This is a genomic window from Salinicola sp. MH3R3-1, assembly GCF_001937155.1.
Lineage (GTDB): Bacteria > Pseudomonadota > Gammaproteobacteria > Pseudomonadales > Halomonadaceae > Salinicola > Salinicola halophyticus.
Genome location: NZ_MSDP01000009.1, coordinates 1 through 57,671, shown reverse-complemented (window position 1 = coordinate 57,671; position 57,671 = coordinate 1). Strand labels below are relative to the sequence as shown.

General features: G+C 61.1%; 46 protein-coding genes, 1 tRNA gene, 1 pseudogene and 1 riboswitch (1 of these 49 running past the window's edge). Of the genes and pseudogenes, 22 read left to right on the top strand and 26 right to left on the bottom strand.

The annotated features are described in order from the left end of the window. Nucleotides 1-423, bottom strand: the 5' end (the start) of a protein-coding gene (locus tag BTW08_RS06905) for a LysR family transcriptional regulator ArgP (protein WP_075561790.1). It extends 483 nt beyond the left edge of the window; 423 of the gene's 906 nt are visible here — the first part of the coding sequence; it begins with the start codon at nucleotides 421-423; its stop codon lies beyond the left edge, outside the window. 91 nt (nucleotides 424-514) lie between these two features. Here BTW08_RS06905 and BTW08_RS06900 point away from each other — a divergent pair, with 91 nt between their 5' ends. Then, nucleotides 515-1,153 carry a LysE family transporter gene (locus BTW08_RS06900; RefSeq protein WP_075561789.1) on the top strand — a complete coding sequence of 213 codons (639 nt, stop codon included), beginning with the start codon at nucleotides 515-517 and terminating at the stop codon, nucleotides 1,151-1,153. A 36-nt stretch (nucleotides 1,154-1,189) separates the two neighbouring features. On the opposite strand, the gene BTW08_RS06895 is transcribed toward BTW08_RS06900, so the two are convergent. Both BTW08_RS06895 and BTW08_RS06890 read right to left on the bottom strand, forming a co-directional pair. After that, entirely contained in the window at nucleotides 1,190-2,557 is a 1,368-nt protein-coding gene (locus tag BTW08_RS06895) for a TrkH family potassium uptake protein (RefSeq protein ID WP_075561788.1), read from the bottom strand. A 46-nt stretch (nucleotides 2,558-2,603) separates the two neighbouring features. Continuing rightward, the gene (locus BTW08_RS06890) at nucleotides 2,604-3,260 is read right to left on the bottom strand and encodes a TrkA family potassium uptake protein (protein ID WP_075561787.1); all 657 of its coding nucleotides are present in this window, start codon (nucleotides 3,258-3,260) and stop codon (nucleotides 2,604-2,606) included. Between the two features lie 337 nt (nucleotides 3,261-3,597). On the opposite strand from BTW08_RS06890, the gene BTW08_RS06885 reads away from it, so the two are divergent. Then, complete coding sequence (locus BTW08_RS06885; protein ID WP_075561786.1) at nucleotides 3,598-5,043, top strand: sodium-dependent transporter; 1,446 nt, start codon at nucleotides 3,598-3,600, stop codon at nucleotides 5,041-5,043. A gap of 82 nt (nucleotides 5,044-5,125) precedes the next feature. Here the strand turns inward: BTW08_RS06885 and BTW08_RS06880 are convergent, their stop codons facing one another. Beyond that, the gene (locus tag BTW08_RS06880) at nucleotides 5,126-5,935 is read right to left on the bottom strand and encodes an SIMPL domain-containing protein (protein WP_075561785.1); all 810 of its coding nucleotides are present in this window, start codon (nucleotides 5,933-5,935) and stop codon (nucleotides 5,126-5,128) included. Nucleotides 5,936-6,145: 210 nt separating this feature from the next. Here BTW08_RS06880 and BTW08_RS06875 point away from each other — a divergent pair, with 210 nt between their 5' ends. After that, nucleotides 6,146-7,069: a cobalamin-binding protein gene (locus BTW08_RS06875; RefSeq protein ID WP_075561784.1), complete on the top strand. Its 924-nt coding sequence runs from the start codon at nucleotides 6,146-6,148 to the stop codon at nucleotides 7,067-7,069. A gap of 111 nt (nucleotides 7,070-7,180) precedes the next feature. On the opposite strand, the gene cobO is transcribed toward BTW08_RS06875, so the two are convergent. The 4 genes from cobO to BTW08_RS06855 form a co-directional block, all read right to left on the bottom strand. After that, complete coding sequence (cobO, locus tag BTW08_RS06870) at nucleotides 7,181-7,780, bottom strand: cob(I)yrinic acid a,c-diamide adenosyltransferase (RefSeq protein ID WP_075561783.1); 600 nt, start codon at nucleotides 7,778-7,780, stop codon at nucleotides 7,181-7,183. Between the two features lie 53 nt (nucleotides 7,781-7,833). Next, complete coding sequence (locus BTW08_RS06865) at nucleotides 7,834-8,142, bottom strand: winged helix-turn-helix domain-containing protein (protein WP_075561782.1); 309 nt, start codon at nucleotides 8,140-8,142, stop codon at nucleotides 7,834-7,836. A 90-nt stretch (nucleotides 8,143-8,232) separates the two neighbouring features. After that, nucleotides 8,233-9,222: an SDR family NAD(P)-dependent oxidoreductase gene (locus BTW08_RS06860; RefSeq protein WP_075561781.1), complete on the bottom strand. Its 990-nt coding sequence runs from the start codon at nucleotides 9,220-9,222 to the stop codon at nucleotides 8,233-8,235. Between the two features lie 26 nt (nucleotides 9,223-9,248). Then, the gene (locus BTW08_RS06855) at nucleotides 9,249-10,904 is read right to left on the bottom strand and encodes a glycosyltransferase family 39 protein (RefSeq protein WP_139313594.1); all 1,656 of its coding nucleotides are present in this window, start codon (nucleotides 10,902-10,904) and stop codon (nucleotides 9,249-9,251) included. A gap of 288 nt (nucleotides 10,905-11,192) precedes the next feature. Between BTW08_RS06855 and BTW08_RS06850 the strand changes: the two genes are divergently transcribed. After that, nucleotides 11,193-11,855 (top strand): response regulator transcription factor, encoded by a 663-nt coding sequence (locus BTW08_RS06850; protein ID WP_075561779.1) that lies wholly within the window; start codon nucleotides 11,193-11,195, stop codon nucleotides 11,853-11,855. Further along, complete coding sequence (locus BTW08_RS06845; protein ID WP_075561778.1) at nucleotides 11,852-13,252, top strand: ATP-binding protein; 1,401 nt, start codon at nucleotides 11,852-11,854, stop codon at nucleotides 13,250-13,252. The genes BTW08_RS06850 and BTW08_RS06845 overlap by 4 nt, the downstream gene beginning before the upstream one ends. Nucleotides 13,253-13,370: 118 nt before the next feature. On the opposite strand, the gene BTW08_RS06840 is transcribed toward BTW08_RS06845, so the two are convergent. The 3 genes from BTW08_RS06840 to BTW08_RS06830 are packed head-to-tail and all read right to left on the bottom strand — an operon-like array spanning nucleotide 13,371 to nucleotide 16,338. Then, nucleotides 13,371-15,152 (bottom strand): glycosyltransferase family 39 protein, encoded by a 1,782-nt coding sequence (locus tag BTW08_RS06840; protein ID WP_083627737.1) that lies wholly within the window; start codon nucleotides 15,150-15,152, stop codon nucleotides 13,371-13,373. 17 nt (nucleotides 15,153-15,169) lie between these two features. Further along, nucleotides 15,170-15,481, bottom strand: coding sequence for a lipid-A-disaccharide synthase N-terminal domain-containing protein (locus BTW08_RS06835; protein ID WP_075561777.1), 312 nt, complete (start codon nucleotides 15,479-15,481; stop codon nucleotides 15,170-15,172). Then, the gene (locus BTW08_RS06830; RefSeq protein WP_083627736.1) at nucleotides 15,478-16,338 is read right to left on the bottom strand and encodes a glycosyltransferase family 2 protein; all 861 of its coding nucleotides are present in this window, start codon (nucleotides 16,336-16,338) and stop codon (nucleotides 15,478-15,480) included. The genes BTW08_RS06835 and BTW08_RS06830 overlap by 4 nt, the downstream gene beginning before the upstream one ends. Here BTW08_RS06830 and BTW08_RS18895 point away from each other — a divergent pair. Both BTW08_RS18895 and BTW08_RS06825 read left to right on the top strand, forming a co-directional pair. After that, nucleotides 16,337-16,567 carry a hypothetical protein gene (locus BTW08_RS18895; RefSeq protein ID WP_139313593.1) on the top strand — a complete coding sequence of 77 codons (231 nt, stop codon included), beginning with the start codon at nucleotides 16,337-16,339 and terminating at the stop codon, nucleotides 16,565-16,567. The genes BTW08_RS06830 and BTW08_RS18895 overlap by 2 nt on opposite strands. Nucleotides 16,568-16,731: 164 nt before the next feature. Beyond that, nucleotides 16,732-17,130 (top strand): cupin domain-containing protein, encoded by a 399-nt coding sequence (locus BTW08_RS06825; protein WP_075561776.1) that lies wholly within the window; start codon nucleotides 16,732-16,734, stop codon nucleotides 17,128-17,130. A 16-nt stretch (nucleotides 17,131-17,146) separates the two neighbouring features. Here BTW08_RS06825 and BTW08_RS06820 read toward each other — a convergent pair whose 3' ends face one another. Next, a complete protein-coding gene (locus BTW08_RS06820; protein ID WP_075561775.1) occupies nucleotides 17,147-18,223 on the bottom strand; it encodes a PA0069 family radical SAM protein in 1,077 nt (358 codons plus the stop codon). Nucleotides 18,224-18,319: 96 nt separating this feature from the next. Then, a complete protein-coding gene (locus BTW08_RS06815) occupies nucleotides 18,320-20,425 on the bottom strand; it encodes a bifunctional DedA family/phosphatase PAP2 family protein (RefSeq protein WP_075561774.1) in 2,106 nt (701 codons plus the stop codon). A 503-nt stretch (nucleotides 20,426-20,928) separates the two neighbouring features. On the opposite strand from BTW08_RS06815, the gene BTW08_RS06805 reads away from it, so the two are divergent. The 5 genes from BTW08_RS06805 (at nucleotide 20,929) to BTW08_RS06785 (ending at nucleotide 25,608) form a co-directional block, all read left to right on the top strand. Then, on the top strand, nucleotides 20,929-21,309 hold the full coding sequence (locus tag BTW08_RS06805; protein WP_075561772.1) for a diacylglycerol kinase: 381 nt from the start codon (nucleotides 20,929-20,931) through the stop codon (nucleotides 21,307-21,309). Beyond that, a complete protein-coding gene (locus tag BTW08_RS06800; protein WP_083627741.1) occupies nucleotides 21,294-22,070 on the top strand; it encodes a phosphatase PAP2 family protein in 777 nt (258 codons plus the stop codon). Before BTW08_RS06805 ends, BTW08_RS06800 begins: the two co-directional genes overlap by 16 nt. Next, entirely contained in the window at nucleotides 22,067-23,689 is a 1,623-nt protein-coding gene (locus tag BTW08_RS06795) for a phosphoethanolamine--lipid A transferase (protein WP_075561770.1), read from the top strand. Before BTW08_RS06800 ends, BTW08_RS06795 begins: the two co-directional genes overlap by 4 nt. 403 nt (nucleotides 23,690-24,092) lie before the next feature. Further along, entirely contained in the window at nucleotides 24,093-24,773 is a 681-nt protein-coding gene (locus BTW08_RS06790; protein WP_075561769.1) for a response regulator transcription factor, read from the top strand. Nucleotides 24,774-24,993: 220 nt separating this feature from the next. Next, nucleotides 24,994-25,608 carry a DUF1003 domain-containing protein gene (locus BTW08_RS06785; RefSeq protein WP_210403208.1) on the top strand — a complete coding sequence of 205 codons (615 nt, stop codon included), beginning with the start codon at nucleotides 24,994-24,996 and terminating at the stop codon, nucleotides 25,606-25,608. A gap of 68 nt (nucleotides 25,609-25,676) precedes the next feature. Here the strand turns inward: BTW08_RS06785 and BTW08_RS06780 are convergent. Continuing rightward, nucleotides 25,677-25,895, bottom strand: a pseudogene (locus tag BTW08_RS06780) (IS30 family transposase); the annotation flags it as partial. Between the two features lie 44 nt (nucleotides 25,896-25,939). On the opposite strand from BTW08_RS06780, the gene BTW08_RS06775 reads away from it, so the two are divergent. The 4 genes from BTW08_RS06775 to BTW08_RS06760 all read left to right on the top strand — a co-directional run bounded on the left by BTW08_RS06775 (nucleotide 25,940) and on the right by BTW08_RS06760 (nucleotide 31,146). Beyond that, a complete protein-coding gene (locus BTW08_RS06775; RefSeq protein WP_075561767.1) occupies nucleotides 25,940-26,569 on the top strand; it encodes a DedA family protein in 630 nt (209 codons plus the stop codon). A 46-nt stretch (nucleotides 26,570-26,615) separates the two neighbouring features. Then, nucleotides 26,616-27,812, top strand: coding sequence for a metallophosphoesterase (locus BTW08_RS06770; protein WP_139313592.1), 1,197 nt, complete (start codon nucleotides 26,616-26,618; stop codon nucleotides 27,810-27,812). 242 nt (nucleotides 27,813-28,054) lie between these two features. Next, nucleotides 28,055-29,842, top strand: a complete 1,788-nt coding sequence (locus BTW08_RS06765; protein ID WP_075561765.1) for a sensor domain-containing phosphodiesterase — start codon at nucleotides 28,055-28,057, stop codon at nucleotides 29,840-29,842. Nucleotides 29,843-30,018: 176 nt separating this feature from the next. Then, the gene (locus BTW08_RS06760) at nucleotides 30,019-31,146 is read left to right on the top strand and encodes a glycosyltransferase family 9 protein (protein ID WP_083627735.1); all 1,128 of its coding nucleotides are present in this window, start codon (nucleotides 30,019-30,021) and stop codon (nucleotides 31,144-31,146) included. 104 nt (nucleotides 31,147-31,250) lie between these two features. On the opposite strand, the gene BTW08_RS06755 is transcribed toward BTW08_RS06760, so the two are convergent. The 4 genes from BTW08_RS06755 to BTW08_RS06740 all read right to left on the bottom strand — a co-directional run bounded on the left by BTW08_RS06755 (nucleotide 31,251) and on the right by BTW08_RS06740 (nucleotide 36,154). After that, nucleotides 31,251-33,131, bottom strand: a complete 1,881-nt coding sequence (locus BTW08_RS06755) for a TonB-dependent receptor (protein ID WP_075561763.1) — start codon at nucleotides 33,129-33,131, stop codon at nucleotides 31,251-31,253. Nucleotides 33,132-33,253: 122 nt separating this feature from the next. After that, nucleotides 33,254-33,501, bottom strand: a riboswitch (cobalamin riboswitch). Nucleotides 33,502-33,572: 71 nt separating this feature from the next. Then, complete coding sequence (locus BTW08_RS06750) at nucleotides 33,573-34,442, bottom strand: flagellar motor protein MotB (RefSeq protein ID WP_083627734.1); 870 nt, start codon at nucleotides 34,440-34,442, stop codon at nucleotides 33,573-33,575. Continuing rightward, nucleotides 34,439-35,257, bottom strand: coding sequence for a MotA/TolQ/ExbB proton channel family protein (locus BTW08_RS06745; RefSeq protein ID WP_075561762.1), 819 nt, complete (start codon nucleotides 35,255-35,257; stop codon nucleotides 34,439-34,441). Before BTW08_RS06745 ends, BTW08_RS06750 begins: the two co-directional genes overlap by 4 nt. An 84-nt stretch (nucleotides 35,258-35,341) precedes the next feature. Beyond that, nucleotides 35,342-36,154 carry a glycerophosphodiester phosphodiesterase family protein gene (locus BTW08_RS06740; RefSeq protein ID WP_075561761.1) on the bottom strand — a complete coding sequence of 271 codons (813 nt, stop codon included), beginning with the start codon at nucleotides 36,152-36,154 and terminating at the stop codon, nucleotides 35,342-35,344. A gap of 441 nt (nucleotides 36,155-36,595) precedes the next feature. Between BTW08_RS06740 and BTW08_RS06735 the strand changes: the two genes are divergently transcribed. From BTW08_RS06735 to BTW08_RS18800, 4 genes are all read left to right on the top strand, one after another. Next, nucleotides 36,596-37,168: a hypothetical protein gene (locus BTW08_RS06735; protein WP_075561760.1), complete on the top strand. Its 573-nt coding sequence runs from the start codon at nucleotides 36,596-36,598 to the stop codon at nucleotides 37,166-37,168. A 196-nt stretch (nucleotides 37,169-37,364) separates the two neighbouring features. Continuing rightward, nucleotides 37,365-38,342, top strand: a complete 978-nt coding sequence (locus tag BTW08_RS06730) for an NADPH:quinone reductase (RefSeq protein WP_075561759.1) — start codon at nucleotides 37,365-37,367, stop codon at nucleotides 38,340-38,342. Nucleotides 38,343-38,466: 124 nt separating this feature from the next. After that, complete coding sequence (locus BTW08_RS06725; RefSeq protein WP_075561758.1) at nucleotides 38,467-40,296, top strand: SLC13 family permease; 1,830 nt, start codon at nucleotides 38,467-38,469, stop codon at nucleotides 40,294-40,296. A gap of 237 nt (nucleotides 40,297-40,533) precedes the next feature. Further along, complete coding sequence (locus BTW08_RS18800) at nucleotides 40,534-41,172, top strand: septal ring lytic transglycosylase RlpA family protein (protein ID WP_083627733.1); 639 nt, start codon at nucleotides 40,534-40,536, stop codon at nucleotides 41,170-41,172. 179 nt (nucleotides 41,173-41,351) lie between these two features. Here the strand turns inward: BTW08_RS18800 and BTW08_RS06715 are convergent, their stop codons facing one another. From BTW08_RS06715 to betI, 7 genes are all read right to left on the bottom strand, one after another. Beyond that, nucleotides 41,352-43,820, bottom strand: coding sequence for an acyl-CoA dehydrogenase (locus BTW08_RS06715; RefSeq protein WP_075561757.1), 2,469 nt, complete (start codon nucleotides 43,818-43,820; stop codon nucleotides 41,352-41,354). 220 nt (nucleotides 43,821-44,040) lie between these two features. Beyond that, nucleotides 44,041-47,145, bottom strand: a complete 3,105-nt coding sequence (locus tag BTW08_RS06710; protein WP_075561756.1) for an efflux RND transporter permease subunit — start codon at nucleotides 47,143-47,145, stop codon at nucleotides 44,041-44,043. Next, nucleotides 47,142-50,312, bottom strand: coding sequence for a multidrug efflux RND transporter permease subunit (locus tag BTW08_RS06705; RefSeq protein ID WP_083627732.1), 3,171 nt, complete (start codon nucleotides 50,310-50,312; stop codon nucleotides 47,142-47,144). Before BTW08_RS06705 ends, BTW08_RS06710 begins: the two co-directional genes overlap by 4 nt. Continuing rightward, complete coding sequence (locus BTW08_RS06700) at nucleotides 50,309-51,598, bottom strand: efflux RND transporter periplasmic adaptor subunit (RefSeq protein WP_075561755.1); 1,290 nt, start codon at nucleotides 51,596-51,598, stop codon at nucleotides 50,309-50,311. Before BTW08_RS06700 ends, BTW08_RS06705 begins: the two co-directional genes overlap by 4 nt. A gap of 289 nt (nucleotides 51,599-51,887) precedes the next feature. Continuing rightward, a complete protein-coding gene (betA, locus tag BTW08_RS06695) occupies nucleotides 51,888-53,588 on the bottom strand; it encodes a choline dehydrogenase (RefSeq protein ID WP_075561754.1) in 1,701 nt (566 codons plus the stop codon). Between the two features lie 126 nt (nucleotides 53,589-53,714). Then, nucleotides 53,715-55,184, bottom strand: coding sequence for a betaine-aldehyde dehydrogenase (betB, locus tag BTW08_RS06690; RefSeq protein ID WP_075561753.1), 1,470 nt, complete (start codon nucleotides 55,182-55,184; stop codon nucleotides 53,715-53,717). Nucleotides 55,185-55,268: 84 nt separating this feature from the next. Then, entirely contained in the window at nucleotides 55,269-55,889 is a 621-nt protein-coding gene (gene betI, locus BTW08_RS06685; RefSeq protein ID WP_075561752.1) for a transcriptional regulator BetI, read from the bottom strand. Nucleotides 55,890-56,194: 305 nt separating this feature from the next. On the opposite strand from betI, the gene BTW08_RS06680 reads away from it, so the two are divergent. Further along, nucleotides 56,195-57,157: a choline ABC transporter substrate-binding protein gene (locus BTW08_RS06680; protein ID WP_083627731.1), complete on the top strand. Its 963-nt coding sequence runs from the start codon at nucleotides 56,195-56,197 to the stop codon at nucleotides 57,155-57,157. Nucleotides 57,158-57,304: 147 nt separating this feature from the next. Continuing rightward, nucleotides 57,305-57,381, top strand: a tRNA-Met gene (locus tag BTW08_RS06675). A 53-nt stretch (nucleotides 57,382-57,434) separates the two neighbouring features. Here the strand turns inward: BTW08_RS06675 and BTW08_RS19215 are convergent. Beyond that, on the bottom strand, nucleotides 57,435-57,671 hold a 237-nt coding region (locus BTW08_RS19215; protein WP_210403207.1), incomplete at its 5' end, for a hypothetical protein.

Genomic DNA, 57,671 nt, shown 5'->3' with positions numbered 1-57,671 from the left:
GCCGGCGACTTCGCCATCACGCATGCGGCGCAGTGCCACTTCCTGATCGTCGACCACCAGGTCCAGTAGCACGCCGCGGCGGTGGCAGAAATCCCCCAGTGTCGGCGCCCACCAGGTCGCCAGGCTATCGGCATTGATGGCCAGGCGGAGTCGCTGTGTGCCCAACCCCAGAGCGGGAATCTTGTCGAGCAGATCGTGCTCCAGCAGGCGGACCTGCTGAGCGTGATTCAGCAGCCGTTGCCCCAGTGGCGTCGGCAGCAGGCGCGGCGCGCGCACCACGACGGGCTGGCCTAGCCGGGCCTCCAACAGTTTGATGCGCTGCGACACCGCCGACTGGGTCAGATTTAACTGCTGTGCGCCGCGGTCGAATCCGCCCTGATCGACGATGGCCGCCAGGGCTTCCAGAAGCTTGTAATCCAGCATCAAATTTTCTAATGCCTCATTAGCATGTTCATTTTTATTAATAGTCGATTTGGCGAGATGATGCGAGTCCCTCTTCTTGTGAGTTGATTCCATGGGCATTTCTCTGTTCCACGGTCTGCTGGTCGGTGCCAGTCTGATCGTCGCCATCGGTGCGCAGAACGCCTTCGTGCTGCGTCAGGGTTTACGACGCGAACACGGCTGGCTGGTGGCCGGGATCTGTGCCGTCTGTGATCTGCTGCTGGTCGCCGCCGGCGTGGCCGGACTCGGCCCGCTGATCACAGCCAGCGCCGTCGGCGTGCAGTTGGCTCTCTGGGGCGGGGTGGTGTGGCTGCTGTGGCAGGCTGGGGCGGCGTTCAGACGCGCCGGCCGCGCTCGATCTCTTGAATGGCGGGGGGAGAGCCGCGGCGAGGCCGGCTTGGGCGGCGTGAGCAATAACGTCGTGAGCGCGAGAGCGGTCGTGGCCGCCACGCTGGGCGTCACGCTGCTCAACCCTCACGTCTACCTGGATACGGTGGTGATGCTGGGCATCATCGGCGGCCAGCAGGCCAGCCCGACAGGATTCGTGGTGGGCGCGTCGCTGGCCTCGCTACTGTGGTTCTTCGGTCTGGTCGGACTGGCCCACTGGCTGGCGCCACGCCTGCGCGATCCCCGCTGGTGGCAGATCGTCGATATCGTTGTCGGGGCGATCATGCTGCTGGTCGCCTGGCAGCTCGCGATGCGCCCGATGTGAACGCGTCGCCAGCACCACAACGAACGCAACAGATCGTCAGCCGATCTGGATCTCGCCCTTGGCATAGCGCACGCCTCGCGCCTGGCGGGTGGCGAGAAAATAGCCCACCGAGAGTGGCCCGACACGACCCAGCAACATCGTCAGCCCTAGCAGGAACTGGCCGGGCAGCGAGAGATCGCTGGTGATGCCGCGGGACAGGCCGACGGTACCGAAGGCGGAAACGGTTTCGAACGCCAGATCGAGAAACGAATGATCGCCGTCGGTGATGGTGAGCCCGAACAGCGTCAGAAAGACCAGCAGGAGCCCGGCGAGCGCGACCGTGATCGCCTTGATCACGGTCTCCTGGGTGATCGAACGGCCAAAGGCGGTGGGGTGCTCGGTATTGCGGTAGAACGCCCGCGCCGTCAGCAGCAGCACCACGAAAGTGGTGATCTTGATGCCGCTGGCGGTGGAACTGGAGCCCGCGCCAATGAACATCAGCAGCATCACCAGCAGCGTCGAGGCGTCGGTCAGCGAGCCGATCTCTAGAGTATTGAACCCGGCCGTACGCGGCGTGACGGCCTGGAACCAGGCGGCCTGCACCTTGGCAAAGATATCGCCGAGACCGCCCAGGGTGTCCGGGTTCGTCCACTCGAGCCCGAGCAGAATCGCCGTAGCGACCACGTTGAGCCAGAATGTGGCCAGCAGCACGACCTTGGTCTGCATTGCTAGGCGCGACCAGCGCCGGTGGCGATACAGGTCGCTCACCACCACGAAGCCGAGCCCGCCGACGATGAACATCAGAGTAATCGCGCCGTTGACCAGCGGGTCGCCGACTTCCTGAATCAGACTATCGGAAAAGGTCGAGAATCCGGCATTGTTGAAGGCGGAAACCGCATGAAAAAGGCTGTGCCACAACCCCATTTTCAGGCCGTACTCCGGTACCCAGTGCCACGCCAGCAGCAGCGTGCCCACGCCCTCGGTGATAAAGGCGAAGGCGATCACCAGCTTGACCAGATCACGGATATCGCTGAAGGCGATCTCGCCCAGCGCCTCGCGAACCAGGTTCTGCTGGCTCAGCGGCAAGCGCGTTCCCATCAGCAGCACGGTGAGCGCGGCAAAGGTCATGAAGCCCAGGCCGCCGACCTGGATCAAGGCCAGTACCACCAGCTGGCCGGCGAAGGTCAGATCCTGGCCGACATCGACGACGCTGAGTCCGGTGACGGTAACCGCGGAGGTCGCGGTGAACAGCGCCTCGTGCCAGGCCAGCGGTCGCGTTCCGCTGCCGGGGAGCCACAGCAACAGGGCACCGATGGCGCAGAGCAGGGCAAAGCCGAGCAGCAGCACTTCCGGCGGCGATAATCGAATGACGCCGCCATGGGGCGCGCGACGGAACGGCTGTTTCAGGCGTTGCCAGCGTCTCACGGGTGCGTCCCCGAATCCGGCTCGGAGGCAAAAGCTATCGGGAGATTCATATCTGTTTGCCGATTTCGCGCAGCGCCTGCAGGTCGCCCATCAGGATCAGACTGTCGCCGACTCGTAGCGGGGTGTCATCATCGGGATTGCGCAGGACTTCCTCGCCGCGTTTGATGGCGACCAGGAACAGCGCATCACGATCGATCGACAGATTGGCGACGCTGGCGCAGTTCTCGATCAGGCGTTCGGTGGTTTCGATCTCGACGATGAACTGGCGTTCACCGAGCCGGATGAAATCGACCATGGCGTGATAGTTGAGGCTTTCTGCCACGCGCACGCCGACATCGTATTCCGGATAGACCACGCGATCGGCGCCGAGGCGCTTGAGCAGCTTGTAGTGAGAGTCGGAGTGCGCCTTGGCCCAGATCTCCTTGGCGCCCAGCTCCTTGACGTGGAGCGTGCAGGTGACGCTGGCCTCGACGTTGTCGTCGACATCGATCACCACTACGTCATAGGCATCCAGCGACAGCTCGCCCAGCGCCTTCTCGTCGGTGAGGTCGGCAATCACCGCATGGTCGAGAATGTCCGACAGCGCGTCGACACGGGTCTCGTCGGCATCGACTCCCAGCACCTGATTCTGGTGGCGTTTCAATTCACGCGCGACGGTACTGCCGAAATAGCCCAACCCCAGAATGGCAAAGTGCCGGGACATCGGAATCTCCTTGTGAGGTCTGGTCTGTCAGAGACCGAAACAAAACATCTGAGCCTGATCGGGATCGCCTCGGGCTCGAATGGACCGCCCGGGGAACGGGCCGGATCATCGCTGCGCGCCAAGCTTTGCACAAGCCCCGGCATCGTACCAACCATGACGCGGTCGCGCATGCCTCGCGTCGACGCTACAATCCCCCGCCGCATCGCCCGCCAGGGGTCGTTTTCCTCATCAGGGGTGACACCGGCAAGGGCGATTCCCTGCGCCGGATCGATGCTCGAGACCAGGTTCGAGCATCGATCCGGCCCGACCCAGCCAGCTACTGGAACGACGAGGACGCATGACCGCAATCGCATCACCCAAGAATCTGTGGCTGGGACGCTGGGGCTTTGTCCTCGCGGCCACCGGCTCGTCGGTAGGCCTGGGCAACATCTGGAAGTTCCCCTACATGACCGGCGAATATGGCGGCGGCGCTTTCGTGCTGGTCTATCTGCTGTGCATTGCCGCCATCGGCGTGCCGGTGATGATGGCGGAGATCGCACTCGGGCGCCGAGGGCGAGGCAGCCCGATCGACGCGATCCAGAGGGTGACGAGGGAGTCCGGGCGCAGCCGATGGTGGTCGGGGCTGGGATGGATGGCGATGCTGTGCGGCTTCATGATTCTGTCGTTCTACGTGGTGGTCGCCGGCTGGGCGGTCTCCTATCTGTGGAAATCGGTGACGGGGGGTCTCGCCGCCCATAGCGTCGAGGGCATGGCCGCCATCTTCAGCGCCAACAATGCCAACCCCTGGAACCTGGGGTTCTGGAGCACGCTGGTCACGTTGGCGACGATGGCAATCGTGGGGCTGGGTGTACAGGCGGGCATCGAGCGAAGCGTGCGCTGGATGATGCCGGGCCTGGTGGTCATGCTGGTGATAATGATCGTCTATGCGGTTTTCTCGGGCAGTTTCGGCGCCGGGGTACACTTCCTATTCGCCTTCGACCCCGGCAAGCTCACCGGACAGGCGGTGCTGGCCGCGATGGGCCACGCCTTCTTTACCTTGTCCTTGGCTTCAGGTGCCATCCTCACCTATGGCGCTTACCTGCCGGCAGGGCAGTCCATCGGTCGTACCACGCTGATGGTGGCTATCTGCGACACTCTGGTCGCACTGATGGCGGGGTTGGCGATCTTCCCGGTGATCTTCGCCAACGGCATGGACCCGGCATCCGGCCCTGGCCTGATCTTCATGAGTCTGCCGCTGGCCTTCCAGCAGATGCCGCTGGGCGGCGCGGTCGAGACGATCTTCTTCCTGATGCTCACCGTGGCCGCGCTGACATCCGCCATCTCGATGATCGAAGCCACCGTGGCGTGGTTGAACGAGAGTCACGGCCTGTCCCGCGTCAGGGCGGCCTGGGGTGTGGGTATTCTGCTGTGGGTTGTGAGCACGCTGGCGATGCTGTCGTTCAACGTCGGCGCCGACTGGAAGCTGGCGGGGCGACACTTCTTCGACTGGCTCGACTTTTTGACATCGCGCTTTTTGATGCCGCTGGGTGGGCTGGGAACGGCGCTGCTGGCGGGGTTCGTGTTGCGCGGAGAAAGCCTGAAAGAAGAACTGGGGCTACCTTCGGCGGTTCACGCCCTGTGGCGATTCGCGATCCGTTACGTCTGTCCACTGGCGATCGTGATGGTGTTCCTGGATGCTCTCGGCGTACTGGGGACGGCGTTCGACTGGCGCTGGCTGGCAGCGATACTCGCCCTGGCGCTGATCGCGGAGATCGTGCTCGCCCGGGTGATGCGACGAATGTGAGCTGCGCGGGGCGGGCGTCGATGCCCGCCCCCGCTCATCGTCATCTACTACATCCTCTACGTCATCGTCATCCTCTACGTCATCAATCGTCGATTTCCCAGCTGACGCTGACGCCGGCGTCGATGTTGATCTCGCCGCTGCGATACTCCGATGCGCCTGCGCCGCTGTCGGCCTCGGCGGCGCGCATCACCATCTGCGGCTGGTAGCGCGGCGCGGTGGTCTCTTCGATATTGACGACATCGCCCAGATCGACGTCCAGCGTGTCCGCCATCATCTCGGCCTTGTGGCGGGCGCGTTCGAGAGCCTGCTTGAGCGCCCGATCGTCGGCGGCGTCGCTGTCCTTGAGGCCGTAGCTGACGCCGTCGAGGGAGTCGACCCCGGCGCTGGTCAAGGCATCGAGAACGCGCGGCAGCCGGTCGAGATCATCGAGCGTCAACGATACCGAGCGCTCGACCTGCGTTCGCACCTTGGGCGGCTGGCCGTCGTCGCCCTGACCGGCAGTCTGGACATAGTCGGGCCGTACGCTGAGCGAACCGGCGCGAATGTTCTTGCTGTCGACGCCGGCGTTTTCCAGCGTACGGATCAGCTCGCCGGTACGGGATTCCAGCCGGTCTCGCGCTTGCTTGATGGCGTCGCTATCACCGGAAGACTCCTCGCCCTGAACCTGGGTCGGCGTCCGTTCCCACAGGCGCGCATTCAGCGTCGCCTGGTCCGGGGCCACATTCAGCGTGGCATTGGCCTGGACGTGAATCTGATGGGGCGTCTTGTCGGCAAGCGCCGGCGTGGCCAGCGTCAGGGTCGCGAGTACGGCAGCAACGCCCAGGCCGACACTGCGACTCAGAGCTTGCGGGCGGAATACTTGATGGAGATGGCTAGGCGTGTCGAAAGACATGGCATTTCCTCTTTTTCGAAAAACCGATACGTCTAAAAAGACCGGCAGGTGTCGAAAAGCCGGCAGGTGTCGAAAAGCCGGCACGTATCGAAAACCGGGACTTGAAAGCGTCGCTTGCGCTAGAGCCGGGCGCTGCATAGACGTCTCCAGCGGCGTTCGGTTCCCATGCTATGCTCGCTCGCTCCGTTATCCCAAGCCACTGAGCCGATGATGCGCTGTCTTTCCCCATTGCCATGTCGATCGAGCCTTGCGCGCTTTTGGCGACTGGCGCCGTTAGCACTGGCGCTGACCGTTGTCGGTTGGCTGGCGCCAGCCGATGCCGAGGCAAGCGGTGCTGCGATCAGCGTCGAGGACGATAGCGGACGCCGCGTGACGCTGGCACAGCCCGCCGAGCGTATCATCGCGCTGGCGCCGCACCTGGTGGAATTGAGCTACGCCGTCGGCGCAGGCGGGCAACTGGTTGGCGCCATCGACGGCAGCGATTACCCACCCGCGGCCCGGCAGCTCGATCGCGTCGGCAGCTATCGTGGCATCCCGCTCGAGCTGATCGTCGCCAAGCAGCCCGATCTGGTGCTGGTCTGGGGTAGCGGTACGCCGGCATCGTTGATCGAGCAGCTCGAACGCCTGGATATCCCCGTCTATCGCAGCGAGCCGCGCAAGCTCGAGCAGATCGCCGACGACCTGCGGGATATCGGCCGGCTCACCGGACACTCCGATGCCGGAGAGCAGGCCGCTTCCGATTTCGAACAAGCGCTGGAAGGCACGTCGCAGCAGCTTTCCCCAGCACCACGGGTCTTCTATCAGTTGGGTCAGTCGCCCTTGACCACCCTGGCCGGCGGTCAGATCGTCACTCAGGTGATTCGCCACTGCGGTGGCGTGCCGCTGTTCGACGATGCGCCGGTGCTGGTGCCCCAGATCGGCTGGGAGTCGCTGGTCGAAGCGCAGCCAGAGGTCATTCTGGCAGCCGGCAACGACGATCGCTGGCAGGCGTTCTGGACAAGTCACGATGAATTGCCGGCGGTACGCGACGGCGCGCTCTACACGCTGGATCCCGACGCGATCAGCCGTCCCGCGCCGCGCATGATCCAGGCCGTGCGCCAGGTGTGTCGGGCGCTTGCCGACACGATCCGATAGCCGACGAGTCGATAGCGGAAACGGAATTCCTGGCCGCGTCTCGTCGCTCTTGGCTCTCGAGCCGCGGCCCTTGGCTCTTAGCCCGTGGCTCGTGGCTCATTGCTCTAGGCTTTAGTAGTCGATGCCTCGGCGGGCCTGCAATCCCGCATTAAAGGCATGCTTGGTGTCCTGCATTTCGGTCACGGTATCGGCCATGTCGACCAGCTCGCGGTGGGCGTTGCGTCCGGTCACGATCACGCTCTGTTCCTGCGGCCGATTGGCGATGGCACGCCTGACCGTCTCGAATTCGAGATAGCCGAACTTGAGCATGTAGGTGATCTCGTCGAGCACCACCAGATAGACGTCGGGATCGGCGAGCAGGCGCTCGGCCTCCAGCCACACCTCGAGACAGGCGGCCGTGTCGCTGGCGCGGTTCTGAGTATCCCAGGTGAACCCCGTGGCCATGATGTGAACGTCGAGATGGGTATCGTCGATCAGTCGTTCGCGCTCACCGCACTCCCATAGCCCCTTGATGAACTGGATCACGCCGACCCGATAGCCGTAACCCAGCGCGCGGGTGACGGTACCCCAGGCTGCGGTAGTCTTGCCCTTGCCGTTGCCGGTGAACACCAGCAGCTGACCGCGCTGCTCGGTGGCGGCAGCGACCTTGTCGTCGACGTGAGATTTGAGTTTCTGCATGGCTTGCTGATGACGCTGCTGGCGATCACTCATGGCTGGGCTCCGAGAGTTGGCGAGTGCGGCTGGATAGGCGAGAGCCGTGTGGATCAGGAAGCGGGTAGCGGATACCCCAGCGCGCCGGCGATCTCGGCGGCGTGTCGGGTTACCCAATCCGATGAAATCGGTCCCCAGTCGCGGATCACGTAGCGGCCGATATGGTGACGCTCGCCAGCGGTCTGTTCGAATTCACAGACGATGTCGAGTTCGGCCAGCGCGGCCAGCGTGTCCTGTGCGGTGCGCCGGGGCATGCCGCTGATCTCGACGATGGCCGGCACGCTCTCTGCCAGGCCGGCATCGATCAGATGGGCCACGTAAAGGCGGCGGTAGAAACTGGTACGGGTCTTGCTGAGTGACATGGACGGGCTCGTGATTCGGGATGGCATGGCCCGATGCTACGCCAACGCCTCCCGTTCGACGACCGTTGGCACCGTGCTGCAGTACTTGAATCAGACGGCCATGGATTCCAGCAGCAGCTCGCGATAGTCGAGCAGCCAATCCACGAAGCGATCGATGCCCCGCTCCAGCGAAACCTGAGGCGTGTAGTGAATGACCGATTGCAGCTTGCGGGTGTCCGCCCAGGTGCGCTCCATATCGCCCGGCTGCATCTGTCTGAAGTGCTTGGTGGCGGTGACGCCCAGCCGGGCTTCCAGCGTGGCGACGAAGTCGAGCAGGGCGATTGGCTTGCCGCGTCCCAGATTGTAGATGTCGTGAGGCGCGCTGCGCTCGGCGTCCACGGTGGGGGGATGGGGCAGCAACCGCACGATGCATTCGACGACGTCGTCGATGTAGGTGAAGTCCCTGGCCATGCGACCATGGTTGAAAATATCGATCGGCTCGCCGCGTAGCAGGCTGGCGGCAAACAGGCATGGCGCCATGTCCGGGCGACCCCAGGGGCCGTAAACCGTGAAGAAGCGCATGCCGGTCGAGGGCAGCCGGTGCAGGTCAGCGTAGCTGTAGGCCATCATCTCGTTGGCGCGTTTGGTCGCGGCGTAGATCGAAGCCGGTTGATCCACCGGATCGGATTCCCGAAACGGCAGGCTCTTCTGACGGCCATAGACCGAACTGGAAGAGGCGTAGAGCAGGTGCTCGACGGCATGACGCTTGCACACGTCGAGCAGGTTGAGAAAGCCGGTCAGGTTGCTGTGGCCGTATTCGTGTGGGTGCTCGACCGAATGACGTACGCCGGCCTGGGCAGCAAGATTGACGACGTGAGTGAAACGTTCGCGGGCAAACAGCGCTTCAAGCGAAGCCAGATCGGCGATATCGATGCGGTGGAACGGTACCCCGTGGAGCTGCTCCACCCGCGCTTGTTTCAGCGAGACGGCGTAGTAGTCGTTGAGATTGTCGAGCGCGACGACGCGATGGCCGTCGCAGGCGAGACGGCTGGCAAGATGAAAGCCGATGAATCCGGCCGCGCCGGTAACGAGGATTTTCATGCAGGTTTATGTCCTTGATGTATCCATTACTGATCGAGCCGGCGAACGGGCGCTGGACTCTGGTCACCACAGGCCAATGGCTGCCTATCGAAGGATAGGGCGGAGACGGGTATCACATCCAGTTGGCCGCCGCGGTAAGGGAAGGTGTGAGCGAAGGTGGTGGCGTCCATCAACGAACGGAGATCGCGATCACGGCCGACGACCCAGCCCTCCGGCATGTGGTATTGAAAGCGACATAGATCTGCCGATGTGCCGTTCAGCGTGATCAGGGGCTCGCGCAATCGGCCCGCGAACTGAAAGGTCGCCTGGTAGCTATTTCCATTGAAGGCAACGGGAATCCCCTCGTGCTCCAGGCGTGCCATCAGCCGAGCGGGCGCGGTAACGTCGTAGCGGCTCCAGAGGGGCGACAGCATCAGTTGGGTGGTGATCAGCACAGCGATACCGGTACCGAGTGCCAGATTGCGAGTCGCTTGAGGGGCACCAAGCCAGTGTCGATGCCAGAGAAGGGTTGCCCAGGCGATCAGGGCAATAGCCCCAAAGGGGGAGAACATCGCGCGACTCACTGCGCCCGTGCCAAAGATCATCAGAACCAAAACTGCCGCGCCTAGCAGGCCAATGGCCAGTGCGGGCAGGTGACCACGAAGGCGTGCACGGCAATCGATGCTGCCGAGGCGATCCATGATCAGGAGCGCCAACGCCGGCAGCAGTGGCATCAGGTAGTGAATCTGCTTGCCGCTGATGAGCGAAAAAATGACCAGCGGGCAGCCTAGCCAGATCCAGGCCAGGCGCTGATGGCGGTGGCGCGGCAGTCGAGGCCATGCGCTTGGCCATAGCGTCCAGGGGAACGCGAGCAGCGCGAGCCATGGCAGATACCACCAGGTCGGTCGAGCGTGTGCCATCGCCTGTTGCAGGCGGTCTACGCTCTGCCCCCAGAGCAGGTCCTGAGCGTAGTCGCGACCGCCCAGCCAGGCCGCGGGCAGGGCCCAGGCCAGCACCATGGTGAGTCCCAGTGTCAGCGCCAGGGCGAGATGACGCCGTCCGGGTGGGCCCAACGGTGAGGCTCGCCACAATGGGATCGTCAGAAGAATCGGCCCGAGCGTTACGAACACGGCCGGCCCCTTGGCGAGCAGTGCCAGGCCCAGCCACAGCCCGCTGATGATGGCCTTGCGTAACGTCAACTGGCCTGCGACCAATGGGGCGATCGCCCCCAGCAGACACGCGCTGAGCAGGATGTCGAACATCAGCGCGCCGCTGTAGAGATTCCACATCAACATCGCCATCAGCGCCATTGGCGCCAGCCTCGCCTGACTGCCGGGGTAACCCAGCCGGCGGGCGATGCGGTAGAGATGCGTCATCGCGATCAGCGACGCCAGCGGGGAGATCAGCTTCGGCCACCAGGCGTTGACCCCGAACAGCGACCACCCCGACTGGATCAGCCAGAACAGCAGCGGCGGCTTGTCGGCATAGGGCTCCCCGTTCATCAGCGGTAGCCACAGCGAATGGGCATGCCACATCTCCCAGGCAACCGAGACGTAGCGTGTTTCGTCGATCGGCATCAACGGCTTTGCCAGTGCGCCGGCGAGCGCTATCAACCAGAGCAGTACGATGACGGCAGTGTCGCGATATCGGGTTTCCCACCGCAAGTGAGTGAGAGAGTGCGAAAACTGGCGAGTGATAATCACGCGATCGCGTCCCAACAGACGGGTGAAACGCTACTGTGAGGGCGTTGGCTTAACGAAACATTATCGAGACAAGTCGTAGGCCAAATGGTGCAGGAACGGTATTGGTGTCAAGATCTCGACAAGCGATATGAACAATAAGAAACCGTTAAGGTGGGTGTGTCTCAATGCGTTAAACGGGCAAGATCCCTGCGAGATCCTCGGCGGCGTGACGCAGACGAACGACGCAGACGGACGATGCCAGCAAACGACGGCGAACGATAAAGACACCCAACGAAGACGGAAACCGCAATGCGCGTATTGTTGGTGGAAGACGACCCCCTGTTGGGGGATGGCATCCGGACTGCCCTGATCCGGGAAGGCTACGTGGTGGACTGGTTGATGAAAGGCCGGGATGCACTGGAAGCGGTGCGCATCGAGCCATTTTCACTGGTCGTGCTCGATCTAGGTCTGCCGGACATCGACGGGCTCGAGGTACTCAAAGGCATTCGGCGCCACTACCCGCTGCCGGTGCTGATCCTGACGGCCCGGGATGCGGTCGATCAACGCATCATGGGGCTGGATGCCGGCGCCGACGACTACGTGCTCAAGCCGTTCGATCTGCAGGAGCTGCTGGCACGCATGCGCGTGGTGACACGTCGCGCCGAAGGCCGGGCGACTCAGCTGCTGTCGATTGGTCAGTTGACCATCAACGAGGCCGAGCATGAAGTCAGCTGGAAGGGAGCGTCTGTTCTGCTCGCTCGGCGCGAGTTTGCGCTGCTGCTCGAGCTGGCCAGAAACCGCGATAAAGTCATGTCGCGTCCCAAACTGGAAAGTCTGCTTTACGGCTGGGGAGAAGAGCTCGGTTCCAACGCGCTGGAAGTTCATGTTCACCATCTGCGCCGCAAGCTCGACAAGCATTTGATCACTACGGTCAGAGGCATCGGCTATCGACTGGACAGCCGCGTGGCATGACATCGATTCGTCGCTATCTCAATTTTACGCTTGTCGGTGTGCTGCTGATGGTCATGGGGCTGGCGGTCACCGCCGCTTATCTGATCACGCGACACGAAATGGAAGAGATCTTCGATGCCCAACTGAGTCTCCAGGCGCGTGTGGTATCGGCGCTGGTGGATGTCGAAACGACGACACAGGAGTACCAGGCGGTTGCCGAAAAGCTGTCTCAGCCCGGGCATTTCGCACGCTGGTATGGCCAGACCGACAGCCCCATTTCTCAGGTTGCCGAACCGAAGCTCTACGATCATGAGGAGCGAATGTTGTCGGTAGGCTTCTGGGATGCCGACCGTCGACCGATATTGATGGGGGCCCGATGGGATTCAAGAAACGAGGCGTTTCCCGCGCCCGTCAAAGAGGGGCACCGCTGGGTTTCATACGATAGTCATCGCTGGCGCGTGTTCAGCATGCTGGTGGACGACGGACGCTGGATCAGCGTCGGTCTGCGCGAATCCTTTCAGGATGAACTCTCCAACAAGGTCGCCATCGGCAATTTCGTGCCGCTGCTGCTGGCGCTGCCGATCCTTATCTGGCTGATTGCCCGGCTGATTCGGAGAGGTTTGAAGCCGATCGACCATCTATCCCGGCAAGTTGAGGCGCGAGACGAGAAAGACTTGAGTCCGATTCGCGTGGGCGTGCCGCAAGAATTGCAGACCTTGCGTGGTGCGCTCAACGATTTCATTGACCGTCTGGGCAAGACACTCGAGCGCGAGCGGCGTTTCACGGCCGATGCGGCCCACGAGTTGAGAACCCCGCTGGCCGCCATGAAGATTCATCTCGACAACGCACGCTACGGAGAGCCCAAGGCGCTGGACAAGGCCTACAACGGTATCGAACGTCTGCAACGCGTCGTCGAGCAATTGCTGCTGCTGGCTCGTCTGGATATTCACCGCGAACGGCCGGCTCCGGAATCGGTACCGCTGCCGGCATTGGTCATGGATCTGGCCGCCGATCTGTGGCCGTTGGCCGAGTCCCGACAGCAGACGCTGGAGATCGTCGAAGGCGAGCCGGTGAGCGTTACCGGCAATGCCACCGAACTGGGGATTCTGATCCGCAACCTGATGGACAACGCGCTGCGCTATACCCCATCGCAAGGGACGGTGGTCGTGGCCGTGGGCAGCGATGATCGGCATCCCTGGCTGACCATCGCGGATTCCGGCCCGGGCATTCCCGAAGCGCTGCTGGAGTCGGTGAAACAGCGTTTCCAACGCGCTTCCGATCAGCGCATCAGCGGCAGCGGCCTGGGGCTCTCCATTGCGGCGGAGGTCGCCGAACGCCAGCGGTTGACGATGACGCTCGCCAACCGGGCGGAAGGCGGCCTGTTGGTCAGGCTGGATTGGCTGGATCCCATCGACTGATCCTCGCCCGCCGTTACCCACTCACCGGGTGCAGGATTCGATGTTTCGTGACGCGCTGAGCCGCTGAGTCGGGTATCTCTCTACATTGGATTTCTGCCACGATTGCCAGTCACCATGGTCAAACGTGGGGCGCGCTGCCGGTATTGTCCGGCAGCGTGGTCGGTGCTACGAAGATCGGCGCTGCGTTGACGTTGCCCTGACACTGGCCGACGGCGGTCGCTGGAATGAGCCACCAGTCATCGCCATTCTGAATCCCCAGGTCGTGAACCTGGCCTCGGTCGATGCAATCGTAATCTTCGGCTTGTCGTTCCATGGCGAACATCCAGCGGTTGTCATCCTGCTGCAGCCAGGCGAAAGCCCGCCGAAACTGATCGCTCGCCGGCGTCCGGTCACCGAACTGGATGCTGGGCTGACGCGACTGCAGTAAAAATTCTTCGTCATAATCCGGCATCGCCAACCAGACGCCAGCGCCGGTGATCGATTCGACATGGGCCATCATGTCGCGTGGCGAGCGGGCGTGATCCTGTAACGCATAGCCCCAGGTCGACCAGCTGATCCAGAAAACCACTAGCCAACTGGCCACCGCCCACAGCCCGCGACGGGGTCGCGCCCAGACCAGCAGCCCCATGCCAACGCCGCCGATCACGATCCACCAGGCCCACGGCGAGACGTCGTGATGTTCGGCGGCTCGAGTGATTGCCGGCACGCCGATGGCACCCAGGACACCGGCGACCAACACGAGACCGCCGAGTAACGCGAGCAGGCCGAACCCCAGCCAGTGCAGACGCCTCTTGCGCAGCAGGCCGGGCAGCAAAGGCGCCATTGCCATCACCAGCAACGGCACGGTCGGCAGCATGTAGACGCCGCGCTTGCCCGGCGACAGGGAAAAGAAGATCACGATCAGAATGACCGAGCTGAGCGGCAGCAGAATGCGTGCGTCGGGCCGACGCAGTCGTCGCCACCAGGCTGGAATCGTCCAAGGAAACGCGAGAATCAGCGGCATCCATGCCCAGGGAAGCACTTCGAGCAGGTAGTAGTACCAGGGTTCGAGATGAGCCCAGGAGTCGGCATAGCGCTGGCCGGTCTGCTTGAACAGGATATTGTCGCGATACGCGGCCAGAGAGGGATCGTCGCCCCATGTCGCCATGACGGTCATCGGCACCGCCCAGGCGGCAACGCATAGCAGCATGACGGCGATGCCCTGAATGGCATCCTTGAGTTTGAGGCGTGTGATTTGCCCGCGAGCGTTTTTGCGAAAATCGCTTGAATAGCCTAGCCATAGCCAGGCCGGCAATAGCGTCAGTGGGAGAATACCGACGCCTTTGGTGATGATGCCGAGACCCATCGCCGCCCAACCGATCAGCCACCAGCCCCTGGCAGGCCCGAGTAGCGCGTGGCGCAACAGCCCGTAAGTCGCCAACGTCGTGCAGAACGTCAGCATCATGTCGATCTGTGCCGTTTTGGCCTGCAGCACGAACTGAAAGGCCGTCAGCAGAGCCAGGCCCGAGAGCAGCGCGACGCGTCGGCCGTGCAGGCGCCGACACAGATCGACGACCAGGAGCAGGGTGCCGAGGCCGGCCAGCGTTGTGGGTATCAGAAAGCCCCAGCGCACGGAGCCGGTGAGCCAGATGCTTAGCGCTGACGCCCACATGAACACCGGCGGTTTATCCGGGTAGAGTTCGCCGCCGCGGTGGGGAAACCAGAACTGCCCGGTGCGCAGCATTTCCAGCGCATTGAGCGCGAAACGCGGCTCGTCGGCCGGCCACGGATCACGCAGACCGATGCCGATACCCAGCAGCACGATGGCCATCAGCAACAATAGGAACCAGGCACGCCGATAGTGCGCCTGTGACGGGTTGGTCCAGAAGCGTCGCATGGGCTGATACGTGGGTTGGCGCATGGAATGAAAAGTTCCGTTCAGGAGTTCGAGACGTCTTTGGAAAGCGCGCTTTTGGTGGAATCCGTCTGGCGTTTCTCGCGTCGAATCAGCATCAGATTGCGAATATAGATGATCAAACCGGAGCCCTGGCCGGCAATAAACACCGGATCGCGACGATAGATGGCGTAGGCGAGCAGCGTTGCGCCACCGCCCAGGCTGAAGAACCAGAAGGCGACCGGAATGATGCTGCGTCTGGCGCGTTCGCTGGCGAGCCACTGGATGACGAAGCGCGCCGAGAACAGTGCCTGACCGACGAAGCCGATAGCGACCCACAGCCACTCCTGATTCATGATGCTGGTGCCTCCCTGTTCGCGTCCGTCCCATTTTCGTTCGCCTCGGTCGCCGGCGTGGGCGTGTCGACGAGCGCCGCCGGCAACCGGCTACGTCGACGCAGCCACATGACGCCGATCATGTCCACGATGCCCACCCATAGCCGATTGTTGAGACCGTAGTGCGACTCGCCCGTGCCGCGAGGGCGGTGATTGACCGCAACGGAGACGCAGGTACCACCCTGAGCCCGAACCAGTGCCGGCAGGAATCGGTGCATATGGTCGAAATAGGGTAGCGAGACGAAGGCATCGCGGCGGATCACCTTGAGACCGCAACCGGTATCCGGCGTCGCGTCGTCGAGCAAAGCCGAGCGGACGTGATTGGCGACCTTGGAAGAAATGCGTTTGAGCCAGTCGTCGCGGCGATTGGTGCGATGGCCCGCCACCAGCATTACGTCGCCTTGCTGGGCGCGCGCAAACAGGCTGGGCAGATCCGCCGGATCGTTCTGGCCATCGCCGTCCAGCGTACCCAGCCAGGTGCCGCGTGCTGCCCACGCCGCCTGCCAGACAGATGTGCTCTGGCCTGCACTTTTAGCATGCCGCAACGGACGTACGCGGGAATCTCGAGCCGCGCGCTGTGTCAGTATTTCCCAGGTGCCGTCCGTCGAGGCATCGTCGACCACGATCACTTCATGATCGACGTCTGCAAGCGCCAGACTGATCTCGTCGAGCAGGCCGGGGAGATTGCCGACCTCGTCCTTGGCCGGAATCAACACCGACAGCAACGGCGAATGAATGGGTGAATGATCGGACGAATGGCCGAGGGAATGACTGGCGGGGCCGATTTGAGTGCTGGGTTGATGAAGAGACGAGTGCATGGGCAACTATTTCCTGGCGATGAAACTATCTGTCTTTATGGACGTATTGCTTGTGAAGCTCAAACCAGGTTTGACCCACTGGCAGCCGAAGAAAGCAGGAGCGGTATGGTGCCAATGGTCGCGGGCTAAGCTTAACGAAAGCTTAAACTGTATGGAGAGAGGTGAATGCCTGGAGTGGACGCGTCATCGAATTCCGTCAGCCGCCGGAAATCCGGCGCTCCAGATGTAACTAAGGCTACCACGTCGATCAATGAGCGTTCTGAAGCTAAAGCCTATCCAGAGGCTGCTTTATAGGTGCAACCAATAAACGCTTGCGCAAGCGCTTCATATCAACTGCTAATGTAGCAGTACAGACATGCCACTTTATCGTTCAGCTTCGTGGAGAAAAAGCCATTGAAAATCAATCGAGCGGGATCTCAGCCGTCGAGACCAGGTGCTGAGGATTATTTCACGGGCACGGTGCGCATCGATCCGTTGTTCAGCGCCGAAGCGCCAGGACGCACCAGTGGCGCCGCCGTGACTTTCGAACCTAGCGCGCGCACGGCTTGGCATACCCATCCCGCAGGGCAGACGTTGATCGTGACGGCGGGATTGGGAAGAGTTCAGCGTGAAGGCGGCCCTATCGAGGAAATTCGCCCAGGTGACGTCGTCTGGTTCTCCGCAGGCGAAAAGCATTGGCATGGGGCGTCACCCGAGGTCGCGATGACGCATATCGCGATTCAGGAATCGATCGATGGAAGTCCGGTAACGTGGATGGAGAAGGTCAAGGACGAGGCGTACCAAGGAAAGTAATGACCCGGCTACCGGATTAACCGAACAGATCCTGCTGGGCGTGAGGTGCTCGGAATTGCGTGGTATCCAAGCCCGCTTCCGCGCGTCGTTCCAGACCCAGGCGTAAGGCCGTGCGGCGAAAACGCTGGCCGATCATGTCCACGAATATTCCGTTGCCCCGCATGCGGTGGCCAAAGCGGCTGTCGTTGTTTTCACCGCCGCGAGATTGGCGGATCAGGCTCATCACCTTGCCTGCCCGTTCCGGATAGTGCTCCTCCAACCAGGCCTCGAACAGCGGAGAGACTTCTCTTGGCAATCGCAACAGCGTCCAGCTGGCGGTGCGGGCGCCAGCCTCGGCGGCTCGGTGCAGAAGGGTTTCGATTTCGCTGTCGTTGATGGCGGGGATCACCGGCGCCATCAGCACGCCGACCGGCACCCCGGCGTCATGCAGTTCTCGAATGATCTTGAGCCGCGCCGCTGGCGAGGCCGTCCGCGGCTCCAGGGTGCGTTTCAATTCGTTGTCGAGCGAGGTAAGGCTGATAAACACCCTGACCAGACGGTGACGAGCCATCTCGGCAAGCAGTTCACGATCGCGCAGAATCAGCGCGCTTTTGGTCACCAGCGTGACCGGATGACGGCACGCCAGCAGCAGTTCCAGCAACGAACGCGTCGTGCCATGTTGTGCCTCGATCGGCTGGTAGCAGTCGGTATTGCCGGAAAGATTGATCGGCCGGCAGACATACCCGGGGTTGCACAGCTCCTCACGCAGGCGATCCGTCATGCCGGTCTTGGCGATCAGGCGCGTCTCGAAATCAATGCCGGGAGACAAGTCCCAGTAGGCGTGGCTAGGACGGGCATAGCAGTAGATGCAGCCGTGCTCGCAGCCGCGATAGGGATTGAGCGAGCGGTCGAAGCCGAGGTCCGGCGACTGATTCCAGGAAAGCGCCGAGCGTGGCGCCTCGAGCTGAACCTGGGTGGCGATCCGGCCAGGCACCCCTTCCTGCCACCAACCGTCGTCTTCCGCGATGCTGTGAGTCGGTTGGAAACGGTTGTCGGGATTGTAGGTCGCCCCGCGGCCCTTGATGGGCCGGGAAGGGCGAGAGGGAGACGACATGGCAGCGACTCCTGTGGCTGGCCTCGAAAACTGTATTTATATACAGTATGGTGGGTCAGTCCGGCCGATTCGGCAAGTGGTAATTCGGGTCGCGCACTAGTCGGGTTCGTGGATCAGGGTGGGCAGTGCCTGAGAAACTGGATGCTGACGACTCGGCGTTGTCTTTGCTCTGTTCGGGACCGCATGCCCCACGATAATGTCGCTCGCTTCGTTGTCATTCAATCGTTTGAGCTTAACCGTTGCGCTATTTTGCAAGGTTTGAAATAACATTTTCTGCATAGATGTGGGGGCTTTTTCATCTTGCTCCCAAGAGATCCATTCAAGGACTGTTCTACGCGTCTGTAAGCGCAGAGAACCGTTCCACAAAGGGACGTCTGTCGATTTGCCCACGTTCGTTAGCCGGAACGAGGTGGGCCACATTCGAATGACTAATCTCTGTGTGGAACTTCCCTGCAATGCGAGCGATGCGCTCAGGGAAGGAGGGTGTCCGTCATCAAGGCGAGGTAGGACGGGTAAGAATGTTTCGCCAGCCTCCGGAGTTAGCCACGCCAGAGTGTTTTCGAACGTCCAGGGCGTATTGACATGCCATCCTTGGCGACTCAGCGCTCGGCCCAGGGCGTCGAGGCTCCCGGCCCACTGCAGTCCCAGCGGCTCTTCCACCTCACCGGCCAGATCGACGCGATGTGTCGGGATGCCTGGAGCGCTGCCATGCCACCACTGCTGCCAGCTGATCGATTGATCCGCGGTCTCGGGGGTATACCGTTTACGATCGAGGTCGAGTTGCCGAAAGACATGGTAGGGCAATGCGATCGTCAGCGTGATCAACAGGACGGCAGCGAGGCCCTTTGCCTCCACGCGCTTCGTCTCATGCCGTTGATGAAAGATCGCGACGAGAATCGCCCAGGCGGTGCCGATGGCCATGCCCGCCACGACGTCGGCGAACCAGTGGGCGCCGAGGTAAAGTCGGGAAAAGGCAATCATCGACACCCAGAGACACGCGGCCCCGATCACCCAGCTCCGCAAGCTGGCCGACAGATCGCGAGCGATAAGATAAGCCAGAAAACCGTACAAGACGGCATTGATGGTGGCGTGGCCGCTGGGAAAGGAAAAGAGCTCCCAACCGCTGTAAAGATTGGCGGTCGGTCGCGGCCATTGCACCCAAGCTTTGATGCCCGGTGTGAACAGAGCCGCCCCTGCCAACGCCAGCAGCCAATAGCAGGTGCTGCGCCAAGCCCGCCTGCTCAATAGCCAGGCTGCTATCGTCAAGGTCAGTGTCGTGGTAACGAAGCCATCTCCCATCTCCGTGATCACCAGCATCACACGGTCGCCCCACTGGGAACGCAGGGCCTGCAGGGCATGGAAGATGGCCTGGTTGGCTTGGACCAGGGGCTCTTTTGTCACCAGGTCCTCGAGCAGACCGGCAAACACCCATAGGCATCCGAGCATCGTCAGCAAGGCCACGATAGTCAGTGTTTGCATGCCGCTTGCCGAGTGAGCCATTCGTGCCAGGTATCGACCTGCCGGTGTCCTCGGGCTCCGAGCCCGGCGCGCCAGACCCTTCTGGGCCTTCGATAAAGCCTGTTGTCCGTAGGGCGTCAGGATTCGACGGCTTATCCATAGAATCGCCCATGCCAACGCGGCGATCACCCCCGCCAGCACGGCCAGACGGCCGCCGATCTGTGCAAGGATCTGCAATGAGGTACCGAGGAATATGCCGGCGAGCACGTGGCTGGGGGCCCAGATCAATGCGGAGGCGATATTGACCGCGTAGAACCGGTTAGCGGGCATCCGACTCATGCCGGCCACCAACGGAACAAAAGCGCGGGGCCCTTGCACGAATCGCGCCGCGAAGACGCTTTTGCCGCCATGCCGGTTGAACAACGACTCGGCCTGGGTCAGCCAATGCGGGTAGCGGCTAATTGGCCATATTCGGGCGATCTGAGAGGGGTAATGGGAGCCTATCCAGAAAGAGAGGCCATCACCGGCAATGGCGCCCATGATGGCCGAGACAACGAGTGGCAACATTCCCAACGTCCCGGAACTGGCCAGCGCACTCAAAGCCGCAATCAGCATCGACCCCGGGAACAGCGTGCCGATCACGGGCATCGCTTCCAGCAGTGCGGATAAGCCCACCACGATATAGGTGAGTAGCGCATATCGCGATGCGATATCGGTCACAAAACCTGTGAAGTGCTCAAGCATCAGCTTTGTCCGTCGCGGTATTGTGACCACGACTCTAGTTCAGACATTCTGAAGAGCGCCTTATCGATCAGAAATGATGAAGACCGGCCATGCCGCTGAGTCGCAGCCCGTCTTTTTCTTTTCAAGAGTCGACCACCAGCAAGATCATTGTCAATTTCTATCCACGCTTTGTCTGAAAATGCCTGCGCTCACCCACACGGCGTCAAAAATCGACTCGCTGAACAAAGTTCAGAGCGTCCGAAGGACGGCCCGAAGGACGAGCGGATCGAATTACATGCTCATTTATCCCGCGTGAACTCCGTTTTCTCGCCGGTTTGCCTTGTCAGGCTATCGCTCGTCGATTTTTTAGACATAGATTAAGCTTAAATAACACTTATGAACTGCAAATATTATTCTATAAATAATAATTTTTCCTTAAGTCAGCCCTCGCAATATGCCTCACTGAAATAGGCTCAATGATTCTGGAGCAGTCGGTCGCATAATGTCAGAGGGGGCAGATATTCGTGAAAGTTACGACGGATCAATCCGTTGCGTCGCTACGTAAAGGGTTGTTGAGGATATTCCACGCAACAAAGTACTCTTGTTCAGGCCTGAAACATGCTTGGCAGCAGGAAACGGCATTTCGTCAGGAAGTTTTTTTCTGCGCGCTATGTCTTCCTGTCGTGCTGCTTGCGGATGTCGCCGGCTTGGAAAGGGCCATGCTCTTCGGTAGCGCGTTACTGGTCATCACCGTGGAGCTGATCAATTCGGCTCTGGAGGCGACCGTGGATCGGATCGGGCTGGAACACCACCCTCTCAGTGGCAACGCAAAAGACATGGGGTCGGCAGCCGTTCTGGTCAGCCTGGTGCTGATGGCAGGGGTATGGCTATGCATACTTCTGTAGATTTCGAACGTCATCTTTTACGTCTGTTCTACGGATGGCTATTTTTCATTCCGTTGATATTGTTTTTCCACCTTTATAGTATTGATTTTCATATTGCCGATTATCTTTATCTCTGGGAAGGCGGGCAATGGCTGCTCAGGGATAATGTCATCGCCAAAGCCGTCTTTCATGATGGCGGTCGCGTATTGAGTGAATCGATGGGCGTCGTGCTTATCGTATTGACCGTGACCGCTTTCCTGAAAAGGGGATTGAGCCACTGGCGTCGGCCTCTGCTCTATTTGATAGCGGCAGTCACAGCATCGACCGTGACCGTGAGCCTGATCAAGAATGCCATTAGTATGGATTGCCCCTGGGATCTGACCCGCTATGGCGGCGATCTCCCCTATATTGGCCTATTCGAAGCTAGACCTTCAGGCATGCCCGACACCGCGTGCTTTCCCGCCGGGCATGCCAGCGCTGGCTACGCCTGGGTCGCTCTTTATTTCTGCCTCGCCCTCATGGCGCCGCGGTGGAAGCCTCTTGGTTTGGCCGTCGGACTGGGGATGGGTTTGGCTTTTGGTATCGATCAGCAACTTCGAGGGGCCCACTTTTTATCTCATGATCTGTTCACGCTCATGATCTGCTGGTCATGCAGTACCACCCTGGGGTGGCTGATGTTGAGACATTTTAGTGTTGAACTGGAGTCGAATGAACCGTACTCATCAACAGACTATCGACCCACTGAAGCCCCCACTAAATACCTTGAAAAGGAGGGGGAATGAGCAAGGTCATCGGATTGTTGAGTCGTCGCCCCGTCATTAGTCCCGAGCTTTTAACACTCATTGTCTCGATTTCGTTCACTCTTTTTTATAATGGGCCGTTCTGGGAGAAAGTGTTTGAGTTGCACGCTCCTGGGGTGCCAGAATCGTGGCTTACGCTACTGGGGTATGGCGTGTTGATGACCCTGTTGCAATATGTCGTCTTTATGCTGTTTGCGACACGTTATACTGTCAAGCCGGTTCTGATGGTATTGATGCTGATTGCAGCCAGTGTCAGTTATTTTACGGCTAGTTATCACACCTATTTTGACACGACGATGGTCGTCAATACGTTACAGACGGACCCGCATGAGGTCGGTGAGTTATTGACGGTGGGACTTTTCAAGCATCTGCTTGTCTTTGCCGTATTACCCATCGTGATTCTGCTCAGGCTAAAGGTATCCAGCAGCGGCTGGAAGATGGCGCTCATCAGAAAGGTCGCTTATTTCTTGGGTGGCGTAGCCCTGTTGATCGGGAGCGCGCTGCTGATCTACCAAAGCCTATCTTCGGAGATGCGAAACAATCCAGAGATGCGCTATCTATTAACGCCTGGAAACTACATCGTCTCCCTGACCAGAGTGCTGACTGCCAATGAGAAGAGTCACCTCGAGAAAAAAATACCTTTGAGTGCTGAAGCAACCTACGTGGGCGACGTCAGGCTCAAGTTGATTGTTATGGTGGTGGGTGAGACGGCCCGCGCAGCCGACTGGGGGCTCAACGGTTATGATCGACAGACGACGCCGGAGCTTGCCAAGCGCGACCTGGTCAATTATCCCGATGTAAACTCCTGTGGTACGAGTACGGCCGTATCGGTCCCATGCATGTTTTCTCCCAGGGGGCGAGACAACTACGATGGCACCGCAATAGAACAACATGAGTCACTTCTGGACGTGCTGAAGCTGGCGGGCTTCGATGTGCTTTGGATCGACAATCAGTCAGGGTGTAAAGGCGTTTGCGATCGGGTGTCGAGTATCAAGACGGATTCATCAAAGCTTCAGTTGGGCTGTACTCAAGATGAATGCTTTGACGATGCGCTGCGGGAAGCACTGGAAGAAAGAACTAAAGATCTCAAGAAGAACACCGTCATTGTTCTACATGAGATGGGAAACCATGGTCCCAGCTATTATAAACGCTACCCCAAGTCGTATGAGAAGTTTACACCAGTGTGTCGCCAAGACGATCTCAGTCGATGTGATGCCCAAAGCATCAGGAACGCTTACGATAACGCGATCCTGTATAACGACCACGTCTTGTCCGGGATGATCGATTATCTGAAAAAGCAGGACACCTTCGATGCAACGTTGATTTACGCATCTGACCATGGCGAATCTCTGGGAGAGAATGGCGTTTATCTCCATGGGTTACCCTACTTGATTGCCCCTGACGAGCAGACGCATGTCCCCATGATCTGGTGGCTTTCCAAATCTATGCTGCAAGATGAAGGAATCGACTACGGCTGCATTCAGTCAGCTGCCACGTCGCATCATAGTCACGCGAATCTCTTTCATACCATCTTGGGGTTGGCACAGGTCACAACCGACGTCTACGATCCCGACCTGGATATGACGGCCGCGTGTCGCTAGGTCGGTCTTGCGACGAGGGCTCCCAAGCGGAGCCCACCGTTGCATGGGACAGTGAGGTTCGCCGCCTGCCAGACCGAAGGCAGACCAGGATTTTATTTCTCTCCCGCATATTCCGGACTACTGGTTGGCCTCCACTGGCCGGTAGTCATCGTCGGGCGGCGCTCAATCGATGTCACCGTCTTCCAGCTTCAAATAGATGAGTAGTTGAATTATGTGTTTTATGGAAAGTTATAATCTTAACTGAGGTGCTTCTAGTCGTTAAGTTGCCATTATATCTAGGATTAAAGTTTTATTTAGTGTGAATTTTATTAGTAATAATTTTAATGTTATTCTAGGCTGATGCTGATGGGCGCTGAGTAAGTTGTTGTAACGTATCTTTTTGAATACCTCAGGGAGGTGATGCGTGAACCTCTTGATCTGCACAGCGAACCAACGTGAGGGTTTACGATGGCGGCGAGAGCTCCAGGCGGAATCCATTGCTATTCGATTAATAGCATTATTGAGCGACGCTTCAGAGGGAGAATTGACCTCTCAGTACGACGCCATATTACATATTTTTGGTGATAATGCCTCGCAGGAAATCGATAGACTTTCTCAGTTTCGATTAAGCCAATACATACCGGTGTTGGCTGTCGTCACTCAGAAGAACATGGGGCTCGCTTGTCAGATATTGGATGCCGGTGCGGACGATTTCCTGCCGACTCCCATGGATATCCGAGAGATTCATGCCCGCCTGCGATGCAGGGTGCGACGCGCTAGGCTATCCGGTGAAGAGGTTATTCTGGCATCGGGGTTGCGTATCGACTTGGGGTCGCAGCAGGCGTGGTGGTTCGGCGAGAAGCTTTGCCTTTCTTCGCGAGAGCTACGGGTCTTAAGTGAGTTTGCCATCCGTCCGGGGCATCTGTTCACGAAAGATTATTTGAAAATGTTGATTTACGGCCAGAGGCAAATTGCCGAGTCGAATACGGTCGAAGTGCTGGTTCACTCGTTGCGGAAAAAAACGAGCAGCAGACTGATCGAGACTGTAAGAGGTGTCGGCTACGCCTTGGCTCGACTTGACGATCGTATGCGCGACCCGAGATGAAGCTCGTCTTTACCCGGTGGTTGAGTCAATATCGTATCCTAGAGACTCTGCTCATGATGGGGGAATTGCCTGTCAGCCGCCTCCATGGTGGCTGACAGGTTTCGGTGTCTCGGATAACGCGATTGATGGGTGAGCGATGACAAGGAAACACATACAAGGGGCAGTCTGTCACATTTGCCAGCGTCAATTCGATGCGAGAGAACTCAAACCCTGGATTGCTGTGCGCCCGACGGTTTCGGCGTTGATTGTCAGCGCGGCACCAGAATGGGAAGAAGGCAAGATGATCTGCCGACAGGACCTCGCCAAATTTCGGCATCTTTACGTCGAGAAAATGCTGGCGCAGGAGCGCGGTGAACTAGGAGAACTGGAGCGCCAGGTTATCGATAGCCTTGATAACCGACAGCTCATTTCCAAAAACCCTGAAGATCTTCTGGAAAGAAACGGGACATTCGGTGAACGGATGGCGGACCGGGTTGCGCTGTTTGGTGGTTCCTGGGCTTTCATTCTGACGTTTACGGCCGTTTTGATGATGTGGATCACGATCAATGCTATTGGAATACTGGCCAAACCCTTTGATCCTTATCCTTTCATTCTACTTAATCTCGTACTCTCCAGCCTGGCTGCGATCCAGGCCCCCGTCATCATGATGAGTCAGCGCCGACAAGAGACCAAGGATCGGCTACGCGGTGAAAACGACTACCGCGTCAATCTCAAGGCTGAGCTCGAAATTCGGCAGCTCCACGAGAAGCTCGATCATCAGATGGCCCAACAGTGGGACAAACTGATCGAGCTTCAGGAAATCCAGATCGAGTTGCTGGAAGAACGAAACAATTGAGGTCCATAAGGATCATCGGATGCAGCTTCTGAGTGCGACACGTGAGTGTAGCGAACTCGATGCTTAATCATCATCTCCTGCATCATCTCGATCGGACACTTAAAATCAAAACGCTTGCGCGGCCGAATCTTGAGTTCGAGGGTAATGGCGTCAAGCTCTTCCCGACGGTAGACCGAGAGGTCAGTACCTTTGGGTAGATACTGCCGGATCAGGCCGATAATTTTCTCGTCATTACCCCGTTGCCAGGGGCTGTGTAGATCACAGAAGTAGATCGCTGCGCCAGGTCGATCGTGCTGAACGCTGTCTTCTCATACTATGGAGCACCTATCCCTTGATCGATTTCGTTTTACATCTGGATCAGTATCTCGAGATTCTGATTCAGCAGTACGGTATCTGGGTGTATGGCTTGCTGTTTGTTGTTGTTTTCTGTGAAACCGGGTTCGTTGTTACCCCATTCCTGCCCGGCGACTCTCTGCTATTCATCGCCGGCGCTTTCGCGGCTTTGGGTAGCCTCAACCCATGGCTACTGGGCGTTCTCCTCTTTCTGGCTGCCGTACTCGGCGATACCGTCAACTACTGGATCGGCCGCACCTGGGGAACACGTCTGTTTGCCAATCCTGACTCTAAGGTCTTCCGGCGCGACTATCTGCTGCGCACCGTGGATTTTTATGCCCGCCACGGCGGTAAAATGGTCACGTTAGCGCGGTTCGTGCCCATCATTCGTACCTTTGCACCTTTCGTGGCGGGACTGGGGCATATGCGCTATGCCCCGTTCCTGAGTTTCAACATGTTGGGCGCGCTACTATGGATCAGTATTCTGCTATCGCTGGGTTATTTCTTCGGCAATATCCCGTTTCTCAAACACAATATCGACTTGTTCAGTTTTGGAATCATTGTTATCTCTTTGCTGCCGGTCGCGTTTGAAATGCTGCGTCATCGTCTGTCGAAATCATCGCATTGATGATATGTAGTGCAGCGAGACGAACAGCTCTTGGGAGTCGTCAATTGTGAAAATTACCGGGCACAAGTCGTCCAGAATCCGTAAGTGGTTAACCTATGCTCTCGTGGGCATCGTTGTGCTGGTGTTGGCAGGCTCAGCGGTCGGCATGGTAATTCTGAAAAAGCATGGCTACTCGATCGCCGACTATCTTCCCGGCACGGTGGCTCATCAGGTTCCGCCTTATGTGCAAAACGTGACCCGGAACTCTGCTTCAATTCTGTGGGATACAACGAGCCAAAGCGACACGAGCGTCAATTATGGAACAACTTCGCATCTAGGCAATACGGCCTCCGGTGAGCCTAAGCGCAGACATGAGGTCAAACTATTTGGCTTGAAGGAGGATACCTTATATTACTATCGGGTCGAGGATGACGGTCCGCTTGATGATATTCACACCTTTCGGACCGCTCCGGGCGCCGAGGCCACGGTGACGTTCGCCGCGCTCGGCGATAGCGGCGATGCCAGCAAGGCGCAGTACCAAATGGCGACCATCATCGCCAAGAGCCATCCGCAACTGGTGCTGCATCTCGGCGACGTCGTCTATAAGACCGGCGCCGAACGCCAGTACGACTCACGCTTCTATCTCCCCTACGAAGGGTTGCTGAGTTCGATACTTTTTTATCCGTCGCTGGGCAATCACGATGTCCGCACCAATGATGGCCAACCCTACCTGAGCGCCTTTGATCTGCCGACGAACAATCCGCAGCAGACCGAACGTTACTACTCGTTTGACTATGGTCCCGTACACTTCGTCGCGCTCGATAGTGAGCTGTATGCCGGTGACCACTCGTTATCGACGGAGGCTCAGAAGACCTGGCTGCAAAAGGATCTCGACCAACGACAGCGCCCATGGACGATCATCTTCTTCCATCGACCGCCGTTCAGTTCGTCGTTGGGCCCTCATCCGGGTGGGGATGCACGCATATGCCAGGATCTGGTGCCGATATTCGAGCGCGCCAACGTCGATCTCGTTCTCACCGGACATCAGCATAACTACGAACGACTCGAGCCGATCAATGGCGTCAACTATATTGTCTCTGGCGGGGGTGGCGCGGATTTATATCCGATCGAGCCCGGTAAACGCTCGGCCTATGCCGTGTCTCGCCTCAATGTGCTCGAGCTCAAGGCATCGCCCCACGAGTTGAAGGTCGATGCCGTCGGAGAGGACGGCGCCGTGTTCGACAGCGTAAGATTAACCCAGTAGCGAGTGGCCCAGCGTCGGTCGAGTTTCGAAGCAGAAGTCTCGAACGGCAACGGCGATAAGGGGGCAAATTGAGGCGCTTCATGATCGCTGATGTCAGGTAGGCGAAGAGATAACGTTGCCCTCACCAGGCGTCGGACGAAAACCGTGTAGATGACTGAAGAATGGGAGCATGTTGCCGATAATTCCTAAAGCCTTCTGACTAGGCGCTGAAAGCGTCCGGAAGATACAGAGGAAGCGTCGCAATGGTTAATGTCCCCGAGACTCAGGCGATCGAAGAACACGAGCGCAGGCGACTCATGACGCTGCGCCAGCTCAACCTGCTCGATACCCCGCCCAGTGAGAGTTTCGACCGCATCACGCGCATCGCCAGCGAGCTTTTCGATTTACCTATCGCCGCCGTTTCGCTGACCGACGAGGATCGCCAGTGGTTCAAGTCTCGGGTGGGAATCGATCATTGGGAAATACCGCGTTTCAAGGCGTGCTGCGGCGAGGTGGCCGACACATCCCAGGTACTGGTGCTGCCGGATCTGCTCGAATCGCCGCACTACCGTAACAGCCCTCTGGCGCAATCGGGCATTCGCTTCTATGCCGGGGCGCCGCTGCAAACTTATGACGGCTATACCCTGGGCGCGATGTGCGTTCTGGGCCGTGAGCCGCGTAGCGTCACCGAGCATGAAATCCGGGTGCTTCAGGACCTGGCGGCGATGGTCATGGGCCAGATCGAGCTACAGCATGCTTTCGGCAGGGTCGATCCGCTCACCGGGCTGTCCAACGGCAGCAAATTCATCGAGGATCTCGAGGACCGGAGCCGGGATAACGCCGGCATGAGCTGTTTCGCGCTTTACATCGAACTGATCGATATCGCCGAAATGCACTCGTTGCAGCGCGTTCTCGGGCTTTCCTGTCTCGACGAAGCGGCGCGTGAGGCGGCCATACGGCTGCAACTACGGCTGGGCACCGGCAAGGTGCTTTACCAGGTAGGCCTGGGGCAATACGTGCACATCCTGGAAAGCGCCGAGCGATGCCCGGATGAGAGCGAAGCGCTGGATATGGCGTTGGATCTCAGGCAAGTGCTGTTGAGCATGCCGCTCGGCGATGCCGCGCCTTTCATGCTGCATCCAGTGGTGGGGGTGATGCCTTTCCGGCTGGGTGAAATCGCTCCCACCGATGTGCTGCGAACGGCTCAGAGTGCCTGTCAGTCTGCCCGCGACAGCGAAACCGGCGTCAGCCTGTTCTCGGTCGCTCTAGACGAGCAGGATATGCGCCGCTTCGCGCTGATCAGTGGTTTTCGCCATGCACTCGAGGACGCTGGGCAGCTGCAACTGCTCTATCAGCCGAGAGTGTCCCTGGTCTCGGATGAATGCGTGGGCGCAGAAGCGCTCATTCGTTGGCAGCATCCGACTCTGGGTCCGGTCGCCCCTGACGAATTTATCCCGCTGATCGAGCATACGCCCATGGCTCGGCTGTTGACCGACTGGGTGCTGCGCCATGCCGTCGATCAGGCTGCCGTCTGGCACCGGCGCGGCCTGGGGTTGCGAATGTCCATCAATATCTCCGCAGCCAATCTTCTAGAGTCCGATTTCATTACGCGGCTCAAGTCGTATCTGACCGAGCAGGCGTTACCGGTGACGGCCCTCGAACTGGAGCTGACCGAGAGGGCGCTGATCGGCAATACCCGGGCCTCTACCGAAGCGCTCGATGCACTGGTCGAAGCCAGCATCAGAATCGCCATCGATGACTTCGGCACCGGCTATAGCAGCCTGGCCTACTTGCAGGAGGTGCCGGCCGACGTGGTGAAAATCGACCGTTCGTTCGTCGCCCAGATCGATCACGAGGCGCGCAGCCAGACCCTGGTCAAGGCGATGATCTCCATGGCTCACGACCTTGGCTATCATGTGGTGGCCGAGGGCGTGGAGACTGAAAAAAGCTACCGGTTGCTACAGGCAATGGGCTGCGACGAAGCGCAAGGGTACTGGCTGGCCCGGCCACTGACCGTCGAAGCCTTCGACGACTGGCTGACGGCCCGGTGAGCCTGACCGGACCGCCCGTCGGAGATCGGTGAGAGGACTTTTGAAAAATATCGCTTCGTCGTTTTCAAGTCGTTTTCCGTGATGGGGTCGCCATATAGCGAAGCTGTCACCGGTGCAATGCTCCCTTAAGGTTTTCCCATTACCTTACGCTCAGATTGATTTATCTGGAGCACGGCATGAGTAGTGTGTTAACGAAAATCCGACGCCATGATGGGATGCGTCGATTTGGAAAAGCTTTGGAAAGAGCAGCCAAAACGGGCTTTTATCGCTTGCTCGGTGTCAGTTCTCGGGAACCTGAACGTGCGTCACCGCAGACGTTAGTCGATGTGAAACGGGTCCTTCTCGTTAGGCCAAATTGTCGATTAGGGAATGCCGTCATAGGGGCTAGGCTAGTTGATGCCTTTTCAAAGAATTATCCAGAGATAACCGTAGATTATGTGGGAACGGATTCTACGGAAAAACTTTTCGATGGAATGGGAATCTCCAACTATTACGCCTACAGCCGAACGTTTTCACTACGGCCCTGGCTCTTTATCCGTATGATTTCGCAGTTGAGAGAAGCCGATTATGACCTGGCGATCCAGGTTGGAGAAGGTTCACTGACCAGCTGGTTTTTTACCCAACTCTGCGGTGCAAAAAAAACGCTTGGGCAGCGCGGTAAACTTCAGAATACCTACGATTGGTTGCTGGAAGGAAAAATCAATCACGCATACGAATTATCTAGCGTGATAGCGCACACCTTGGGCTTGAGCTGTGAGTCTCTACCCTGGATGGTCGTTAGCGAAAAAGAACATGTTGGTGCTGCCAGGCTAATTCATCAATCGTCGGAGAAGGGCGTTGTCGGGGTCTTTGTCGGAGGGCATCTCGACAAACGGCTACCCATCGATTTCTGGCAATCGGTAATTAGTGCACTCAATGAGTCTGGCGAAAGCTACCTTGTGATGATCGGGCCAGAAGAGGAGAAGTATCGTACCGAGTTGTCGCGATATTGCGGCACGTCGGGTCAAGTGTTGCCCTTGATGCCGTTACGGGAATTTGCGGGCGTGCTCTCTCATGTGATCACTTTGATCACTCCGGACACTGGTCCCATGCATATGGCTACCGCTCTCGGTGTGCCTGTCATCGCTTTGCTCAACGTGCCGACGTCGCACAAATTTGCTCCCCGAGGCGTCGCCGACAGAGTGCTTGTTCGCCCAACGGCAGACGAAGTCACTCAAATTCTGATGGCAAGTCCACTCGTTCAGTCTACCGAAGCGAGAACCGAACACATGCTCGACAGGAAAATGTCGTTTCGTCGTTTTTGAATTGATCTCGAACGTTTCTATCCCGAGAGATAAAACGCCTCGCCACTCAGGGAGTGACGAGGCGTCGTTCGGCCGGTTCGAATCGCCGTTCTCGGACGCCGGCTCTAGTAAGTCAGCTTCACGCCGCCCTCCAGGTAGCGATCCTGGGTGTTGTAGCCATCGACCAGCTGATAATCCTTATCGAAGGCGTTCTCCAGCTTGGCCGAGAGTTCGACGGTCGGCGTGACCTGCCAGGCGGTACGCAGGTCGACCACGCCGTAGCCGGCGGTGGTGGTGTCGCCAAAGGTGACGGCATCGACATCGCGACGGTCGCCGGCGCTACGCAGTGTCGCTCCGAAGTTCCAGTTCTGGACCGCGTAATCGGCGTCTAGACGGCCGAAGGTCCGGGCACGTCTCTGTAGCCGCTCTCCGGTGTCCCGGTCCTCGGGATCCTGATAGGTCAGGCTGGCGCGCAGGGCGAGACCATCCTGATGCCAGCCGCCGCTCAACTCGACGCCGCGGATGCGTGACTCGTCCACGTTGTAGGGGATGTAGGTCAGCGAATCGTAGCTGATCAGATCGTCGATTCGGCTCTCGAAGGCGGTGACTCGGGCGTCCCACGGGCCGCGATTCAGCGCCCAGAAGGCTTCCAGCGTCTTCGAGGTTTCGGCGTCGAGATCCGGGTTGGTGCCGTAGGGCCCGTAGAGGTCGATCAGGTTGGGCGCCTTGAACGCGGTGCCGTAGCTGACGCCGACACGCTGAAACTCGGTCAGGTGGTAGGCATAACCCAGATTGCCGGTGGTCTCGTCGCCGAAGCGCGAGTCGTCATCGTAGCGCAGCGATCCGGTCACTTCGTGGGCGCCGTACTGACGCTGAACCATGGCGTACAGGCCGTAGTTCTCGCGGCTGTCCTTCTGGTACTGCGAGCCGTAGGCGTAATCGTCGTAATCGAGCCGTTCTTCACGATAGTCGACGCCCAGTACATCGACGCCATGGCTACGGGTGAAGCGGTGCTGCAGGCCGAGTTCGTTGCGATGCGATTCGGTTAGGCTGTTGCGGGTGCCGGCGTAACGTTCCTCGCGTTGCTCGTCGAAATGTCCGGCGGTGAGGATCATGTCCCAATCCGGTTCGAGCGCGACATCGAGCTGGCCGCCGAAGGTCTGCAGATAACCCTTGGATCGGCAATCCTGGGAAGCGCCGAGCGCATTGGTCGGGTAACAGTCGTCGTAATCGGTATCGAAGTTCTGGCGCAGGGCATTGAAGCTGAAGTCGACCCGATCGCTGAACCGGTGAGACAGGCCCAACTGGCCGCCGCTGCGCTCGAAGCCATCGCGCTCGCCGCTGGTATCGGCCGCGGTGGCGTTGAAGCCATCGCCGTCGCGGCGGAACAGGCTGGCGTTGAGTCGGGTATCGGCATCCCCGGTGGACACGAACAGATTCTGCTTGTTGGTGCTGTCTTCGCCGACCCTGAGATTCAGCGCTCCCCGAGTGCCCTCGCCACCGTGCCGGGTGAATATCTGGATCACCCCGCCGATGGCATCGGCACCATAGGCCGCGGCGCGCGGGCCGCGCACGATCTCGATACGCTCGATCGCCTCCGGTGGCAGGAACTCCAGGCTGGCGCCGCCGCTGGAAGCCGAATTGACCCGCACGCCGTCGACCAGCACGACACTGTGATCGGATTCACTGCCGCGGATGAACAGGCTGGTGAGACTGCCCGGTGCGCCGGTCTGAGCAATTTCGATGCCGGCACGCGCCTGCAGCAGTTCGATCACGCTATCGGCCTGGCTGCGTTCGATCTCGGCGCGGTCGATGATGGTGGTACTCGCCAGCACGTCGGCCTGCGACTGTGGCAGGCGATTGGCGGTGACCTGTACGTTGTCGAGTTGCTGCTGTGCGTCGACCCGTTGTTGATTGTCGACTCGTTGCTGGGCCTGAGCCGATAGCGAAGTCATGGCCACGGCGAGCGCGACGCCCGAGGCGACGGCATTTTTATGGTAACGCATGCGATGTGATCCCCAACTGCGTACGGAACGAAGACGCAATGGGAGGACGACGTGACGAAGCCCGCCGCGGACAGTGAGAAAGTCCGGGCAGGGGTGCCGCCACTGGATGAGCCCTCCGCATCAACCAGTGAAGAGAAACGTGCCGGTCTCCGGACTCTCGCGCGATGACCTGAAGTCATCCGACACTCACGCCTTCCCATGCCGATGGACGTTCCCTTGATGCGTTGTCCATTCGATCACAGTGGCTGGATGGCCTGGCGGCACATCCGGTGGTGTCCAAGGAAAATTAAGGTTCCTAACGCGATTACCGTTGCGGGGGCAGTTCAGGGCTTCCACCTGATTCCCGTGCACACGTCTCTCGACGCGCCGGATTGTCGCAGCTTCCTGTCAACAAGTGAATTCTGGCGCCCCAAGGTTCGGGAGCGTGCGCTGGAGGCGTGCTCATGGCGTCGGTGAGTTCGGCTCCTGCAGCACCAACTCTACGCGGCGGTTGCTGGCGCGGCCGGCAGGAGTGTGATTGCTGGCCAGCGGATGGGTCGAGGCGTAACCGATCGCGCGCAGCCGCCCGCCATCGATCCCGGCCAGGCGCAGGACGCGCACCACCGCCGAGGCCCGCGCCGCCGACAGCTCCCAGTTGGAGGGAAAGCGCGATGTCGAGATCGGAACGCTGTCGGTATGTCCCTCGACCGAAATCGTGCCGTGGAAATCCTGCAGCATCGGGATCAGACGCTCGACCAGTTGGCGTCCGTTGTCGCTGAGCCCGACGGCACTGCTGTCGAACAGCAGATGATCCTGTATACGCAGGTTGAGGCCGTGGGGAATCGCCGTCACCTCGACGCCATCGATCTGCGGCAGGACGGGCACCGGTTGCGGATCGGGCAGATCGAACAGCGGCACGCTGAAGACCATCGGGGCCATGGCCATGACGGTCTCGGGGACCGCGGCCGGCCCGGGTGAATAGAAGCCGATGTCGCTTGCTACCGGGGCCGGGCTGAGCCGGCGCGGCGGCCGATAGAATTCGCCGAGGCTGAGCGCTGGCAAAGCGATGGGCGTCGCCACCGACGGTTTCACCGCCGGGCCGTGCAGCGGCAGTGCGATGGCGACCGGCGTATCGGCGCTGTCGCGACTGGCCAACTGTCCGCCATATAACGCCAGCATCAGCACGAAAAACGTGATCAGCAGCATGAGCATGTCGAGATAGCTCATCAGCCACGAATCGCTTTCGCTGCTCCGCCCGCTGTCGTCGAAAGGGCCATCGTCGAACAGCAGGTCGGCGAAGGGGCCGCCGGAGGAGATAGCGGCCTGACTCATGCGGACTCGGCCGAGGCGTCGGCAGTCTGCGGACGAGGCGTATCGCGCATCTCGTCATGATAGTCGGCCCGATAGGTATGCAGGGCCTCCTCGATGAACGCCGGCAGCCGCCGCTTGCTGACCATCGCCACGCCTTCCAGAATCAGTGTCATCGCCATCAGTCGCGATTCGGTGCGGCGCTCGAGTTTGACCGCGATCGGCTTGAACAGCAGGTTGGCCAGCAGAATGCCGTAGAACGTCGACATCAGCGCCACCGCCAGACGTGGCCCGATCACCGCCAGATCGCCGGCCTGGATAACCTCGAGCATGTTGATCAGCCCGACCAGCGTGCCGAGCATGCCGAACGCCGGAGCGTAGACGGCCATGGTGCGCAGAATCTGCGCTTCGGTGCGCTCCTTGGCTTTGACCCGAACCATGCGCCAGCGCAGCATCTCGCGGATCTCTTCCTCGCGAGTGTTACTGATCACCATTTGCATGCCGGTACGCAGAAACGGGTTGGTGGTGCTGTCCAGGGCGCCCTCGATAGCGCGAATATTGCCGCGACTCCAGTGGCGCGACATCTCGATCAACTGCTCTAGATCGCTCTCCAGGTCGCTTGCCTGGGGCTCGCGCCGGAATACCACGGCGATCTGCCGGCACAGGCGCTGCATTTCCTGCAGCGGGTAGCTGATGAAACTCGCCGCCAGCGTACCAGTCAGCACGATCGCCAGCCCCGGCAGATTGAAGAAGCTGCTGGGGGCCTGGGCGGTGAACAGCACGACGGTCGCCAGTAACAGAGCACTGGCGATGATGCCGATGAGCGTGGAAGGATTCATGAACGGCTCGCAACCTGGAAAACGGGCATGGTGCCCATCTTAAGCGCAGGCGCTTGCCGTCAAAGGCGCTAATTGACGCGTGTATCAGGCGCTTTTTGCACCCGACTGCCGCGCTGTCTCTTCGGCGTGGATGACGAAGCGGGTCGGATCATCGCTGATCACGCCGTCGACGCCCCAGTCCCAGAGCTTCTCGAAGGTGACCGGGTCGTTGGCGGTGTAGCAGAACAGCTTGATCTGCTCATCGGCGATCTCCAGGGCGTGCTTGATCTTCAGCTTGCGCCAGTCCAGGTGCAGGCTGTAGGCGGAGAGCCGTTCGGTTTCCAGCCACCAGCGCTTGGGCGCCTTGTCGTCGAGGATGCCGAGACGCAGGCGGTCGGGGTCGGATTCCAGCGCTCGCGCAGCGGTCAAGGCATGACGATCGAATGACGAGACGATCAGCTTGTCGGCCGGCAGCGCCTCCAGCGTCGGCGGCAGCGCCGCCTGGACGAGTTCGATCGCATTGCGTCCCCGGGACACCTTTAGCTCCAGATTGAGGCCCATGCCGAGGCGCTGGATGAGCGTCAACATCGACTCCAGCGTTGCCATGGCTTCACCTCGGTACTGGGGCCCGAACCAGCTACCGGCGTCCAGTTTGGCAGCGCTTTCGGCATCGAGCCTGAACAGCTTGCCACGGCCGTCGGAGCAGCGCTTGAGCCCGGCGTCGTGCCAGATCACCGGCGTGCCGTCGCCAAGCAGCTGAACGTCGAGCTCGACCCAGTCGCAGCCGGCGTCATAGGCGGCCTGAACCGCTGCCAGCGTATTCTCCGGGGCGCGCGCGGAAAGACCTCGGTGGGCGATATAGCGGGGCGTGGCGTTATCGACGTGGTCGGCGCTGGCGGCGGGGCGCGGCTGGGTCATGCGTTGGGGATCTCCGTCGAACGCCGGGGGCCGGCGTTCATGGCTGTCAGAATCGAGGGCGAACGCGCGTCGAGCGGTGGCTGTCGCCGTCCAGGCATTGACCTTCGTTCACCCTCTGCGCGGCGTCAAGCGGGATCATCGCCGAGCCGGGTTCGAGTCTCGTCACTGCCGGTGCGAAGTGTAATCGATCGACGTTACATAGGGGTGACCCGATGGCCGATTCGAGGGATTCGATGTCGGTCGGAGAGGCTCATGGGATGGGGGCGGAGGTGCTCGAGAGGAGGGTGACATGAATAGTCATTGGGGAAGCGGTTGGGGGAACCGTCGGGAAAGCGGTCGGAAGGGTGGCCGCCGGCGGATTATGCTAGGCTGCGCGGCTTATTAGACCGGCCCGAAGCCGCCGGCAGCGCGCCGAAAGGCTACCAGCCAGGGAGAAGCATGATGAAAGTCGTCCACGTCAGAAATCCTGAAACCCGCGAGGCATGCCTCGCCAAGCTCTGTGCCAGTGTCTACGGTCAGCAAGCCGGCCTGGCGCCGCTGGTGACCTTCGCCGGCACCCAGGGCGTGCTGTTCGAACAGGAGGCCGCACGCCTTTTCGCGCTGACCGAAGATGACGGCACGATTCTGTGTCTGACGCTGATCTCGTCCGACGTCGATGGCGGCACCATGGAGATGGGAATGCTGTCGACGCCGGAAGGCAAGGGCAACACCCGGCATAGCCGGCATCTCGTCAAGACGCTGGCGGAGAAGGCGCCGCTGCGGGTGACGGCGTCCGACGAGGCAGGTGAAGCGTTCTTTCGCGGTTGCGGTATCGAACGCTGGATCGACGGCGATGATGGTCTGCGAGTCGGGTTGGGGCCGCTGCATCCGTCGCCGGTCAACGGCGTGCTGCCCAGCCTGGTACGCTTCAACGCCGAGGGCATCGTGCGCACCTTCAAGCAGGAGCCGGAGACCTTCGAGGATTACAAGACACGTTTCGTCGCCGCGCTGGAGCGTTACGCGGACATCCTTTGATCGTGGACTCGACCAGCCCCTGCCGGGCAGGTCACTGAATCCGACGGCGATCCGGCTCGCGCCGTACCTGATCCATACAATCTCTGTCCGCACCATCTCTGGTCCAGACCATCTCTGGTCCGCGCCGCACTTGACCCGCCTCGGGAATGGCGCTTGGATGGCAGACCGATAGTCATCAGCCTACTAAGGAAACGTCATGGCCAAGCGCATTCAGTTCGCCCGCACCGGCGGCCCGGAGGTTCTCGAGACCGTCGAATTCGAACCTGCCGCACCCAAGGCGGGGGAAGTCCGAGTCAAGAACCACGCCATCGGGCTCAACTTCATCGATATCTATTTCCGAACCGGGCTCTATCCGGCGCCGTCCATGCCGTCCGGATTGGGTACCGAAGGTGCCGGCGTGGTCGATGCGGTGGGTGAAGGCGTGACCCATCTCGAGAAGGGCGATCGCGTTGCCTACGCTCAGGGGCCGCTGGGTTCCTATTCGGAATTTCACGTGCTGCCGGCCAGCAAGGTCGTCGAGCTGCCCGAGGATATCCCCTTCGAGACCGCCGCGGCCGCCATGCTCAAGGGTTTGACCACGCAGTATCTGCTGCGCCAGACGTTCCCGCTGGAAGGCGGCGAAACCATCCTCTTCCATGCCGCTGCCGGCGGTGTTGGCTCGATTGCCTGTCAGTGGGCCAAGGCCCTCGGCGTCAAGTTGATCGGCACGGTCGGTTCTGCCGAAAAGGCGGAGCTGGCGAAGAAAAACGGGGCCTGGGCAACGATCAACTATCGCGAGGAGAACGTGGTCGAGCGCGTTCGCGAGCTGACCGACGGCGCGATGGTTCCGGTGGTCTACGACTCGGTGGGCAAGGATACCTGGCTCACGTCGCTGGACTGCCTGGCGCCGCGTGGCCTGATGGTCAGCTTCGGGAACTCGTCCGGCGCCGTCGAAGGCGTCAACGTGGGCGTCCTCAACCAGAAGGGCTCGCTCTATCTGACCCGCCCCAGCCTCAACGGCTACGCCGATACCCGCGAGCGATTCGAGGAGATGTGTCTCGATCTGTTCGACATGCTCGAGAGCGGCAAGGTCAATATCGATATCGCGCAGCGCTTCAAGCTGGATGAAGCCGGCAAGGCCCAGGAAGCTCTGGCCTCCCGCCGGACGACGGGATCGACGATTCTCGTCCCGTAACCCTCCAACGAATCATTGGCGTATGATATCCAGGCCGGCATCGCGATAGCGCGTTGCCGGCTTTTTCGGTCATGACGGGCGCCATTCGCTCTCATCTGTCCTCGTTCGCACAAGGAGCGTGTCGATGCAGGATGCAACCTGGGTGTTCCTGATACTGGCGGTGACGCTGGCCGCTTTCGTCTGGGGTCGGTTTCGCTATGATCTCGTTGCCATGGCAGCGCTGCTGAGCTGTGTGCTGCTGGGCGTGGTACCCGCGGAAGAGGCTTTCTCCGGCTTCGGCCATCCGGCGGTGATCACGGTGGCGGGGGTCCTCGTGCTCAGTCGCGGTTTCGAGCACGCCGGTGTGGTCGACTGGATCGCCGAGAAGGCGCTCAAGGCGGGTAGCCAGCCGGTCTGGCAGCTAGTGGTCCTGACCACGACCGTGATTCTGATGTCGGCGATCATGAACAATGTCGGCGCGCTGGCGCTGCTGCTGCCGGTGGCAGTCCGGGTCGCCCGCGAACACGGGACTTCGCCCTCCTTTCTACTGATGCCGCTGGCTTTCGGCTCGCTGCTGGGCGGATTGATCACGCTGATCGGCACGCCACCCAACATCATCATCAGCACCTTTCGCGCCAGCCAGGGTGAGGGCGCCTTCCGGATGTTCGATTTTGCCCCGGTGGGTGTCGGTGTGGCGTTCGTCGGGCTGCTGTTCATGGTGCTGGTGGGCCGCAAGCTGACGCCGCAGCGCCAAGGGCAGGCCTCGGCCGCCGAGCTTTTCGAGACCTCGGCCTATCTCAGCGAATTGACGGTAGGTGAGTCGGCCAAGGCCGTGGGCTGGACGCTGCGTGAACTGCGTGAGGTATGCGATGAGCCGGTGCCGATTCTGGGCATCATCCGGGGTGACAAGCAGCATTCGGGGCATCGCTTCTTCGGTCCGCTTCAGGCGGGCGACATTCTGCTGCTCGAAGCGGGACCCGAGGACCTCAAACAGCTGGAGGACAAGGGCGGCTTGACCCTCGGCGCCCGGTCCCGGGATGACGAACCGGCCGGCGATGCAGTGTCGGAGAGTGACGAGGAAGCGAATGCTGCCCGCGTTCCCAAGCTGGATGCAGAGGACCTGCAACTGGTGGAAGCGGTGGTGCGTACCGATTCGATGATGATCCGGCGCACCGTGACGCACCTTCGCCTGCTCAATCAGCACGGGTTGCATCTGGTTGCGGTCTCTCGTGACGGCGCGCGGTTGAAGCAACGTCTTCGCGAGGTTCGCTTTCAGCCAGGCGACGTGCTGCTGCTGCAGGGTGACGAGAACGGCCTCAGCGACAGCCTCGCGGCGCTGGGCTGCCTGCCGCTGGCCAGTCGCAAGCTGTCGCTGGGCAAGCCTCGCCAACTGTTGCTGTCGGTGGCGATCTTCGCGGTAGCCATTGCCGCGATGATGTTCGACCTGCTGCCGGCAGCGATCGCGATGTCGTTGGCGGCGCTGGTCACGCTGGCCTCCGGCGTGCTGCCGTTGCGCGAGGGCTACGACGCCATCGAGGGTCCGGTGATCGTGCTGCTGGCGGCGATGCTGCCTGTCGGCCAGGCACTGGAGACCAGCGGCGGGGCACAGATGGTCGCCAACGGCATGATGACACTCGGCAATGGCTGGCCGCCGGTGATCACGCTGGTGGCGCTGTTCGTGATCACGCTGCTGCTGTCCAACGTGATCAACAACGCCGCCGCGGCGCTATTGATGGCGCCGATCGCCGCCAATCTCGCCAGCGGTCTGAATGTCTCTCTCGATCCGTTTTTGATGACGGTGGCGGTCAGCGCCTCCTGCGCGTTCCTGACGCCGATCGGGCATCAGTCCAACACGCTGGTGATGGGGCCGGGCGGCTACCATTTTCGCGACTACTGGAAGCTGGGACTGCCGCTATCGGTGGTCGTGATGGCAACCGCTATTCCCTTGATTTTACTTATTTGGCCGCTATCGTGAGCCGATCGTCGATTATCGTTGTCTGATCTCGACGACTTGTCTGATTTCGACGACCAGTCCGAGTTCAACGACTCGTCTGATCTCGGCGACGGCGTCTGCTTGCCACGTTCATTGTCAGACGCGCCGATGCCGGATCGGCAATGGCCTATCGAGCCTGTAGCCTATCGAGCTTATAGCCTTGGGACTTATAGGAATGGCCAATAGAAATGGCTAATAGAAAGAGCCAGGTTAACTACGATGACATCAGAGCTCACTGACGACAGACCCTCGCCGCCCCGGCGGCCGGTGTTGCGACGGTCGCAACCGTCCAAGTGCCTTTTGGCCGGCGCCATCGTCTCCATTTTGCTGGCGGGCTGTGCCTCGACCCATCATCCGCAGGGCTGGGACACGACCGCGCCGCCCCAGCCTGCCGCAACGGCTGGCAAGCCCGGCGCTAAGCCCGGCAAGAAAGAGCCGGGCAAGAAAGAGGTTGGCAAGAAAGAGCCGAGCAAGAAAGAGTCCGGCGCCAAGCGCAAAGCATCGGGTTCGACTTCCGATCGGCAGGCCAGTGCGGCCGCTCGAGTGCAGGCGGATGCCGCGGCTAACAAGAAGCGTCTGGGGGAAGCGACCTTTTACGCAGCCTATTTCGAGGGGCGGCCGACCGCCAGCGGCGAGCCCTACGACAGCCGGGCAATGACGGCCGCCCACAAGACATTGCCATTCGGGACCAAGGTAAAGGTGACCGCGCTGGATTCCGGCGAGACGGCGGTGGTGCGCATCAACGATCGCGGCCCGTTCGTCGATGGGCGCATCATTGATCTCTCCCGGAAGGCGGCGGAGCAGCTCGGCATGGTTCATGACGGTGCCGCCGAAGTACAGCTTCAGATACTGGAATAGCCCTAAGTACTGGAATAGGCCCAGGTACTGGAATAGCCCCAGGTACTGGAATAGACCAAGGTACTGGAATCGCTCCGGATGCTGACAGATTCTTTAAGCCGTACCCCCTGAAAAGCCGAAGCCCCCGTTGTTTTGGACGGGGGCTTCGGTTTATCGCGAGTGATGTTCTACCAGCGGCGTTAGACGGTGGTCTCGTCCTCGGCTGGCGCCGGTTCCCGCACTGTCTGATGGGTGACGAAGGCATCGAACGCGAAGTCGTCGACCGTCAGCATGTCCAGTACCTCGGCTTCGTGCGCACGCATGAATGCCGCATCTTCCTCGCTGAGGACCCCGGCCGCGAGACCGGCGTCGATCCACTGTTCAGGATGCAGCGCGGTCTCCGGCAACGTCTTCTTGGCTCTGGCCTTGTTGAGGGTGCGATAGATCGCCTCGGCACGTTCGGCGTTGGCCAGCAGGGCGTTGTAGCGCGCAAGCGCGTTGTCCTTCTGACCTTCTTCCCAGGTATCCCAGGTATTGCGGGTCAACTTGTGGCGCAGCGCGCTGTCGGTGGAGATCGCCTTGGCGATTTCGCGGGTCAGCGTGTCCTGTGGCTTGTGCCAGCGACGCCCAACCGGCTGGGTGACGAACGATAGCGTCATGCCCAATGCGCGATTGGGCAGATTGTCGAACAGATCGGTCATCGCCTGCTCGGCACGATTCAACAGCAGCTGACAGCTGTAATGAAACAGCGCCGCTTCGTTGTCGACCCGATCCGTCTCGTGCCACTGCTTGAGCACCATCGACAGCAGATACAGATTCGACAGCACGTCGCCGAGACGGGCCGAGATCATCTCGCGCTGCTTGAGCCTGGAGCCGAGGCTAGCCATGGCGGCATCGGCGCAAAGGCTGAAAGCGGAGGAAAGGCGTGCGGCATCCTGCGCGTAGGGCGCGGCGATGGCGTCGAACGGCACGCCCGGCTTGCCCAGTCCCAGCGCCTGGGTGAAGGCGCGCGCACCGTTGCCGAAGATCAGCCCGATATGGCGGAAGAACAGCCGATCGAAGGCGTCGAAGTCATTGGCATCCTTGGCCGCCAGCTCGTCGAGCACGTAGGGATGGCAGCGGATCGCGCCCTGACCGAAGATCATCAGGTTGCGGGTCATGATGTTGGCGCCCTCGACAGTGATCGAGACCGGGTTGGCGCTGTAGCCGATGCCGAGATAGTTGCGCGGCCCGAGCGTGACCGTGCGGCCGCCGTGGACGTCCATGGCATCGGCCAGCACGTCACGCTGGAATTCGGTCAACTGGCTCTTGAGGATCGCCGACGGCACCGCCGGCTTGACGCCATGATCGATGGTATTGGCGGTCTGGATGACGGCTGCCTGAGTGATATAGGCCTTGGCCGCGATGCGCGCCAGCGGCTCCTGGACGCCTTCCATGTCTGCCACGGCGATATTGAACTGGCGACGGATTCGGGTGAAGCCACCGCTCCAGCCCACCGCGTAGCGACCGATGCCCGCGGCGCCCGACGGCAGCGTGATACAGCGACCGACCGAGAGGCACTCAACCAGCATGCGCCAGCCCTGGCCGGCCATGTCGAGGCCGCCGATCAGGTAGTCGAGCGGGATGAACACGTCCTTGCCACGAATCGGGCCGTTCATGAACGGGCTGCCGATCGGATGGTGGCGACGTCCGATCTGCAGTCCCTCCGTCTCGCGGGGGATCAGCGCACAGGTGATGCCGATATCGCTTTCGCCACGTTCCAGCAGATTGTCCGGGTCGAACATGCGAAAGGCGAGGCCCACTACGGTCGCGACCGGTGCCAGCGTGATCCAGCGCTTGTCGAACGTCAGCTTGAGACCCAGCACTTCTTCGCCATCGTGCATGCCACGGCAAACGATGCCGACGTCCGGAATCGACGTGGCGTCGCTGCCGGCGCGCGGGCCGGTCAGCGCGAAACAGGGGATCTCGCGGCCGTCGGCGAGGCGCGGCAGGTAATGATCCTTCTGCGCTTCAGTACCGTATTTCAGCAGCAGCTCGCCGGGCCCAAGCGAGTTAGGCACGCCCACGGTGCTCATCAGTGTCTCGTTGAAGGCCAGCTTCTGCAGCACGGCGGACTGCGCCTTGGCGGAAAAGCCGAGGCCGCCGTAGGCCTTGGGAATGATCATCCCGAAGAAGCGCTCGTTCTTCAGGTAGGTCCAGAGCGCTTCGGGCATATCGGCACGTTCACGGGCGATCTCCCAGGCGTTGCACATGCCGGCGGCGGCGGAGCACTGATGGTCGACAAACGCCTGTTCTTCCTCGCTCAGCCCCGGGTTGTCGAAGGCGAGCAGCTTCTGCCAGTCGGGGCGGCCGCTGAACAGCTCGCCGTCCCAGGCCACGGTGCCGGCATCCAGCGCGACGCGCTCGGTTTCGGAGACCCGCGGGGCGATTTTCTTGTACATGGCGAATAGTCGCGGCGACAACCATAGGCGTCGAATCGGCTTGAGACCACAGACGGCGACGCCGATCGCCGCGATCAGCAGCAAGGTGCCGATCACTTCGGCATCCAGCGCCAGCCCGACGATACCTAGAACCGCCAGCACGGCGATCGCCGCAAGCGCGCCGGCTTCACGACGCATGACGACCAGACAGCCGACGACGGCCAGGACGATGAGCAGCAGTGTGATCATGATGGACTCCGAGAGGAAAACGAAATTCAGACGAGCGTTTGAATTTGATTGTCAGACTAGCCGATCGGCCGCCGGCTGACTAGAGCCGGCGGGGTTATCCTTTGGGCTAGAGCCCCGTGAGCCGTGAGCCGTGAGCCACGAGTGACGAGTGACGAGCTAAGAGCGACGAGCTAAGAGCAACGAGCTACGAACAACGAATAGCACTGCCGAGGCCAGAAGCTCACGCTTCGCTGGCACGGTCCGAGCCGATCTGTCTTGGCCGCAGCCGACGGTGCAGCCTGTCGAGGTAGAGATAGACCACCGGGGTGGTGTAGAGCGTCAGTATCTGGCTGATGATCAGGCCGCCGATGATGGTGATCCCCAGCGGCGCGCGCAGACCGGCATTCTCGTCGGTGCCGATCAGCAACGGCAGGGCGCCGAGCAGTGCCGCCAGCGTGGTCATCATGATCGGCCGGAAGCGTACCAGTGCGGCGTGACGGATCGCGTCCTGCGGTGACATGCCCTGATCGCGCTCACACACCACCGCGAAGTCGACCAGCATGATGGCGTTCTTCTTGACCACGCCGATCAGCAGGATGATCCCGATCAGTGCGATCAGCGTGAACGGTGTGTCCAGCATCATCAGCGCCAACAGCGCGCCGACGCCGGCCGACGGCAGCGTCGACAGGATCGTCAGCGGATGGATATAGCTTTCGTAGAGAATCCCCAGCACCAGGTAGACCGTGATCAACGCCGCCAGGATCAGCCACGGCATCGCCTCGATGCCGCTCTGGAAGGTGCCGGCGCTGCCCTCGAAATCGACCTGTACCGATGTCGGCAGATGGAGCTCGTCGACGGCCTGGCGAATGCGCGCGGTGGCATCGCCCAGCGAGACGCCGTCCTCGAGATTGAACGAGATCGTCGAAGCGGCGAACTGGCCTTGATGATTGACGGTGACCGGTGTGGTGCTGCGCTCGACATGGCTGAACGCCGAGATCGGAATCATCTCGCCGTCGTTGCCGCTGACGTAGAGATCGCTGATGGCGGCCGGCGCCTGGCGGTAGGGCGCATCCACCTCCATCACCACATAGCGTTGCTCGTCGGCGTCAAAGAGACTCACCACCTTGCTCTGGGCAAAGGCGTTGCCCAGTGCGGTATCGATGGTGCGCATATCGACGCCAAGGCGGGAGGCGGTATCTCGATCCACGACCAGCTTGGCGGCCAGGCCGTCGCCGCGGCTGTCGCTGTCGACGCCGGTGATGCCGTCGACCTGCTGCATCGCCTGCTGGACCTGGCTGGCACCGTCGCCAAGCAGTTCGAGGTTGTCGCTTTTCAGCGTGATCTCGTATTGCGAGGCGCTGCTGGAGCGTCCGCCGACGCGAATGTCCTGTAAAGGGAACATGAAGGTGCTGACCCCGGTCATGCCCTGCAGGCTGGCGGTCAGACGATTGCCGATCGATTGCGTCGAGCCCTGACGGTCGGCTTTCAAGGTGATGAACAGCGTCGCCGAGGAGCCGCCGCGACCTGGACCGCCGCTGCCCATGAAGCCCAGTACGCTGTCGACGGCCGGGTCGGTCAGCAGTCGCTCGCGGACCTGATCGAGCTTCTCCGACACCGCCTCGAACGACAGCGCCTGATCACCGCGCAGGGTGCCGAGCAGGCGGCCGGTATCCTGATCCGGAATGAACCCTTTATCGACGGCGGTATAGAGATAGCCGTTGAGCACGATCACCGCGACCAGCGACAAGAGCGTCAAGCGGCGGTGCTTCAGCGCGATGTCCAGGGTTCGGGCGTAGCCATTCAGAAACCAGCCGCCGAAGGTAGCCAGACCGCGCTCCCAGGCGGGCTGGCGCTCGCGTTTGGGATGCGGCTTGAGCCAGCGCGCGCAGAGCATCGGTGTCAGTGTCAGCGAGACCAGCAGCGACACGCCGATGGCCAGCGACAGCGTGACCGCGAATTCGTGGAACAGACGCCCGATGAAGCCGCCCAGCAGCAACAGCGGAATGAACACGGCCACCAGCGACACGCTCATCGCGGTCACGGTGAAGCCGACCTCCCTGGCGCCGAGTAGCGCCGCCTTGAACGGTTTCATGCCCTGTTCGATATGTCGCGCAATGTTCTCCACCACCACGATGGCGTCATCGACCAGAAAGCCGATCGACACGATCAGTGCCATCAGCGACAGCGTATCGAGCGAGAAATCGAACACCCACATCATCGCGAAGGTGCCGATCAGCGAGACCGGTATCACCACGCTGGGGATGATGGTGGCGCGGGCGTTGCGCAGGAACAGGAACACCACCAGTACCACCAGCACCACCGCCAGCAGCAGCGTCAGTTGGGTCTCCTGCAGTGACGCCTGAATGCCGGGCGCGCGATCGAGCTGTACGCTGAGATTGACGTTCTCCGGCAGCAGGCTCTGGACCTCGTCGAGCCGTTCCCGCACGCCGGCAATGGTATCGATGATATTGGCACCGCTGGCACTGCTGATGACCAGCAGCACGGCGGGGAGCTCATTCTGGAAGCCGACGTTGTAGCGGTCCTCCACGCCATCGGTGATGGTGGCCACGTCGCCCAGGCGCATCAGTGAGCCGTCGTCGCCGCGGGCGATCACGATCTGGCTGTAGTCGCTCGCTTTCAACAGTTGGGAGTCGCTCTGGACTTCCCAGCGATGCTTGACGGTCTGCACGAAACCGGTGGGCGATTGGGTCGTGGCCGCGCGCAGGGCGCCGGCGACCGCATCGAGGGTAATGCCGGCATGGTTGAGCTTGCGCGGATCGATCGACACACGTACCGCCGGCGACGAGCTGCCGCCGACGTTGACGTCGCCCACGCCCGGCACCTGCGCGATCGGCGGGGCGATCTTGCTGTCGGCAAGCTGATAGAGCTCGCTGGTGGGGATCGAGTCGGAGGTCAGCGACAGGATCATCACCGGCGCCGATGCCGGATTCAGCTTACGATAGTGGGGCCTGCTGGTCATCGCGCTGGGTAGCAGCGGCTGGGCATCGTTGATCGCGGCCTGCACCTCCTGGGCGGCGACGTTGATGTCCTTGTCGAGATCGAACTGGATGATCACCCGGGTCGAGCCATCCGAGCTCGACGAGGTCATCTGGGTGATGCCCGGAATCCGCCCCAGCGAGCGCTCCAGCGGCGTCGCTACTGTCGAGGCCATGGTCTCCGGATTGGCCCCACTGAGGCTCGCCGACACCATGATGGTCGGGAACGACACGTTGGGCAGCGGCGCCACCGGCAGCCGGTCGTAGGCGAGCGATCCCAACAGCACGATGGCCAGCGCCAGCAGGACCGTCGCGACCGGACGGCGAACGAAGGGCGACGACAGGCTCACGGCCGGGCCTCTGCCGAGCTGTTGCCATGTCCGTCGTTACCATCGGCTTCGTCATCGTGACGGCGGCGTGCATTCAGTCGGTTCCAGCGCGAAGCCAGACGATCGAAGAACAGATAGATCACCGGCGTGGTGAACAGCGTCAACAACTGGCTGAACAGCAGCCCGCCGACCATGGTGATACCCAGCGGCTGGCGCAGCTCGGCGCCGTAACCGCTGGCGAACATCAGCGGCAGCGCCCCCAGCAGCGCCGCGCAGGTGGTCATCATGATCGGCCGGAAACGCAGTAGCGCCGCGGTGTGAATCGCCTTTTCCGCCGACATGCCGCGCTCGCGCTGCGCCTCCAGCGCGAAGTCGATCATCATGATGGCGTTCTTCTTGACGATGCCGATCAGCAGGATGATGCCGATGATCGCCACCAATCCCAGCGAGTAGCCGCTGATCTGCAGTGCCAGCAGCGCACCGATGGCCGCGGAGGGCAGCGTCGACAGAATCGTCAGCGGATGGATATAGCTCTCGTAGAGAATGCCCAGCACGATATACATGGTGACGATGGCGGCGAGGATCAGCCACAGCGTATCGCTGGTGGAATTGGTATAGGCCAGGGCCGAGCCGCGATAGTCGAGCGTGGTCTGGTCGCTCAGCGTTTCGTCTGCCGCCCGGTCGACCGCGTCGAAGGCGTCCGACAGCGAGTAGCCGTCGGCCACGGCGAACGACATCAGCGCCGAGGGGAACTGGTTCTGGCGCTGCAGCGACAGCGGCGTGGTGCGCTCGGCCAGAGTGACCAGCGTCGACAGCGGCACCAGTTCGTCGTCGTCATTGCTGACGTAGAGCCGCGACAGCGCCTCCGGGCCGTCGTCGTTGGCCGCATTGGCGGCGAGCACGACCCGATACTGGCTGGCCTGGGTGAAGATGGTCGAGATCAGGCGCTGGCCGAAGGCGTCATAGAGCGCGTCGTCGATATCGGCGACGCTGATCCCGAGGCGCCCGGCGCGGGCACGGTCGATGGTGACCTCGAGCTTGCGTCCCTCGTTCTGCACGTCGCTGCTGACGTTGGCAATGGCCGGCGAGCGTTCGAGCGCCGCCAGCAGCTTGTCGGCATCGGCGTTCAGCGCCTCGCGGTCGCCTTGGGTCAGCGAGAACTGGTAGGGATAGCGGCTGATGGTGTCTTCCAGCGTCAGATCCTGTACCGGCTGCAGCGCGAGGGAGAGGCCGGGGACATCGTGGCTGGCGTCGCGCAGGCGCTTCAGCACGCTGTTCAGGTCGCCGCGATCGTCCAGCGCTTTGAGATTGATCGAAAGCCGGCCGCCGTTGAGCGTGGTATTGGTGCCGTCGATGCCCACGCTCGAGGAGATGTTGGCGACGTCGGGGTCTTCGAGCAGCCGATCGACCAGTTGCTGCTGGCGAGCGGACATCGCCTCGAAAGATGTCGACTGGGTGGCCGTCGTGGTGCCGCGAATGACGCCGGTGTCCTGCACCGGAAACAGGCCCTTGGGCGTGGCGAGAAACAGCAGCGCGGTGACGCCAAGCGTGGCGACCGCGACCAGCAGCGTCAGCGTCTGGTGACTCAGAATCCAGTCCAGGGCGCGCTCGTAGCCGCGAGTCACCCGGCCGAACAGCCCCTGGCGGTTGCGGACCAGGGTCTCGTCGTCCTCGTCGTCGGCGTCATTCCCGCCGCCGGCGGCCTCCGGGCGATGTTTCAGCCAGCGCGCGCAGAGCATCGGTGTCAGCGTCAACGAGACGAAGGCCGAGATCACGATGGAGATCGCCAGGGTCAGCGCGAACTGGCGAAACAGCACGCCGACCACGCCGCTCATGAACACCAGCGGTATCAGCACCGCCAGCAGCGAGATCGTCAGCGACAGAATGGTGAAGGCGATCTGGCGCGAGCCCTTGAGCGCGGCTGCCAGCGGCTTTTCGCCTTTCTCGATGTAGCGGGTGATGTTTTCCAGCACCACGATGGCATCGTCGATGACAAAGCCGGTGGCGATGGTCAGTGCCATCAGGGTCAGGTTGTTGAGGCTGAATCCCGCCAGATACATCACGCCGAAGGTGCCCACCAGCGACAGCGGTACAGCAAGGCTGGGAATCAGCGTGGCCGGAATGTTGCGCAGAAACAGGAACGTCACCATCACCACCAGGCCGATGGCGAGGATCAGCTCGAACTGGACGTCTTCCACCGCGGCGCGGATGGTGGTGGTGCGGTCGGTGAGAATCTCGACGTCGACGCCGGCCGGTAGCGTGTTCTCCAGCCCAGGCAGGCTCTGCTTGATGGCGTCGGCAACGCCCACGACGTTGGCGCCGGGTTGACGCAGCACGTCGATCAGGATGGCGCCCTGACGATTGGCCCACGCCGACAGATTGGCGTTCTCGGCGCCGTCCTCGACGCTGGCGACGTCCGACAGGCGCAGTACCGAGCCGTTGTCGTTCTTGAGAATCAGGTCACGATAGCCGCTCGCCGACAGCAACTGGTCGTTGGCGTCGATGCTATAGGCACGGTAGGGCCCATACAGCGTGCCCTTGGCCTGATTGACGTTGGCCGCGGCGACGGCGCTGCGTACCGCCGCGAGATCGAGCCCGTGGGCCGCGAGCTGACGCGAATCGACCGAAATACGCACGGCCGGCTGATGGCCGCCGGCCAGCTTGACCTGGCCCACGCCACTGATCTGGGCGATCTTTTGCGCCATGCGCGTATCGACCAGATCGTAGACCTGGGTCAGGGGCAACGTATCCGAGCTGACCGCGAGCGTCATGATCGGAGTGTCGGCGGGGTTGACCTTGCTGTAGCTGGGCGGGCGGGGCAGATCGTCGGGTAACAGCGTTTCGGCCTGGCTCAGCGCGGCCTGGACCTCCTGCTCGGCGACGCCCATGTCGGAATCGAGCGAGAAGCGCAGCGTGATCAGCGAGGCGCCGCCGGTGCTGGTCGAGCTCATGTCCTCCAGACCCGAGATCTCGCCGAGTTCGTCCTCGAGCGGCGAGGTGACGTGGGAGAGCATCACGTCCGGCCCGGCGCCGGGGTAGAGCGTGGTGACCTGAATGGTCGGAAAATCCACCTCCGGCAGCGACGAGATCGTCAGCAGCCGATACGCCAGCGCGCCCGCGATCAGGATCGCCAGCATCACCAGCGAAGTGGCGACCGGGCGCAGGATGAAGAGGCGAGACGGGTTCATGAGGCGCTGCCGCGATTCGCACTGATATCGCTGGCCTGGTTCGCAGCGCTACTGCTGGTCTGGTTCTCGGCGCCACCGCCGGCCGGGTCGGCGACCTCGTCGCTGGACTCTCCCGGCAGGGCATCGCTGACCACCCGAACCTTGGCGCCTTCGCGCAGGCTGTCGACACCGTCGACCACCACACGCTCGCCGGCCTCGACGCCTGACGAGAGCGCGCTCTGGGAGTTCTGGGTCGCCACTAGCGTGACGTCCCGGCGGGTGACCGTATTGTCAGCCTTGACCACGTAGACGTAGTTGCCGTCCTGGCCGGTCTGCACCGCCGGCTCCGGCACGATGACCTGGTCACGCAGGATCTGCGAAACCAGGCTGACATCGACATAGGCGTTGGGGTAAAGCCCCCCGGCCGGATTGTCGAAGGTGGCGCGCAGGCGAATCGTGCCGGTGGCACTGTTGATGTTGCTGTCGATGCTGCTGAGCTGACCCGAGTAGGTTTCGCCGTTGGTGCCGGTGACACTGACCTGAGGGCGATCGCCATCGGTCAGGCGACCCCTGACGGTATCGATGTAGCGGCTGGGCAGCGAGAAGATCACCGAAATCGGATCGAGCTGGGTAATGGTGACGATCGGATCGTCGTCGCCGAGCTGGATGATATTGCCGGGATCGACGTTACGGATCCCCACCACGCCGGTGATCGGCGCGACGATGTCGGTGTAGTCGAGCTGCACCTGGGCGCTCTGGACACTGGCCCGATCGCTGGCGACAGTACCCTGATACTGGCGCACCAGCTGGCGCTGCTGTTCCAGTTCCTGCTTCGAGACATAGTTGGAGCCGATCAGCTTTTCATAGCGCGCCAGATCTTCTTCCGCCGACGCCAGTTGAGCCTGATCCTGGGCCAGCTGGCCCTTGGCCTGGTCCAGCTGCGCCTGATAGTCGCGCGGATCCACCTGGGCGATCCGTTGGCCTTTCTTGACCGTCTCGCCTTCCTCGAAATTGACCGACAGCAGTTCGCCTTCGACACGCGGCCGCACCGTCACGCTCGAGAGCGGACGCACGGTGCCCAGCGCGGTCAATTCGATTGGCAGATCGCCTTGGCTGGCCGCAACGGCGGATATCGCTGTCGCCGGTGGCGCGCCACCGGCCGGCCCTGCGGCATCTGCAGCAGTTTCGGACTCGCCGCCGCGGCCAAACACGTAATAGACGACGGCGGCCACGATGACGATCAACGCCAGCAGCCAGAGCCAGCGTAGCGGGCGACGAGCGCGAGACGACGAAGGAGAAGAGGACATGTCGAGAAGCGTTCCTTGTACTGACTTTATGACGTGGCCCCACACCGATCGAACGGGCCTGCATCTAATGAGCCTGGGCCGAGTGAAACTAGAGCCGGACGAACGTGTAGTCGAACTAGCGTAAAGGCGAACTCAGTGTAACGGAACACTGTTCGCACAATGCGCAATTAGCGCGCAAATAATCGCACGACAGCCAGCCGAAGATGGCGCAGATGACAGCGACAGACGAAAAAAGCCCGGCGCCAGGGCCGGGCTGAGGAACAGACGAAGGTGGAACCAGGAAAGCGTGTCAGGCGCTTCTGGCCGGCGTCTGACGCGCCGGTACGCCGTCGGCGACGTAGTAGGGGGCTTTAGATGTCGGCAGCGGTTCGCGGTCCCGAACGCAGTCGGCGAGTTTCTCGGCGATCATGATGGTGGTGGCGTTGAGATTGCCGGTCACGATCTGCGGCATGATCGACGCATCGATGACGCGCAGGCCCTCGATGCCATGCACGCGGCCTTCATGGTCGACCACGGCGTCGTCACCGGTGCCCATGCGGCAGGTGCCACAGGGGTGGTACGCGGTTTCGGCATGCTCGCGAACGAACGCGTCGAGCTGTTCGTCGGTCTTGACGTCCGGCCCCGGGGAAATCTCGCGACCTCGGTAGGCATCCATCGCCGGCTGATCGATGATTTCCCGGGTCAGGCGAATGGCCGCGCGGAATTCCTTCCAGTCACGCTCGGTCGACATGTAATTGAACAGAATGCTGGGTGCGCTACGCGGGTTCTTGTCGACCAGCTGGACGCGGCCGCGGCTCTCGGAGCGCATCGAACCGACGTGGGCCTGAAAGCCGTGGGCCTGGACAGCGCTCTTGCCGTTGTAGCTGATCGCGATCGGCAGGAAGTGGTACTGCAGATTGGGCCATTCTTCGCTGTCGTCGCTGCGGATGAATCCGCCGGCCTCGAACTGGTTGCTGGCGCCGATACCCTTGCCTAGGAACATCCACTCCGCGCCGATCTTGGGCTGGTTGTACCACTTCAACGACGGATACAGCGAAATCGGCTCCTTGCACTCGTACTGGATATACATCTCCAGGTGATCCTGCAGGTTCTCGCCGACGCCCTTGAGATCGTGCACGACGGGAATGCCCAGCGACTCCAGCAACGCCGGGTCGCCCACGCCCGAGCGCTGCAGGATCTGCGGCGAGGCGATCGCCCCGCCACACAAGAGCACCTCTCGACGAACCAGAGCCTGACGCGGCTGGCTGTTGTTGAGATGGTCGTGGAGATAGTTGACACCCACGGCTCGCTGATCCTCGAACAGGATTCGATCGGTAGTGGCGTGGGTGACGATGGTCAGGTTCTCGCGCTGCTTGGCGATGTCCAGATAGCCGCGACCCGTCGCGGCGCGGCGACCGTTGGGCGTCGTCGTCCGGTCCATCGGCCCGAAGCCTTCCTGCTGATAGCCGTTGAGGTCGTCGGTGCGCGGATAGCCCGCCTCGACACCCGCTTCGATGAATGCCTGGTAGAGCGGGTTGTTGCCGGCTTTCGGAGTCGCCACGCTCAGCGGGCCGTCGCCGCCGTGATAGTCGTTGGGGCCGATATCGCGGGTTTCCGCCTTGCGATAGTAGGGCAGGCAGTCGAGATAGCTCCAGCTTTCCAGTCCCGGCCGCTTGGCCCAGTTGTCCAGGTCCAGCGCATTGCCGCGGATATAGCACATGCCGTTGATCAATGAGGAGCCGCCCAGGCCCTTGCCACGGCCGCATTCCATGCGACGGTTGTCCATGTGCGGTTCCGGGTCGGTCTCGAACGCCCAGTTGTAGCGTTTGCCCTGCAGCGGGTAGGCCAGCGCCGCCGGCATCTGGGTGCGGAAATCGGCGCGGTAGTCCGGTCCACCAGCTTCCAGCAGCAGCACGCTGATGGCCGGGTCCTCGGTCAGACGCGTCGCGAGCACGTTACCCGCCGAACCGGCGCCAATGATGATGTAATCGAATTCCTGAGCCTGTTGCATACACACGCTCCTTTTATAATCAAAGAGATGAGAGAGGGAGACCGGTCTGCGTCCGACTGGACGATAGAGTCCGGCCGAACGCAGCCCGTTTCATGCCAGCAAACCGATTGCCAGCAAGCCGGTTCGTCAGAACACTGATTCGAACGGCCCCATCTCGATCTGCACCGATTTGGTCTGGGTATAGTGCGCCAGCGTCTCGACGCCGTTCTCGCGCCCGATACCCGACTGCTTGTAGCCGCCAACCGGCATTTCGGCCGGGGAGTCGCCCCAGGTGTTGATCCAGCAGATACCCGCTTCGATCTGATGAATGACGCGATGGGCGCGGTTGAGCCCTTCGGTAAACAGGCCGGCGGCCAGGCCGTACTCGGTGTCGTTGGCGCGGCGGATGACCTCGTCTTCGTCATCGAAAGCCAGAATCGCCATGATCGGGCCGAAGATCTCTTCGCGGACGATGCGCATGTCGTCGTCGCAATCGGTATAGGCGGTGGCTGCAACCCAGGCGCCCTTGCCGAAATCGCCGTCGGTCATGCGGTTGCCACCGACGAGCAGGCGCGCGCCGTCCTGCTTGGCGATCTCCAGGTAGCTGGCGACTTTCTCCAGGTGCTCGAAGCTGACCAGCGGGCCGAAGTTGGTGGCGGGATCCAGCGGATCGCCGGCCTTGATGCGGTTGACGCGCTCGACGATCTTGGCCTCGAAGGCCTCCTTGACCGAACGGTGCACGAACACGCGGGTGCCGTTGGTGCAGACCTGGCCGCTGGAATAGAAGTTGGCCATCATCGCACCGTCGGCGGCGCGATCGAGATCGGCATCTTCGAACACGATCAGCGGCGACTTGCCGCCAAGCTCCATGGTGACATCCTTGAGCGTGGACCCGGCCGCGGCGGACATCACCTTCTTGCCGGTGCCCACTTCGCCGGTGAAGGTGATCTTGGCAAGGCCCGGGTGCTCGGTGAGCATGGCGCCAACGCTGCCGTCGCCCTGAACGACGTTGAACACGCCGTCGGGAAGCCCGGCCTCGGTAAAGATTTCGGCCAGTTTCATCACGGTCAGCGGGGTGACCTCGCTCGGCTTGAAGACCACCGCGTTACCTGCAGCCAGCGCCGGGGCGGCTTTCCAGCAGGCGATCTGGATCGGATAGTTCCACGCGCCGATGGCACCGATCACGCCCAGCGGTTCCCGCCGCGTATAGACGAACGAGTCTTCGCGGAGCGGAATCTGGGTCCCCTCGATGGCCGGTGCCAGCCCCGCGAAATACTCGAGCGCATCCGCGCCGGTCACGATGTCAACGCCGGTCGTTTCGCTGATCGGCTTGCCGGTGTTCAGCGTTTCCAGCTCGGCCAGTTCGTCATTGCGTTCCCGCAGCAGCGCGACCGCCTTGAGCAGAATGCGCGAACGTTCCATGCCGGTCATCGCTGCCCATTGGCGCTGGCCGCGCTGGGCGCTTTCGATGGCCTTGTCGACGTCGGCAGCGGTCGCCTGCTGAACGCTGGCGATGACTTCGCCGTTGGCCGGGTTGACCGCGTCGAAGGTCTGATCTCCGCTGGCCGGAGTGCGGCGGCCGTCGATATAAAGTGTCTGTGTCTCGAGTCGTGGCATGTGACTCTCCCTGGGAATGGCGAATGAAATTGCGGCGCTTGCGCATGTTGTGGCGTGTACACAAGCGTAAGTGACTGGGTCTATCTATGCGTACTCGTTGGCGCGGGTTCTGGCGTACCGGGCCGCTTCGAGCTGGACGCGGACGTAGTCGTAGGCCAGCTGACGGGCACGATCGACGTTGAGACCTTCGGGCGCCAACGCGCCGCGTAGCCATAGACCGTCGATCAGGGCCGCCAGGCCGCGGGCGGCGTTTCTCGCCTCCCGCTTGGGCAGGACACGCCGAAACTGACAACTCAGATTGGAATAGAGCCGACGGTCGTTGACCCGCTGCAGGCGCTGCAGCGGAAGGTGATGCATGCTGCTGGCCCAGAATGCCAGCCACGTCTTCATCACCGATTGACTGGTCTGACTGCGGTCGAAGTTGCCATCGATGATGGCATGCAGATGCGCTTCCGGCGGCGCATTGCCCAGTGCCGCGCGGCGTTCCAGCACGGCCGTGCCCAGATCGCTCAGGACATGGCGCATGGTCGCCTCGAGCAGCCCGTCCTTGCCGGCGAAATAGTGGCTGATGATGCCGGTAGACACGCCCGCCCGCTTGGCGATTCGCGCGATCGTGACATCGGCCAGACCCGCCTCGTCAATCGCTTCCAGCGTCGCCTGAATCAACTGCCGGCGGCGGATGGGTTGCATACCCAGTTTCGGCACTGGCTTTTCTCCTGGGTCGGGGGCTGTAAATGAAAGCTTGCGGATGGCCCGTCTCGAAGCTGGTTCAATGGACCTCGCCGATGAACGGCTGCGCTAGGGCTGACTGACCTCGATTACGCTAACCTTCATCGATTCCGCACTCCTTAACTTGGCTTTCATCGTCAGCGAACGCCATTATTATGGAAATTTTTTATTGAACGGTCAATCAATAAAAACTAGTGTATTGTTCTGTAGAATGCAAAATTCGACATTCGATAATCAGTAATTATCAATCATAACGCACAATACGATCAGGGAGTTCAAGCATGAAAAGCCAACCGATCCTGTGGGCCCTCGCCGGCGTGAGCCTGGCAGCCGTACCGCTGACCCAAGCCCAAGCCCAGTCTCAAACACAAGAACCCGAAAGCTGCCAGCGCGTTCACTTCGCCGAGGTAGGCTGGACCGACATCCAGGCGACGACTGCACTCGCCAGCGTCGTGCTCGAGGATCTGGGCTATGAAGCGACCTCCGACACCGTCTCCGTACCGGTAGCCTACGCCGGCATGAAAGGCGGCGATTTCGATGTCTTCCTGGGCAACTGGATGCCGTCGATGAAATCGATCAGCGACCCGTACATCGAGAAAGGGCAGGTCGATCGGCCGCGCGCCAATCTGGAAGGCGCCAAGTACACGCTGGCCGTACCCCAGTACGTGATCGATGCCGGCGTCACCTCGATGGCCGACCTCGACGAGCATGCCGACCAGTTCGGTCACAAGCTGTTCGGGATCGAAGCGGGTAACGACGGCAACATGATCATTCAGCAGATGATCGACGACGACGCCTTCGGCCTGGGCGACTGGCAATTGGTCGACTCCAGCGAAGCGGGCATGCTCGCCGAAGTCAAAGCGCGCACCCAGACCGACGACTGGATGGTATTCCTGGGTTGGGCCCCGCACCCGATGAACACCAATTTCGATATCGGCTATCTCTCCGGCGGTGATGATTACTTCGGCCCGGATTACGGCGGTGCCACCGTCTACACCAACACCCGCGCCGGCTACGTCGACGAGTGCGGCAATGTCGGCCAGTTCCTTCAGAATCTGAGCTTCACGCTCGATATGGAGAACGAAGTGATGGGCAGCATCATGGATGACGGCGAAGACGAAAAAGAAGCCGCCCGCGCCTGGCTCAAGGCCCATCCCGATACGCTAGATGCGTGGCTCGAAGGCGTGAAGACCGCCGATGGCGAGCCGGGGTTGCCGGCGGTCAAGGAAGCCCTGGGCGTTTAAGAAGAAAGCCCTGGGCGTTTAAGACCGAAGGCAACTGGGAAAAAATCGCCTGGATTGTCACTGCGGGCTTGTTGAGAAGCGAGCCCGCAGGTATAGTCCGCCCCCGTTGTCACTTGGCAACGTTCGCCGTTTATCGGCAGCAGCGTCGGCTACGTAGCTCAGCTGGTTAGAGCACATCACTCATAATGATGGGGTCCCCTGTTCGAATCAGGGCGTAGCCACCAACGCTTTTCTCTTGATCAACGCGTTATTCCCCGATCAAGAACTTCTCTCCCGATCAAGACCTTCGAGTCCGACGAATGTCGTGCTTTCCGGATAATCTCGCCTTGGGCCGCGCGGTCGACCCGATCGTTTCGTCGAGCCAATTGTTCGTCGAGCCAATCGCTTCACGTGATCGATGGACGTCGCTTCCGCCTTCGTCCACTATGGCCGGCGAGTCGTTGACCGATAGGGCGAATTCCGCAGCGTGTTGATTGTGCTGCAGAATTCTTCGCCGCCGTTTTGAAGATTCGTG

Bases quoted from the DNA above. Each gene is read 5' to 3' on its own strand.
- BTW08_RS06900 (WP_075561789.1), top strand. From the start codon at position 515: ATGGGCATTTCTCTGTTCCACGGTCTGCTGGTCGGTGCCAGTCTGATC.
- BTW08_RS06890 (WP_075561787.1), bottom strand. From the start codon at position 3,260: ATGTCCCGGCACTTTGCCATTCTGGGGTTGGGCTATTTCGGCAGTACC.
- BTW08_RS06885 (WP_075561786.1), top strand. From the start codon at position 3,598: ATGACCGCAATCGCATCACCCAAGAATCTGTGGCTGGGACGCTGGGGC.
- BTW08_RS06880 (WP_075561785.1), bottom strand. From the start codon at position 5,935: ATGTCTTTCGACACGCCTAGCCATCTCCATCAAGTATTCCGCCCGCAA.
- BTW08_RS06875 (WP_075561784.1), top strand. From the start codon at position 6,146: ATGCGCTGTCTTTCCCCATTGCCATGTCGATCGAGCCTTGCGCGCTTT.
- cobO (WP_075561783.1), bottom strand. From the start codon at position 7,780: ATGAGTGATCGCCAGCAGCGTCATCAGCAAGCCATGCAGAAACTCAAA.
- BTW08_RS06865 (WP_075561782.1), bottom strand. From the start codon at position 8,142: ATGTCACTCAGCAAGACCCGTACCAGTTTCTACCGCCGCCTTTACGTG.
- BTW08_RS06860 (WP_075561781.1), bottom strand. From the start codon at position 9,222: ATGAAAATCCTCGTTACCGGCGCGGCCGGATTCATCGGCTTTCATCTT.
- BTW08_RS06850 (WP_075561779.1), top strand. From the start codon at position 11,193: ATGCGCGTATTGTTGGTGGAAGACGACCCCCTGTTGGGGGATGGCATC.
- BTW08_RS06845 (WP_075561778.1), top strand. From the start codon at position 11,852: ATGACATCGATTCGTCGCTATCTCAATTTTACGCTTGTCGGTGTGCTG.
- BTW08_RS06840 (WP_083627737.1), bottom strand. From the start codon at position 15,152: ATGCGCCAACCCACGTATCAGCCCATGCGACGCTTCTGGACCAACCCG.
- BTW08_RS06835 (WP_075561777.1), bottom strand. From the start codon at position 15,481: ATGAATCAGGAGTGGCTGTGGGTCGCTATCGGCTTCGTCGGTCAGGCA.
- BTW08_RS18895 (WP_139313593.1), top strand. From the start codon at position 16,337: ATGGGCAACTATTTCCTGGCGATGAAACTATCTGTCTTTATGGACGTA.
- BTW08_RS06830 (WP_083627736.1), bottom strand. From the start codon at position 16,338: ATGCACTCGTCTCTTCATCAACCCAGCACTCAAATCGGCCCCGCCAGT.
- BTW08_RS06820 (WP_075561775.1), bottom strand. From the start codon at position 18,223: ATGTCGTCTCCCTCTCGCCCTTCCCGGCCCATCAAGGGCCGCGGGGCG.
- BTW08_RS06815 (WP_075561774.1), bottom strand. From the start codon at position 20,425: ATGCTTGAGCACTTCACAGGTTTTGTGACCGATATCGCATCGCGATAT.
- BTW08_RS06800 (WP_083627741.1), top strand. From the start codon at position 21,294: ATGCATACTTCTGTAGATTTCGAACGTCATCTTTTACGTCTGTTCTAC.
- BTW08_RS06795 (WP_075561770.1), top strand. From the start codon at position 22,067: ATGAGCAAGGTCATCGGATTGTTGAGTCGTCGCCCCGTCATTAGTCCC.
- BTW08_RS06765 (WP_075561765.1), top strand. From the start codon at position 28,055: ATGGTTAATGTCCCCGAGACTCAGGCGATCGAAGAACACGAGCGCAGG.
- BTW08_RS06760 (WP_083627735.1), top strand. From the start codon at position 30,019: ATGAGTAGTGTGTTAACGAAAATCCGACGCCATGATGGGATGCGTCGA.
- BTW08_RS06755 (WP_075561763.1), bottom strand. From the start codon at position 33,131: ATGCGTTACCATAAAAATGCCGTCGCCTCGGGCGTCGCGCTCGCCGTG.
- BTW08_RS06750 (WP_083627734.1), bottom strand. From the start codon at position 34,442: ATGAGTCAGGCCGCTATCTCCTCCGGCGGCCCCTTCGCCGACCTGCTG.
- BTW08_RS06745 (WP_075561762.1), bottom strand. From the start codon at position 35,257: ATGAATCCTTCCACGCTCATCGGCATCATCGCCAGTGCTCTGTTACTG.
- BTW08_RS06740 (WP_075561761.1), bottom strand. From the start codon at position 36,154: ATGACCCAGCCGCGCCCCGCCGCCAGCGCCGACCACGTCGATAACGCC.
- BTW08_RS06735 (WP_075561760.1), top strand. From the start codon at position 36,596: ATGAAAGTCGTCCACGTCAGAAATCCTGAAACCCGCGAGGCATGCCTC.
- BTW08_RS06730 (WP_075561759.1), top strand. From the start codon at position 37,365: ATGGCCAAGCGCATTCAGTTCGCCCGCACCGGCGGCCCGGAGGTTCTC.
- BTW08_RS06725 (WP_075561758.1), top strand. From the start codon at position 38,467: ATGCAGGATGCAACCTGGGTGTTCCTGATACTGGCGGTGACGCTGGCC.
- BTW08_RS18800 (WP_083627733.1), top strand. From the start codon at position 40,534: ATGACATCAGAGCTCACTGACGACAGACCCTCGCCGCCCCGGCGGCCG.
- BTW08_RS06715 (WP_075561757.1), bottom strand. From the start codon at position 43,820: ATGATCACACTGCTGCTCATCGTCCTGGCCGTCGTCGGCTGTCTGGTC.
- BTW08_RS06705 (WP_083627732.1), bottom strand. From the start codon at position 50,312: ATGAACCCGTCTCGCCTCTTCATCCTGCGCCCGGTCGCCACTTCGCTG.
- BTW08_RS06700 (WP_075561755.1), bottom strand. From the start codon at position 51,598: ATGTCCTCTTCTCCTTCGTCGTCTCGCGCTCGTCGCCCGCTACGCTGG.
- betA (WP_075561754.1), bottom strand. From the start codon at position 53,588: ATGCAACAGGCTCAGGAATTCGATTACATCATCATTGGCGCCGGTTCG.
- betB (WP_075561753.1), bottom strand. From the start codon at position 55,184: ATGCCACGACTCGAGACACAGACACTTTATATCGACGGCCGCCGCACT.
- BTW08_RS06680 (WP_083627731.1), top strand. From the start codon at position 56,195: ATGAAAAGCCAACCGATCCTGTGGGCCCTCGCCGGCGTGAGCCTGGCA.